Raw genomic sequence first — 57,671 nt, 5'->3', positions numbered from 1 at the left:
CCTTTGATATTCAGTTCGCCTCTTACAGCTTCTAAAGCTCCAGTTCCGCCAAAACAATAACCAATGACTACAATATTATCTTTATCGGCTCCAGCCTTAATCAATTGTTCCAATGCCAAACCAATTCTTCTTTGGTATTCCTTAAAATTCGACTTGTAAAATCCAGATTTCTCGCCTGCTTCTTTAGCATCTTTTGGGTAGTTTCCTTCTCCATAAATATCGGCTACGAAAGCATAATAACCAATTTTAGAAAGGTTTTGAGCTACCTCTTTTGAATGTTCGTCAATTCCTTTCCAAGCAGGAAGGATTAGAATTCCGGGTTTATTATTTTGTTTTTTTTCGGGTGCAATTGCAAAACCATTGAGTTTTTGTGGGCCATCTTTATACGAAATGGGTTTCAATTGAGCATTTGAAAGGAAAGTTGTCATCAATAATAAGAATAAATACTTTTTCATAATTTAAAATTGGAGTTCATACAAATATCGGTTTAAAAATCTAATAAAAAAACAGGGTTCGATGCACTAAATACATTTAAACCCTGCTCCATCAATCACCAACCTTTTGTAACTAACGTGATTGCATTTCATGTTTTCCTTCCTTGATTTCTTCCACCATTTTTTTGTTGAAAGCGGGAAGGTCGTCTGGAGTCCGGCTGGTTACCAAACCGCTGTCAACCACAACTTCTTCATCTGTCCAAACCGCTCCAGCATTGAGCAAATCTTTTTTGATAGATGAAAATGAAGTGACACTTCTTCCTTCTAAAACTTCGGCATCAACCAAAATCTGTGGTCCATGACAAATGGCGGAAACTGGTTTTCCTTCGCTAAAGAAATCCTTTACAAACGAAACCGCTTTTTCATTTCTTCTCAATTGATCCGGATTGATAACGCCACCCGGCAAAACCAAGGCGTCATAATCTTTAGAAGTAACTTCATCCAAAGTATAATTCACTTCAAATTCGTTGCTCCAATTTCCGTCTTTCCAACCTTTGATTGTGCCGCCTTTGATGCTGACAATATCGGCTGTCCAACCTTGCTGTTCTAAAAATTCTTTTGGGGATTTCAATTCGCTTTCTTCAAATCCGTTGGTGGCTAAAATGGCAATTCTCTTTTTCATAATAAATTTTTTAATTTGTAAAATTTGATTTTCATAAAATTACGATTTATTAACTTCTTGATTTTTAAATCAATACTAAAATTATCTTAATGTTTGTTAAGTGAAAAATCCAATAAATTGATATCTTATATTTTTTTGGAAGAATGCTATAACTTATTGAAAATTGTTAAAACTAACTTTGAAAGCAACCCTAAAATTAAAAAATGCTATGATACAACAAATTCCAGATTTGCCATTCAATATGGTTGGATTCCGTTCTTCAGGTGAAGTTACAAAAGACGATTTTGAAATCGTAAAAACTAAAGTTTCAGAATTGGTAGAAAAAACAGGAAAGCTCAATTATCTTTTATATCTGGATAATTCTCCGTCGGATTTCACGATTGGAGCTTGGCTTCAGGATGCATTGCTTGGCATCAGCAATCTGACAAAATGGAACCGTGCCTCCATCATTTCAGATTCAGAAACGGTGGATAATTTCACAACTGTTTTCAGCAAAATCATGCCGGGAGAATTCAGGGTTTTCCCGAAAGCAGAATATGATTTGGCTGTTGATTGGACTTCTGAAAAAATAGATTTAGAATAAGAAAAATAACAATAAAAAATAACAAATAAAAAAGCTATGGGAGATTATAAGAATTTAACCAATGAAGAAGCAGTTGCAAAATTAAAGAAACTTGCAGAGGCGACAAGGGTTTGTATGTTTTGTACCGATTTGCATCACACGCCATTTTCAACCCGACCAATGAGTGTTCAGGAAGTGGACGAAACCGGAAATTTGTGGTTTTTAAGTTCGGCTGATAGTAACAAAAATTTCGAAATCCGTCAGGATGAAACGGTTCAGTTATTATTTTCGAATGTGTCGGATTCAGAATATTTGAGTGTATATGGAAAGGCTTTCATCTATAAGGATAAAACAACAATCGAAGAAAAATGGAGCCCGATGGCAAAAGCTTGGTTCACAGAAGGAAAAGATGATCCAAACTTAACCGTTTTGCGTGTTCAACCTGAATACGTTTATTATTGGGATACCAAAAATGGAAAAATGGTATCGATGCTGAAAATTGCAGTTGGTTCCATCATTGGCAAAACTTTGGATGATGGAATAGAAGGAAAATTATCAGTTTAGTTATTTTATTAGAAAATAAAGCAGTATAAAGACAGACACGAATTACACTAATTTTCACAAATCATTCGTGAAAATTAGTGTAATTCGTGTCTAATTTTTTTATTGAGGGGATTTTATACCTAAAAATTACAGTATTATTAATTTTTCGAAAATAAAAAGTACTTTTACGTAAAATTTTGGAATTTAAAGCAGAAAAAAAGAGGTCCCACTATAAGTAAGACCTCTCACATTTACTAAAACAAAAAAAACAAACCTATGAAAAAGGTTTACGTTTAAAAAAGAGGAATTAATTCCAAAATTCAGGCTTTTTGTTAAAGTAACTAACCTTTAAATTTAATAAAAGATGTTGTGTTTAGAACTAGTATAAAGATACCACATAAAGAGCCAAAAGTCAATTTTTAGAAGCTAATTAACTGATATTTAACTTCTGACAAAATTAATTATTAAAAATTTTTCATGAAAAAGAAACAGAGCTACACCAATCATATCCAGTTTTATCCGGCCCATCATTTTGTGTTTTATCCTCTTGCAACCTTGCTCTTAATATCGAGTATTTCTTTTATTTTTTTAAGAGAAGATAAATTGCTTTGGAGTTTTATTTCGGTTTTGATAGCTTTGATTATTTGGGTGAGTTTTATGCTCCGCCAGCATTATGCATTGATTCTTCAAAACAGGATCATCAGGTTGGAGATGCGATACAGGTATTTTGTGTTGACCAACGAACGATTTGAATTGATAGAACACAAATTACGCGACAGCCAAATCTTTGCCCTCCGTTTTGCATCGGATGATGAATTGCCAGGATTGGTAAAAAAGGCGTTGGAGGAAAATCTGTCGAGCAGGAGGATTAAACGAAGTATATTAATGTGGATTCCAGATAATCACAGGGTTTAAAAAATATAAAAAAATGCAATCAACAGCTAAAACAGCAGACGAATACATTGCTTCGCTTCCAGAGGATAGAAAAGAAGTGATGGTAAAATTAAGAACTATCTTTTTAAAAAATCTTCCCGAAGGTTTTGCGGAAGGAATGGGCTACGGGATGATGGGCTATGATGTGCCACATTCTATTTATCCAAACGGTTATCATTGCGATCCGAAACAACCGTTGCCTTTTTTAGGAATGGCTTCCCAAAAGAATTTTATTGCGGTTTACCATATGGGAATTTATGCCAATAAGGAACTCTACGATTGGTTTGTAGCCGAATATCCAAAGCATTGCAAAACCAAGTTGGATATGGGAAAAAGCTGTATCCGACTCAAGAAGATGAACGATATTCCGTATGAATTACTCGGAGAACTGGCTACAAAAATGACCGTTCAAGATTGGATTACGACCTATGAAACGGCCTTCAAAAAATAATTCTATTTGAAATAGATTTTAAAGGAAGTTCCTTCATGAAGTTGGCTTTCAACGGTGATGCTTCCGCCCATGGCATCAATTTGGTTCTTGGTGACAAAAAGGCCCATTCCCTTTGCATCTGGGTTGTTGTTGAAGGTTTTATACATCCCGAAAATCTTGTCCTTGTTTTTTTGCATGTCAATCCCGATTCCGTTATCGGAAATTTCAAGAACCGTTTTTGAATTTTCGATATAGCTTTGAATATTGATGTAGGAATCTTTATTTGGGTCACTGTATCTAATGGCATTTGAAATACAGTTGATAAGAATATTTTCCAGATAGGCCGGATTATAAACTACCAATGTATCTTCCTGAACCTTACAGTTTATCGTAATGTTTCTCTGTTCGATTTCTATAGAAAGATCGTGAAGTGTCTTGTCAATACACCTTCTTAAATTCAAAGGTTCAACATTTAGGTTTACATTGGTTTGAATGTTCACTACCTCGTTCAAGTTGTGCATCGTTTCATTCAAAGCTTCAGAAACAGAACTTAATAACGGCAAGAGTTCTTCTCTTTCCTTATCTGATTCGGCATTTTTAAGTAAAGTGGAAAGCGATTGCAAATTGCTCGTATGCGAACGAAGGTTGTGTGAGATGATATAAGAAAAGTTCAGCAAACGCTTGTTTTGTTCGGTCACTAGCGAAAAGGAATTGTTCAGTTCAATTTCGATATCCTTACTTTGGGTAATATCAATCATGATACCTCTCAAGTTAACCGAACCATCGCTTTCAGTAATCACATTCACAATGTCACGAAGCCATACAATTCTGCCGTCCTTGGCAATCATGCGGTATTCAAAATCATGCTGTTTGAGTTGAACTGTTTGATTGGTACAATAATCAATCGTCCAATCACGATCTTCGGGATAAATATGATCGACCCAAAAGTTCGGACTTTCCATCCATTCTTCGACAGTATAGCCTAAAATATTTTCTACTTTCTTACTGATGAAGCTAAACTTGAACGTTACTGCATCACATTCCCAGACAATTCCATCAATAGTATTGATGAGCGATTCGATTCGTTTTTGAGAAGCCACAATAACTTTTTGCGAAGCCTTACGTTCGGTAATATCTTCGGTTGAAATGATAATACGCTCCAGCGAATCTTCATATCCTTTAACGATATTCCAGGTCAGCGAGATGTATTTAGTAGTTCCATTCGGAAAAACAATCTTGCCTTCAATTCGTCCTTTTTGTTCTTTTTGCGTAACGCCAATTAAAATTTTAATAATAGCTTCAAACGTTCCGTGCTTGATGATTTCAGGGAAATTGGCAATCAATTCTTCCTTGCTTTCTACATTGTGAAGCACAAGACTTTCAGTATTTACATTTATAATTCGAATCAATGAAATGCACTTGTCAACAATTTTGGGGTTTGCATTCAAAAAATCAGAAACCATTGATTTGTCTTTTCCCATCAAGCCAAGATCTTCCAAATATTTTTTCACTTCCGATAAATCTTCTTCCCACAAGGCAATTGGCGAATCATCAAAAAGACTGCGGTATTCTTCCTCACTTTTTTTGATGGCTTCTTCGGCTTTCTTTGTTGCAGTTATGTCTTCAACCACAGAAATAACCGTTTTTGGTGTTTCGCCTTGGCTCCATAAAGGAGAAACTGTTACGCGTCCCCAAACAACCTCGCCATTTTTTTTGATGTATCTTTTTTCGGCCACTATTTTTGAGATTTCTCCTGAAATCAATTTCTGCAAGCTCGACATCGTATGGGATAAATCATCAGGGTGTGTAATTTCTTTGTAGTTTTTATTTTTCAGCTCTTCAAGAGTGTAACCAAAAAACTGACAATAGGGCTCATTAACTTCAACATATTGGTTGGTTATAAAATTTATTTTGGCAATACCAACAGCGGCCTGGCTGAAAATGCTTTGATATCGGGTTTCACTTTTAATCAATTTCTTCTTTTGTTTTCTTGCCAGGGAAAGTAATTCGGAAGGCTTTTTTAGGATTAAGCCAATCGTTATGGATAACAACGTACTTAATGCCAAACATAGAATCAGCAAAGGGAGGAGATCGGCCACTAGATAGTTTTCGTCTTTGCTGATCAGGTAAATTTTCCAGTCGCCATCGGGAAAGGAAACTTCGCTAAAATGCTTCTCTGAAAAATCTTCCTTGTTGGGCATGAAAAATTCCTCTTCTTTGGTATTTGGATTGATTTTTCCAAATTGAAAGTAAAATTTTGAAGAATCAATTTCATTTACCCCTGCATTTTTCAGAAGCGTATCGAGTTTTATAACCACTGCCGAAAATCCCCAGAGTTTCTTTTTAAGATAGATAGGATATCGTCCCACAATGCCAATTCCGCCTTGCCTCAATTGCAATGGACCAGCAAAATACATGTTGTTTAAAGTAATAGATTTCTGGATTTCTTCCTTTAAATTAGGGTTGCCATAAAGATTGTAGTTTAAAGCCTCTTCATTTCCTTCAATCGGATAAATATATTTGATTACACCATCAGGAACCAACTGAACCGCACTTATATCAGGATTAGATTGAATTATTTGTGAAGCAACCGTCTGAAAATGTTCTACTTCACCATGATGGTTTAGGGTCATGGCCAAGGTTAAAGTACTGGTATAACTTGCCTTGAGGGTTTGTTCGATGTTTTTATGAATAGTATGAAGGATCGCCGACATTTCTCGATCATGAATCTTATGGCTCACTTCATAGCGCAAGGAGATGATAAAATAGGAAATGATAAGACACACGAAAAGGACCAAATAGCTAGTGCGTTTAGGTCTGTCAATTAGCCAATTAACAATTGAAGTCCATGCTTTTTTTAGGTTCATCTTGAGTTTGGGGTAACAAAGATTTGGAATAAAGATAAGTTTTTTTAACATCTAAAAACAACTAAACTCTTAAATATTTAATGTTATTTGTATTGATTTTTAATAATAATATATGATTTTCCTAATTTAGGTAGTACTTTTATCATAAAATAAAGTACAGCACAGGAATGGACATTTTTGAAATCGTAGGTTATATTTTAGCAGTTTTAGTGGGTATATCTTTAGGATTAATTGGGAGTGGAGGCTCGATACTTTCTGTTCCAATTTTGGTCTACATCATGGGGGTAAATCCAATATTTGCAACAGCCTATTCACTGTTCATTGTGGGTTCCTCGGCTTTGGTTGGCGGAATAAAAAAAGCCATCAACAAGGAAGTCGATTTTAAGACAGTTGCTCTTTTTGGCATTCCTTCCATCTTTGCAGTTTTCCTAACCCGAAGTTATTTGGTTCCCAATATCCCCGAAGTTATCTTTTCCCTGGAGTCATTTCAATTTACAAAATCAATTGCTGTAATGGTTTTTTTTGCCATTATAATGATTTTGTCGGCCTTGAAGATGATGCATTCCAGTGCAACCGAAAAAGAGCACACCAAAGTAATCAAAAACAAATACCTGAAAATAACCCTCCAAGGTTTAATGATCGGAGTAGTGGCCGGAACCGTTGGAGCTGGAGGTGGCTTCCTCATTATTCCAGCTTTGGTTTTATTGATCAGGATGCCCATGAAAATTGCCATCGGGACTTCCTTGTTTATCGTAGCCGTTCAGTCCCTTATTGGCTTCACAGGCGATTTGCTTCACAACAGTTCAATGGATTGGAATTTACTTTTGCTCTTTACTCTTTGTTCCATCATCGGAATCTTTATCGGAAATTACCTCTCCAAAAAAATCTCTGGCGACAAGCTCAAAGTAGGTTTTGGGTGGTTTGTTTTGGTGATGGGGGTTTATATTATTGTGAAAGAGTTGTTTTGGGATAGGAAATAAAAAACTAGATGGTTTGTGTAGTTATGTTTTTATTCCCCATTAATTAATTGACTATAAGTTTTAGCCATTTTAACTTTTAAAAGCCATTTTTGAATAAAGTCACTATCATCAAGGTCAGAAATTCTATTCATTAAATATTCCCGTAATTCTTCGATGCTCATGGTTTTTGTGGTCGCTTCGTAAATTACTTCAGTTTTCCAAACGTTTGGTAGAAATTTTAACCAGTTACGCCAATGTTGAGTCATTTTTACTTTTCTAGTTGCTTTGAAAACACTCCCTTCACAGTCACAAAATAATTTATCCTTATAAAATTCATTAAATACTGAATCATTGTTGGTATAAATATACTTCTCATAAACAATAAACTCTATTATATCTTCGCTATTTGGCCATTTTTCAATCGATATATTTATTAAAGGGAAAGTCATTTTTATTAAGTGTTTAAGTATAGAAATTGAAGTTTTAGCAATAAGATTAAACCTTTCCAATGATTCGAGCTTACGCGATTTGCAGTTTTTTAATTTAATAGTTCAGACGGAATAATTTTTTCAAGTAACAATTTCATTTTCGGATTGTCAACGGTAACAAATTTCCAATCTAAAAGATTACTCTCATTATCGGCAATTATTATTTTTTCAGCATTGATTTTGTAAAATCCACTTTCCTTATCAAATTTTACATTTCCAACTCCGAATTTTGCTTCAAAATTTTTAATCATTTGTAATACTTTTTCTTCGCTATTTTCAATGTCTTTAAATTTCATTTCAATTGGAGAAATTATATAAAACTTGACATAGTTAACATTTTCAATTCGCTTTATTTCGTCAAATTTTAAGAATGTTGGAATTCCAGTTTTATATTCAATATTTGGCATATTATAAACTGCTTCCATTAAGTTTTTCATTTGTTCTCTTGGGATTATTTCAAATAATTTAGGGTTTGAATATTCCAATGCGTTATCAATTTTTCTATCAGCAATAAGATTGTAATACTCATTGAAATCTTTTTTAATTTCTGAATTTATATCAATTTTTTGTCCAAGTGAAATTAAGCAAACGAAAAGAGTTAGAAATGTGATTATTTGTTTCATCTTGATCTATTTAATTTTTTATATTTTGTAATATAATACTTGTTTTCTTTTCGAAAATTCCAATCTACGTACTTTTTAAAAGGAATATCATTTTCAAACATATCTAAAAATGATTTCATAGGAATTATATTGAAAATCAGTGTTTGTAATTTAGGATTGTCAGTGGTATATATTTCCTTTTCTGAATCTTGCTTTATTATAAAAGTATGGACAACAGGAATCATCCCGCTTTGGTGAGGCCTTCTTATAATAGTATAACTTTTTATTTTTTTTAAAAGCGTGTCTGCAGTTTCCTTAGAAAACTCATAGGATTTGGTAAACACCGTTTTATTTTTTTTATTCTTACTATATTTTTGCGTAGCAAAATGAATTTTACCGGTTATGGAGTTATTATTTTGAATTATTTCTACACAACTATTCCCTTCCCAAGATCTAAAGACAAATTCTCCATCAATATTTTCGATTGAAATAAGATTGTAGAATAAATCTCGTTCCTTTACTTCTTCAACTTTGAAAATTGTATCTCTCAAATCATTGCAATAAAGAATATTTTTTGATTCTTGACCAAAAGTTAAATTAAAGAGTAAAAGCAGAAAGTAAATTACAGTACAATGTTTCATCGTTGCATTTGAAATGGGTTATTACTTGTCTATATTTCTGCTATCAGACATATCCACCCAAAAGTGTTATCTAACTCTGACAGTTATCAATTTTTATTTCTGTTAAATATATAAAAAAATCAATTAAATCAATTTCGAAAGGGCTACATAGCCAATGTGCAGTTTGTCTTCTTTTTGAAAGGTGTTTTCGGTAATTTTCAATTGGTAGCGTTCCTTCAAATGCGTTCCTAAAATATCTTCTACCTTAAAAACATCATCCACATCAATGCCGTATTTGTCATCAACGTGTGAGGCGGCTCCCTTAAATCCAAAATGTTTATAGAATGCTGTTTCCTTCGAAGCCTTTATGGCTGTGGACAAAAGAGGGGCAACAGTGAGTACTTTATAGTGGTATTCTTCAAATTCATTTTTCTTGTATCCGCCAAGGTTTAAAAAGAAAAGGTGTTGGTTAGAATTTGTTTTGGCGTTTCTTTCCACCACTTCTATCGAAAAACCATCCGTTGAAGTAACTTCCCTCCAGGCATCAATGTGAATTTGTCCTTTGGCTTCTGGCCAAAAAGCAATCATGTCTGGCAACAAATCCTTTAAAGAAGTTCCAATTCCGAAAAAGATGTCATGTTGTTCAGTTAGTCTGCCATCGGGAGTGCATCCCAGCATAACCATATAGAGTTTGAGTTTGTTTTCCATACTATTGCAAAGTTAGTTTTTTTGAGGCAAGAGGCAAAAACAAGTTTGGTTTGTTTCCATATAGCTAATCGTAATGCCATAAGATGAATGACTTTTCCCAAGGTTAAAAAATCTATCTGCTTCTGTCTTGTTAAAATAAAACGAATGAGTAGTAAAAAATATAAAAAAGAAACCATAAATTGAAACCAATCAACAGATCGATTCCTTAATTTTATATATAACCCCAAAAAAAAATGTTATGACTAAGCCAAAGAAGTTTCCAGAGCAGCAACAAGATCTTCCGGGTCAGGAAGCTAAGATGAATCCTCAACCGGAAATCATCAATAAAAACTATAAAGGAAGCGAAAAACTAGAAGGTAAAGTTGCCTTGATAACGGGAGGCGACAGCGGAATCGGCCGTAGTGTTGCCGTTCATTTTGCCAGAGAAGGAGCCGATGTAGCTATTATTTATCTTAATGAAAAGGAAGATGCCGAAGAAACAAAATTGTTGGTGGAAAAGGAAAATAAAAAATGTTTGCTGATTAAGGGTGATTTAAAGGACGAAAAATTCTGTCAAATCTCGGTACAGAAAACAATCAAGGAGTTAGGCGGATTAAATATTGTCGTCAACAATGCCGGACTTCAATTCTCTGAAAACAAAATCGAAAACATTACAAAGAAACAGTTGCAGGAAACCTTTGAAACTAATATTTATCCTTTTTTTTATATAGTAAAAGAAGCGCTTCCGCATCTAAAAAAAGGCGATACAATTATTAACACTACCTCCGTAACGGCCTATCGGGGAAGCGAACATCTGTTGGACTATTCAAGTACCAAAGGTGCTATTGTAACTTTTACGCGTTCTCTTTCTGCGATGCTTGCTCAAAAGGGAATCCGTGTGAATGCCGTTGCTCCAGGACCAATTTGGACACCCTTGATTGTAGCCACATTTGAGAAGGTTTCGGACTTTGGTCAAGACACACCAATGGGTAGGGCAGGACAGCCATCGGAAGTGGGACCCGCCTTTGTGTTCTTGGCTTCAGAAGACAGCAGTTACATAACTGGACAAGTCATACATTTAAATGGTGGAGAAATTGTTGGAAGTTAGGTAATTCTGGTGCTGTTGATGGATTTCACCCATTTATCTTTACTGCAAACCGAGCAAAGATGTTTGTGGGTTTCCTCAATCGTTTCGGTATTTCCGCAAAAGGCACAGGAATAAACATCCTCTTTCGTAATCTGGCAATGCTGTTCTTGATAGAGATGAGGTAGTATCGGAAGTCCATATTTCACCTCATCATCTCTATAATAATAAAGGCTGATTTCGCCAGAAACTTCAATGAATGCTATTTCCACTTGTCCGAGATGGGAAACACTGTATTGCCGCATCTCTGCGAAAAATTCGTCGTATCCCAGGGGTTCGTTTTTGAAATTCGTGATGGAGAACTTCCCATTTTTAACCAGGCAAATGGGTTTCCCTTCAATCATCTTTTCAAATCGGTCGCTTTTCAAAGCCAAATAGGTGGTGAGCTTGTAGCAGATAATAATAAAAATAAAAACCGTAAAGGCACTCAAAACACCAACTTCCTTATAGAACATCGGATCTCCAGCAGCCGAACCCAAGCTGATGATGATTACCAATTCAAATACCGAAAGTTGTTTGACGCCTCTTTTTCCTAAAATGGCAAGCGTTATCAATATGGCAACAAACATTAGGATTGTTCGTAAAGCAATTTCAAAAAGAAACAGCCATTCTTCTTTTCCTTTTAGGATTTTATCGAGTTCGAATACTGCAGAAAATGGCATAGCAATTGTTTTGGGGTTAAAATTGTAGTCTAAATTACGAAATTGTTCAATACAAAAAAGGACAATCAAGCAAGTGCCCAATTATCCTTTTAAGGATTTTGTGAGGTGCTTTTTAAATATTTCGGTCTCTATTTAAATCAGTATCATCATCAAAATCATCTGGTTCACTGTCGTATTCGGCAGCATCTAAATCTTCATCTTCATCTTCAGGAGAGGCTTTATAGTGATCGTCATGTGCATCTTGCTCATCACTACCTCCATAATTTTTTCTGTCGCTTGCTCTTCTTTCTTCCTCGGTGTTTCCTGTCATTCGAGCTTCTTCTTCTTCAAGTTCCTCGTTGCTGTATTGGGAGTTTCCAGAGTTAAAATCCCTTTCACCCAAACGTCTGTCTTCGTTGTCACGATCGTTGTTGTTCCGTGTTTCAGAAGTGCTTTCTTCAGTGGCATTTCCTGTCAAACGTTGGTTCTCAGTTTCAAGGTCATCGTTGTTGAATCTTTTAGACTCATTTCCACCAAACTGTTCTGCTGATTGATTTCTTTGTGAATCCTGATTTGGATTCTGGCTATCGCGGTTGCCTTGACCGGAATTACCGTTTTGGTTTGTGTTCATAGCTGTTGTATTTAAAATGGTTAAAAATTATTTTTATCTATTAGATGTATATTTTATTCTTTTTTGGTTTTTTGATAGTAAGACCACTTTTCTAGTGATCTTTAAAACTTTTCTAAGTTTCGGATGCTTAATTATTTCAAATGTATAGACAAACTACTCCTAAATATTATAGTATTAATTACGAGAATTATATAATTTAAAGGTATCAAAATTTGGAATTTGTTAATTTTAATAACTTGATTATTAATATCCTAATAATTTATAATCTTGTAATCTTCAGCTGAAATTGTATAAGTTTTTCATCCCTAAAAAACCAAATTTTGTATTGGATGAAAATTGTTCATTTATAATTATTAAAATAAAAAAGTTATGAAAACGACCACAAAAAGTACAGCTAAGAAAAGTAACGCTACGAAAAGTGCAACCACGGAAGATGTGGCTACAAAAACATCAACATCAAAAGGAACTTCTACAAAAGGAATTGTAAAAGCAAAATCAAATGCAGCCGATGGCTTGAGGTCCTTGTTTGAAGACAGCCTGAAAGACATTTATTGGACCGAAAAAGCACTGACAAAAGCATTGCCAAAAATGGCCAAGAATGCCACTTCACCCGAATTGAAAACAGCCCTTGAAGATCATTTGGCCGAAACAGAAGAACACATTGCACGTTTGGAAAAAGTATTTCAAAGCATTGGAAAAAAAGCTGTAGCTAAAAAATGTGATGCTATGGAGGGCCTAATCAAGGAAGGCGAAGGCATTTTGGAAGAAACCGAAAAAGGTGTAGTGAGGGATGCTGGAATCATTGCCGCCGCTCAAAAAGTGGAACATTATGAAATTGCTACATACGGAACTTTGTATGCATTTGCAAACACTTTGGGTGAAAGCGAAGCGGCTGAACTTTTGGCCTCAACCTTAGAAGAAGAGAAAAATGCGGATGTAGCTTTGACTGAAATTGCATTGGCAACAATCAATATTGAAGCGGCCGAGCAAGATGAAGAATAATTGGTATTATGAGGTGAAAACTTCGGCAATCTTATGCGAATAGGTCACTTAATTTTTACTTTCAAAAAATTATTTAGAAGGTAATTATAGCGTTTATTGAACTATTCAGAATCATTAACTAAATACAATATTTATGAAAACGAAGTACACACTATTGGCTTTGGTTCTGACCACAACATTTTTATCCTGCAAGGATAATAAAGCCATAACTCCAACAGAAGAAAGGATTGAAGCAAACCAACCGACAGAATACGATAATTCTTTGGAGCAATCTTCAGATACTATGCAGGTCATTAAGGATTCTGTCATTGATCCTAACATGAAAGGCCAAAGCGATACCCATGGAAGAGATACTGATGCAGGAAGATAGATATGGTAATCCTATAAGTATAGATTGGAATTTTATAATATTTCATAATGAGTAAAATTTATTTTTGTTTTTTGACCCCAAAATGATAAACAATTGTTAAACAACCGACTTATGAAAACAATTAACTTTAAGATTCTAGCCTATTTAGCATTTGCACTTTTTGCAGGATTTTTAACCTTTTCTTGCGGAAATTGTGACGATGGTAATAATTTCGAAGACCAACAATCTACTCAAGTCATTGATAGCCTTTCAGTAGCACACTAAATTAAAGCCTGCAATTTATTTGCAGGTTTTTTTATGTTGATACTACATTGATTTTATAAACATATAAGAGTTCAAACAATAATAATTTGCTTTTAAAATTGATTTACAAGTGTTTATGTTTACATTTAACAAATATTGATAAAAACTTTAACAAAAAAACAATGAATCTAAAAAAAGCAATTTTGTTTCTCCTACTTGCTGCAACCGCGATAGGATATGCTCAAAAGAAAAAAGTAGCCGTGGTTACATTTTATGCCAACAAAGTAATTGATTTTACTGCCTTGGATATCGGAAGCGAAGAATTGATCAAGGACGTGTTGGATCTTAGGGAAAATCCAAATTTCAACCTGACGCCTTTGCTGAAACAATTTCACAGCAATTTCTTTGACGACTATTCAAAGGAGTTTCCGTTTGAATTATTGCCAGAAGCCAAGGTTTTGGAATCTGAAAAATACAAAAACTTCCAACCAAAATACGAGCTCAGCAACTACGATGCAAAAAACTATTTGGTTTATGATGGTTATAAATATGTTTACGAAGGCTTCAATGGAAAATACAATGAGGAAGGTTTGGCAAAACTTTTTGCAGATGAAGCCGATGGAGTAATGTTCGTTTACATCAATTTTGGTTTTGAAAAAGGTTTCGGAATTGGCAACAACATGACCCTAAAAATGAAAGCCTTTGCCAGAATGGCCTTGTATAATAAATCAGGAGAGAAGGTTTTTGTGATCAACGAAAGCGAAAGATCTAAAAAAACAGGCGTGATGGTAAAAGGTATTCCGGTATTAAAGCCAGAAAAGATATTGCCAATGTGCGAAAGTGCATTGACAGAATTGATGGGCGATTTGAAAAAAAGAATTGGAAAGGTGACTTCCAAAAGCGAGAAGAAACTATAATTTCTTTGAATTTCACTACCAAGGATGCCGAAAGGCGTCCTTTTTTTATTTTACATATTTATCAATTATGTAATCACTGATTTCCTTTAAAGGTTTTTTGGTAATGGGATGCTCTCCCGGTGCATTAAAAAACTCAATACTGTCCCTGCTTACTTTATAATAATAGTACAGGGGCTTTTTATATTTAAAGAACTCCATTCCTTTTTTAAGCTTCACTTTCTTAAATTCAAGCAAGTCTTCATCCAACGGTTCCACAGGACTGATGCTTACAAGTCCTAGTCGTTTTACCTCGCAATCCACCACCTCATAATGATTTTCCTGCCATTGCATACACTGCTTTTTAGGAAAGCAAATGTCTTTTGCCATATATCCTCCAGATAACAGGCTAACGCCAAGCAGTAAAATGATCAAATAGTTTTGTTTTGATGGTTTTTTGCTCCGTTCAGGTTGTTGCCACTCTTTTATTTCAGGTTGTATTTTGGGCGGTTCATCTTCATGAAAAGTTGCAATAGTAATATTTTCTTCTTCAGGACTTTCATTCTCCACGCTTTCAATTTCAGTTTCAGTTTGATGGGAGTTGATGAATTTTTGATAGGGTCTGTTCTTATAACCTACTAACAAGGCCAACAGATCGGCGGCATCCATATCTTCGGACAAATCGTTTTTGCCTTTCAGGAAATTGCAAAAGCGTTTAAATCGGTCGTTTTCCCTTTTTATTTTTCCAATGCTATCCAATTCAAATTCAAAACCAAAAAAGCTTGCAAATATTTTCTTGTCATTCGGATCTGTACTGGCTTTGAGTAAAAGGACACACAATTTTCTCAACTTGGCAGAAGTAGGATGCAAAAGAAGATTCATGTGGTTACCCTGTTTTTCTTCTTCATATTGTGCTTTGATAGCCTGCTTGTATGCTGAAAAATTATCTTTCATTTTAATAGAATTAGGAATTAAAAGGAATTTTTGGGAATAATAGGAATCTTAGGAATTCCCTATAAACACTCAGGAAAAACCACCATTCCTTTGCTTCAGAATTAGTTCTTGTCTTCACTGCAGTTGGGACAAATGTACAAAACTGATTCTACAAACAGTGTTGCCCTACAGCATAGAATGATCATTCGGGAAGTATGATTCATCTTATTCTGTTTCGGCTCACTGCACTTCCCAGAGCAAAAACAATTTCCAGAACGGCCAATGGTTTTCGCGGAACCAAAATTTGGACACAAGTCCTTAAAGGCCATTCCATGTTTAATTTTTAATAATCAAAAAAATGAAAAAAATACTTTTAATGGCCTTGATCATAGCAAGCGGCCTATCGATGATTTCCTGCACTGCCGAAGCAGTAGAGGATGCAGGAACAACTCCAGTTGTGGCAGAAGGTGAACCAGCAACAACACCCATAAAACCACCGCCACCGCCATTTCCATAAAGAAATGAATTAGCAATTTTATCTTTATTTTACTAATTTCGGGGAATTAAACTTTCAATATGAAGTTCAATTCCCCATTTTTCTACCTTCTACTATTGGTTTTGTTTTTTTCTTGTACAGATAAATATAACAGCGACAAGCATGAAAGCAGTTCCGAAAAACAAATCAACAGCTACCTCGATAGCCTTGTTGCCGATACCGTTGATGTCCATAAGATGCATCTCGCCCAAAAGGCATTAAACCTCGCGAAGCAAACCAACGATAAATCCTATCAATACAAGGCAATCCTATACAAGATGGATTACGTCATTGCTTCAACCTTTCCCGACAGTATTCCAATCTACTTGGATATGCTTCTGGAAATTGCACCAAAAACAGAAAAGGAAAATGCCTACACGGCCTATGTATTGACCCGTAAAGCAGATTATATCTTTGGATTGAAAGACTATCAAAAAGCCTATGATTATTACAACCGGTCCAATGAAATCCTAAAAAAGGAAAACGACAGCCTCAGGCTAGGCTACAATCTATTGAAGATGGCCGAAGTGCAGCAAATCTATAACGACTATGTTGGCAGTGAGGAAACCATTACTGAAGCATTGGTACTTTTGGAAAATATTCAGTATCCTTCGGCAGAATACTTGAGGGAAGCCTACAACAAGCTCGGAATTTCCTACACAGGTTTAAGGGATTACAGTGAAGCCATCAAGTATTACAGCAAGGCAAAGGAATTAACCGACGATCCTGTTTCTCAAAAGATGATTGAAAACAACATCGGATTGTGCTATTTGGAGAAAAAAGAGTACGGACAGGCTATTAAAATATTTACTGTTTTATACAAAGAAGAACCTGTTAAAAGCGACCCTTTAACCTTGGCGAAAGTAGCAGACAATCTGGGCTATTCCCTTTTTCAAAACGACGGAAATTCAGGCAGGAAGCTCATGGAAGAAGCCCTTTCCATCCGAACCCAACACGCAGATAAAAAAGGATTGACCTACAGCTACCTCAATCTTGCCCATTATTACGGAAGTAGTAATCCGGCTTTGGCACTAGACTATGCACAAAAAGCCTATTCAACAGCCACCAGCCTTGGTGCCACTGATCATCGGCTAAAGGCATTGCAATTGCTGGCCACTTATGGAGAAAAGCATTATCAGGACCACTATTTTCAACTGAACGACAGCATAGATAATTTCCGCCAGCAGGGAAAAAATCATTTCGCCAAGTTGCGTTTTGACGCCACGAAGGAGAGGAACGAAAATTTAGAAAACAAGCTGCAACAAAAAGAGGATAGGATCCGGAATCTTTTGGTAGCATTTATATTGATTGGTTTTATCATCCTCGTAATTACGCTCTATTTCAGGGACAAGAGAAGGCATAAAAAGGAGAAGCAAAAGCAAAAGCAGGAAGATGAATACCGTACTGAAATCAGAATTGCCAAGAAGCTCCACGATGAACTGGCAAATGACATCTTCAATACCATGACTTTTGCTGAAATACGCAACCTTGCTACGCCCGAAAACAAGGAAATCCTGCTGGAGAACCTCGACAAGATCTATGCTCAAACCCGAAACATATCCAAGGAAAACAATACTATTGATACCGCCGAAAAATACAAGAGCCATCTCAAGGACATGCTTTCCGGTTATGGTTCAGAGGAGGTCAACATCATCCTCAAGGAAATCGACAGTATCGAGTGGATGGACATCGAAGCCGCCAAGAAGATTGTCGTCTATCGGGTGTTGCAGGAGCTGTTGGTGAATATGAAAAAACACAGCAAAGCCACTCTGGTTTTAATCAGTTTTAAAAAAACAAATAAAAAAATACAAATAAATTATTCCGACAACGGAGTAGGGATAGGGTCTCACGAGCATTTAAGAAAAAATGGTTTGCAAAATGTGGAAAACCGTATTCAAAGTATAAACGGTACGATTACTTTTGACCCAACACCCAAAAAAGGGTTTAAAGTTAATTTTTCATTTAATGCCTAAACACTTGCTATGTTTAAAAAAATCTTAATTGCCGAAGACATTGACAGTACCGGATTTGGTTTGATTACGGTCTTGGAGAAGCTTCATCATGCCGAAATTGTCCATGCCAAATACTGTGACGATGCCTTGCTCAAAATAAGGAAAGCCAACCTCGACGGGCTTCCTTTCGGTCTTCTCATAACCGACCTTTCCTTTGAGGCCGACCACCGTCAAACCATCCTGGCAAATGGCGAAGATCTTATAAAAGCCGTAAAAGAACACCAGCCAAGCCTCAAAATCATTGCCTATTCCATTGAAGAACGCACCTACAAGATCAAATACCTGCTCGAAGACCTCGACATCGATGCCTTTGTTTGGAAGGGACGCGAAAGCTCTGGCGAAGTTGTCCGTGCCATCAGTACCATCTTCAAGGGTGGTGAAAAATACCTCTCTCCGAGGTTCAACCACATCCTGCATCCTACGACACTCTTGGAAATAGGCGACTATGACATACAGCTCATCAAATTCCTGTCCGAAGGACTCACCGTTGCCGAAATAGGCGAACGCTTCAAGGATGAAGGCAAATCTGCCAAAAGCAGCAGCAGCATCGAAAAACACATCAGCAAGCTAAAGCTCTATTTCAAAGCCAAAAACAGCATCCACCTGATCAGTATTGCCAAGGATCTGGGGTTGGTTTAGGGATGTGAGTTGTGAGTTGTCGGTTATCGGTTGTCGGTTGTCAGTTATCGGTTATTTCTAGACAAGTCATGAGATTTATAATTCCATTGTTTAAAAAAAAAACTCAAAAAGCCACAACAGACTAACCGACAACAAAAAAAACCGACAACCGACAACTAGCCAAAACCCTAATTAAAAAATAGGTAAAACACCTAGTGAAAGAACAGTCATAAACCCTACGTTTGACAAAACCCTAAACAAAAACAAATACAATGACAAATTCACAAAGTCCAAACCCGGAAGCATTCAATCTTTCCATCGTTGCAACCCTTCATCCTACAGCCGAAAGTGGCATTTTTGGCTACACCGTTGAGGTGCTGCACAGTATTCATTCCCTACATCGCACCAATGCCATCGCCAGGCAGCTCAACAGCAATTTCAGCCTGCAGGCCGACATTCTTTATGAGGCCATTCAACACTTGCTCGATGCCAAGCCCTTTTCCAACCAGCAGTTGGTCCGCTATTTCACCATCCAGCAAACCATGGAGGAATTCCACCGGACCCTTGAGGACAGCGTTCAGGCCTCCCTTGAAGTACACCTTCCTTATGCCGTCGATTTTATGCTTCTTGGCGGCAGCACCACAACCTATGCCAGCCTCTCTGTTCAGAGCAGAGTCAACCTGCACCAGCAATATGAAACCCTTTACTGGGAACTGATCCAAAAAGACCGAACCGTAGAGCAGTTCATTTCCGTAGCCCAAAAAATTCTCACAGATATTTAAGCCATTTTAAATCTGTAAATTACGGTTTTCCGTAAAATTTAGTAATAAAACAAATAAATGCTTAATTATTTTGTATAAATAATGATTGATAATGCAAAATAAAGAACAAAACACAACATCGCTTTTCAAAGAATCATTACATTTACCACACCCAAAAAATACCCGACCTTAAAAGCCAACAAAAAACGATTCTCAAAAGAATCAAACCAAAAACAAAACAAGATGCACCGTTACCCAAAAACAACCCTTGCAGGAATACTTTTCCTCATGGTCTTTTCTTTTATAGCTTGCCGACAAGAAAGGGCCTCCTCCATAGCACCACAACCCTTTGTGGAAGTGGACTATTCCCCAGTGGCAACTCCCGCAGAGCAAGCCACACTTCACACCGATACCGTTTACCAATATGAATTTCGCACGGGCGAATCCGGCAGCTATAAATACAATTACGATGTTATAGGCACCGACGCTTCAGGCAATAAGATAACAGGAAATGTAAGCATGCAGGGCAAATACGGAGCAGGAATTCTGCTTGACAAAGACGGAAAAGAAATTGAAGTTACACTGGAATGGGTGGGGCATGGGGAGTTAAGGGCGGAGGATGAGGTGGGGAATAGTTGGGAGTTGGTGGTGGAGTAAATCATTATAAAAAGAAACTGCTCTTTATAATTTATTAAGTGTAAGTTCGAAACACATAAAGGAGCTAAGTTCATAAATAAAACTATAATTTTTTAATTATGTTAAATCAATCATTCTCGTTTGAAAATTTAAAAAGCATACATGAAATTCAAAATAGAAAAGGAAATTACTTTGAAGAATTTTATTCTGAAGGTTATCATATTGTAATAGAGCAACTAAAAGAGAAGAGAAAGGAAATTAAACAAGAAAGACTTAAAATAAATTTCAATGAAGATGTTCTAAATGAATTACTAAAAGAAAAGCAAATATTAGAAGATTTAAAAGAAAATTATTTAGAAGACGATTTAAATAAATTCTCAAATAAAATCAATAGCAAAAGCTTTGATTTTATTCTTAAATCTTTTAAACATGATCCCGCTGGAAAAGAGATTTATACGACAAGTAAAGATGCTGAATCATATTTTGCTATGAAGCAACTTCAATTTAATGTTCAAAGAACATTTAAAGTCAAACAGTCGAACCGGTATCAAATAGTTAGGCAATTAAAAGTTTTATTAGAAGACCAGTTTCCTAAATATATAATAAGAACTGATATTTCACAATTTTATGAAAGCGTTCCTCAAAATGAATTATGTAAATTACTAGAAAGTAATTCATTATTAAGTCCGAAATCAAAATCACTAATCAAAAACCTTTTATACAATTATAATAAAGCTACAAATCAATTAGGAATGAATACCGCTTTTGGTATACCTAGAGGAGTGGGTATAAGTCCTTTTTTAGCAGAATTGTATATGAGGAAAATTGATGAAGAAATAAAAAACATACCCAATGTAACTTTTTATGGTAGGTATGTTGATGATATAATTATAATTTTCACACCATTTTCAAAACATATTAATAACAAATATCTTGAGATGGTTAAAAAGATTATTGCAGATAAAGGTTTAATTGTAAAAGAATCAAAGACACAAGAAATAAATTTACTAAATACAACTAACGAGAGAAAGGATATAGATTTTCTCGGCTATTCATTTAATATTACAAATTCAAAACTTAATGAAGTCAAGTTATCAGTAAATAAAAAAGATAAATATAAGATTCGAGTTGAAAAAATTCTTGATAGATATTTGAAGGATAGAGGATTTAATAAGAAAGAAGCAAAAAGATTATTGATACATAGAATTAATTATTTAACTAAAAACACTAAACTTCATCAGCCTAAAAAAGGAGTAATAGGTATTTATTATTCAAACAGTCTTTTAGATGAAGATTGTAGCTGTTTATCTGAATTAGATAAAATGTTAGTCAGAACTATTGATCACAAACTACCATTTATGTTATATTCTGATGTAAATAGGAGATTAAAAACTTTTAGTTTTATAGAAGGTTTTAAAAATAAAACCTTCTATAACATAAACTCAAAAAAGAAGAGTATTCCAGATTTAAGATCTCCGAAAGATAAAGAGGCTAAACCATTAATGAACAATTTTGAAAGAATTGTTGAAGCTTGGAAATAATGAAAAAAAAGAAAACCAAAAAAATCTTACAGTACTCAAAAGATAGAGCTGTTCTTTCAGATACATTACCTTATGAAACACCGCTCACATTTTCAAATAGACATTTTTATAATTTTTTAAATCGATATGAAATTAGCTTTAATAAAAAAAATAAAAATGAATCTATAAAGTGGGTCAATTATAGAAGTAACAAACATAATTTAATCATTGAGCAAATTATAAAAGTATTATTTGATTTGTCTCAGTCAAGTGTAAATAATGAAATTTTGCTACATCATCACAAGGGAATAATAGAATCACGTAAAATTCCTTTTGTATATAGGATAACACATAAAGAAAAAGATTTCAGAGAGCTTTCAATACCACATCCGAAAAGTCAAATTGAGCTTGTTTCATTCTATGCAAAATACAAAGAACTTATTTTATATTATTCAAACGAGAGCCCATTTTCAATAAGAAAACCTTTTAGTATTGCCAAGTTTATTTTTAATAATGATAAACTTCACAAACTAAATAAAGGTGATGATGGCGATCTCATTGAAAGTACTGATAAAGAATATGAGAATTTAAAAACTTTCTTTACATATAAAAAATATTCCAATATCTATAAGTTTTATGAAGATTATCATTACCATCGATCCGAAAAAAAATATAATAAGATGTTCAAGTTTGATATAGCTAAATGTTTCGATAGTATCTATACGCATTCAATTAGTTGGGCAATTTACAACAAGGATATTGTTAAAGATAATGTAGGATTATCTAACTGTACATTTTCTGGAGAGTTCGATACTTTTATGCAAAATAGTAATTATGGAGAGACCAACGGAATAATTATAGGACCAGAATTTTCAAGGATATTTGCAGAAATTATATTACAACAAATTGATAAATCGATTGAAAGTGAATTACGACAGTGTGAAGAAAAGATCTATTTTAGAAAGGATTATGAAATTTATAGATATGTGGATGATTTTTTTGTGTTTTATAATGATGACCAAACAAAAGACAAAATTTTATCTACTTATAAGCTTAAATTAAAAGAGTATAAAATGTCAATTAGTGATGCTAAAACTCACTATTATACAAAACCACTGATTACTGAATTGACAATTGCAAAAGAGAAAATGGTCGATTTATTTGATAAAAAGATTAAGTTCACTATAGAAGGATCAGACGAAGAAGACGAGATATTTTGTTCTATTAAATTTGAATGTAATTCTAATCATCTGATTACTAGATTTAAGATTTTAGTTAAGGAATCAAATGTCGAGTATAAAGACATTATGAATTATACATTGGCAATTATTAATAAAAGAATTGAACGAAGTATTAAAAAATTTGAAAAGTACTATTCTGCTTTGTGTGATGCAGAAAGTAAAGGAAATCTATCTTCAGAAGAAAAAAAGAAAAAAGTTAGACAAGAAAATCAATTTACCAGTTTTATTAATGAATTATTGGATTTTACATTTTTCTTGTATACTGTCTCTCCCAGAGTAAATTCTACAATTAAATTAAGCAATATCTTATCAGAAATAATAAGGTATTATACTGGGAAATATAAATTTAAAACTGGTAATGCTTTAAATCCAAAGGAATATAAGCTCTTCTCAAGATTTGATGAATTAAATTTAAATAAAGAACTAGTGTTTAAAAAGATTTCAGATGAAATAAATTTGATACTAATGACAAACAAATCTCAAGAGCATATTCAAATAGAAACATTATATTTATTTATAATCTTAAGAGAGCTAGGAAAAGATTATCAGCTATCTGAAATTGATTTATTAGAATATTTTAAAATAAGTAAAAATCATGAAGAAAAACTTTCTTTTAACTTTGAGCCAAATTATTTTATAATAACAGTAATTTTATTTTATATCAGGAATATAAAAGAATTTGATAATATAAAAAATATTCTTAAAGTCGAAATCATTAAGAAGATAACAAAAATAGATAATGATAAAAGAAAGAAATCAACTGAGATTGTAATGTTGTTTTTTGACATCCTAGTTTGCCCATTTCTTGATAATAAATTTAAAAGAAAAATAATGACATTAATGGAAATTCCCTTAAATTTGCAAACCGATATGATTAACTTTAAAAAAGAGAAAAAATATTGGTTTACTAAATGGGATAATTTTAATTTAGCAAAGGAATTATCTGCAAAAAAATCTTTAGAAGTATATAATTAAAAATAAAAAGTTTCGCACTAGTCAAACTATTAGCAGATTAAACTTGGGGAAAAGAGTTTAGATTTAGATTACGAGGCTTTGCCCAGGATTGAAGTCTCTTATTCTAGAATCATATTAAGATGCCACACACAAGCGAAATTATTATGCCGTGAAAGGTAATCTGAGATAAAAAAAGGAAATTATTCCGATTTTAAGGAAGAGATAAAAGGTAGTCTGACTAGGCTACCTTTTTGTTTTAAGAAAAACCCAATCGCAAAAACTTACCTCAAAATTTATAAATAATAAGGCAATTCAAAATCATTTTCTTCTTTTTTATCTTTCTTATTAAAAAAAGAAAGGATGGCTTGCGAATCACTCGGTTCATTACAGTAATCGCTCGCTACTTTCAAAATGCAACCAAACTATCACTTGGATATTCCCGGCAGTTTGTGCTACTATCGCTTTAACGAAAAGTGGGAACTAAATTCCTTTCGCACGCCCAAATTGTTGTAATGCAGGGTAAACCAATAATCCGTTGCCGGCATAAGCATGCCGTTGTAGGTGCCGTCCCAAACTTCTGCATTTTTCAGATTCAGACACTTCAGTAATTTGCCATAACGGTCAAAGATGTCCACCTTGGCATCATGTTCGTAAAACAATGCCTTGATGCTCCAAGTATCATTATAGCTGTCGTCGTTAGGAGTAAAATAACGTGGATAGCCCACAATCACCACATCGTTTTGGGTAACCGGTTTCGAACAGCCTTCAGCACCCGATCGCCCGGATTTCCACAATAGTTCGCGCGGATTTGCAATCCGTGCCCACAAACAAAGTCAAATGAAAACAAAGTCTTGTCCTGCAATAGATTTACACAAGAGTGTTAACCTATTTCAGGACAAGACATTTTGAGAATATCCTAAAAACTCACAAATAATAAGGCAATTCAAAATCACTTTTTTCTTTTTTGTCTTTCTTATTAAAAAAGGAAAGGATGGTTTGCGAATCACTCGGTTCATTATGTCAATCGCTCGCTACTTAAAAAAAAAATACTCGGTACTTTTTTTTGCTTTCTAAATCTTATATGTAAATGATAATTAATGTTTTATATTGAGGTAGGCGGGAAAAAGTATCGCTCTATATTATCAGCCAAGTTATGGACTGCTAATTTGGTTAAATTTGAACTCCGAATGGGGAAATTCCAAAAGACAAATTCCAAATACCAAAAAGCAAAAAAAATACAAATACCAAATCTAAAATACCAAATCTAAAATCCTAAATCCCATGAAATACGCAATAGCTTTCCTCTTCCTGTTTCTCTACAACCCCGAAACATCACTAGAAAAGAAAACACCCATCACGTTTGAGGCAAAAGTAACCGCCATAAAGGACGGCGACACTTTTAAAGTTTTTGCCGATGGGAAGGAAACCACCATCAGGCTTGCCCATGTTGATTGTCCGGAAAAGAAGCAACCCTTTAGCAACAACGCAAAGCAACTGGCTTCGGATTTGTGTTTTGGAAAGACAGTAAAAGTGGTAAGTGATGGGACGGTTGACCGCTACAAGCGACTCATAGCCGAAATATATGTAGGAAAGAAATGCGTGAACCAGCAACTCGTTCAAAATGGTATGGCGTGGCATTACAAGAAATACTCCAAAAGCACCCACTATGCCAACCTCGAAATCCTAGCCCGAAAAAACAAGGTAGGACTTTGGGCAGACAAGGAACCAATGGCGCCTTGGGAATGGCGAAAAAACAAGAGAAACAAAAAGGTGAAATAAAACCCTTTGAACAATAATTGCCCAAAGGGTTAATAGCAGTATAATATCCCGTAAGATGAGGAGGTTCTACCGCCAAATAGCTTTATTGAAATAAGGAATTTATACTCTATATTCTAAATCTGCAATCTAAAATCTGCAATCTAACGCTCCATCAGCCCCCGGCCGTTGTTGCCAAATTTCGCCAGCATCACGATAAAGAACAATCCTCCTGCAACTTCAAACCATTCCATAATCTTCATTTTTAAGTTTTGATAGTAAGATAAAAAGCCTGATGAACCGCTGTTTCTTTTGTTGCCGTGTTGCTGATCGGTTTTCCGCATAAAGCGACCGACGTTGGTTTGCATCCTGCACGAACGGGTGGAAAGTTCAGGACCCTATTACAGCCGCCTCGACAACCTGACTACCCGTCGTCTTCGTTTTAAAAGGTAGGGGTACACAGGCTTTTATCTTGAAAGTAAAATTACAGGTTCGGGATGCGGATATTTTATAGTTTTTGCTTGATTTATTACAAGATAAAATGATCCATCAACTTTTTATTCAAATAGAACCATAAAAAAGCCTGTATTTACAACAGGCTCTTCATCTTCCTCATGAGAATTAACGGGTTGTACGCTTTTTTCTCTTCGTTGTTGTGGTATCCTTCGTCACGCCTTCCTGACGCGTAACCTTGGTGTAGTCGGATGTTTTAATGGCTTCCTTCACCGTGTTCTTTTTGTCGCGGTTGGTCAGGGTAGTGTCCATTTTTTTGCCAGTGATCAAAGTGTCGCGTGTCTTGGTTGGTGTTTGTGCAAAACCACTGGCAGAAGCCAAAACCGCAAGTACAGCTAGAAATAAATTTTTCATGATGATATAATTTAAATGAATACTAAACAACTGATTATGAAATTATGATAAAAACAAATATTGCTTTATTTCACAAGCTAACTTTATGTTATTCAAGTTGTTTTTTATAGTATTCGCATTGCTTAAAAACTTTGTGTAAATTTCTTTTTTGAGTATATTTGGTAACCCAAAAAAAATCTTCCTAATGACGAAATTAAGTGAGTATTCTGAAAAGAAAATTCAGGCTTTTCCTGTTGTAGGTATTGGTGCTTCTGCCGGAGGCCTTGATGCCTTTATGAAATTTGTAGAGCAAATTCCCCACGATTCAGGAATGGCCTATGTGGCTACATTGCACCATCCGTTGCCAGAAGAAGGAAACCTTGCCAAAGCATTGTCGGCATTAAGCAAGATTCCCGTTGTTGAAATCATCAATGATATGGTTTTTGAAGCCAACCATATCTATATCATTCCAGAAAATAGGGTCTTGGCAACAGAATATGGTTTCCTGAAGCTGTCTTCACGAAACAGGAACGAGCGGAAGTTTCATCCAATTGATACGTTTTTTACTTCTTTGGCAGAGGTCTATAAAAGTTCGGCAATTGGAGTCCTGCTTTCGGGAGCATCATCCGACGGAACCACGGGACTAAAGGTTATCAAGGAATTTGGAGGAGCAACAGTGGCCCAAGATCCAGAGACAACACCCTTCAGGACCATGCCTCAAAATGCAATTGACAGTGAGGCAACCGATTATATCCTGCCTCCAGAAAGCATGCCTTCGCAATTGTTGCACATCCGTCATTCGTTTGAAGCTAATTATGCCTATACCGAAAGCGAACATATTCCGGAAGATGAAGAGGAAATGCTTTCGCAGATCATAAAAATCATCTATACCCGAACGGGAAATGATTTCCGTCATTATAAACAGCCCACAATCCGCCGACGTATTGCCCGAAGAATGGTCGTGACACAAAAGGAGGAATTGGCCGACTACCTCAATTATCTCCGAAACGACAAGGCCGAACAGGATTATTTGTTTAATGATTTGTTGATTCCGGTGAGTTATTTCTTCCGTGATTTCAAGATTTTTGAATCCCTGAACGATACTATTTTTCCGCAATTGGTTCAAAACAGCACCAGCAAGACGCTTAGGATTTGGGTTGCAGGTTGCTCAACAGGAGAAGAAGCTTATTCGTTGGCCATCAGTCTGCACGAATTTCTTTTGAGCCGAAAACACGACATCAAAGTACAGATTTTTGCTTCGGATATTTCCGAGAGGGTCATCACCAAGGCAAGGGCAGGAGCTTATGCCTTGCACGATTTGGAAAATGTTTCCGAAACACGACTGGCCAATTATTTCACCAAGAGGGAAGGCACCTATCACGTCAATAAGGTCATACGTGAGATGTGTGTCTTTGCCGTACATAATTTTATAAAGGACCCGCCTTTTGCAAAAATAGATATGATTTCCTGCCGGAATGTCCTCATCTATTTTGATTCGTTCCTGCAGAATAAAGTATTGAATACGTTTCATTATGCCTTGAAGGAAAACGGTTTCCTTTTCCTCGGAAAATCCGAAAGTGCCGTAGGTGTTTCTCATTTGTTTGAAGCCGTAGCCAAGCACGAGAAGATGTATGTTAAAAAGTTCACCCCTGGGAAATATACAGTCGAGGCTTCTAAAACCGTATTGGTTCAGGAACAGAAAAAACTCAACATCGAGCAGAAAACCAAACCCGATACCGATTTTAGGAAGATGGCTTCGGATATTCTCTTTTCACGGTTTACACCTGCTGGAGTGGTTATAGACGAACATCAGGATATTGTGCATTTCTATGGTGATACAGGTCCGTTTTTATTGCCTTCGCCCGGAAAACCCAATTTCAATATCTTGAAGATGGCTCGGGAAGGACTTAGCTTTGAGCTTAGAAACACCTTGCTCAAAGTGAAGGAAAGTGGTGAAGTGGCCAGGAAGGAAAGTATTAGGGTAAAGAACCAAAACTACTTGGTTGACATTGAAATTATTCCCCTGAACACGGACGACCATTATCAGATGGTGGTGTTCAAGAAAAAGGAAATCATACCTCAAAATGAGGACGACAGCAATAAACGTAAGACATCGGAGCTAAAGCGCATAGCCGAATTGGAAAGCGAATTGTCACAACTGAAGGAGGATATCAAACGGGTGACCGAAGAACAGCAGATTGCTTTTGAGGAACTCCAAACCACAAACGAAGAACTTTTGAGCAGCAGTGAAGAGCTTCAAGCCTTGAACGACGAATTGGAATCTTCTACAGAAGAGCTTCAATCCAATAACGAAGAGCTTATGTGTGTGAACGATGAACTCCGGGACCGTCAGGAACAGCTGACTTCTGTGAGCAACTATGCCGAATCCATCATTAGAAGTGTTCGTGAACCGCTAATTGTTTTGGACAAGGAATTGCGGATTAAAAGTGCGAATCCTGCTTTTTACAGCTATTTCAAGACCACCGAATTGGAGGCAGAAGGAAAAGCCTTCTTTGATATTGGTACTTCCCAATGGGAGATTTCAGAATTGAAAGCCCTGTTTAAGAACGTGCTGGACGATAAAAGGGGCATTGATGATTATAAAATCAAGACCATTTTTCCGAAGATAGGAGAGCGTACTTTGATGCTCAATGCCAGAAGTGTGATCGATGCAGTACCGACCGAGATGCTGTTGGTGACACTTGAGGACGTTACGAACATAGAAAACAGCAATGAGAAGTTGCTCCGTAAAAACAATGAGCTACAGCTCTATAACGAGCAGTTGCAATCATTCAGTTGGGCGGCAAGTCATGATTTGCAGGAACCTTTGCGGAAGATTACGATGTTTTCTAAATTGATTTTGGAAGAAGATAAGGGGATTGCCGAAAAAAGCCGCTATAATCTGGAAAGGATTGTTATTGCTACCGAAAACATGCGGCAACTGATTGAAGATTTGATGGGCTATACCCGAACAATTGCTATTGAAAATGAACTAAAGAAAACGGATTTGAATGTGTTGTTGAAAAAAACATTAACCGACCTAAAGGACATCATCAAGGAAAAAGATACAGTTGTAACGGCTTCGGTTCTACCAAAAGTGGAGGTTTTGCCACAGCAGTTTCAACAACTTTTTTCAAATCTGATCATCAATTCTATAAAATACAGCAAGGACGATGTGCAGCCTCAGATTGCCATTACAGCCGATAAAGCAACTGACGATGAGATTAGCACTCTAGGAGGAAATCCGGAATTGGAATACTTCAAGATTTCAGTAAGCGATAACGGAATTGGATTTCCCGACAGTCAGGCCGAGAAAATATTTGATGCTTTCTTTAGGCTTCACGCCAAGGATAAATTCCGCGGAAGCGGTTTAGGATTGGCATTATGCAGGAAGATTGTCCACAACCATAACGGCTTTATAAAAGCCACCGGAAAGATAGATGAAGGAGCTACGATGATGATTTACATTCCTAGCAAGACAATTTAAAAGTTCTTTACACTAGAAGGGACATTTATCAATCTTCGTAAAGCTTTAAAGTATAATTACTTTTTGAAAAATACTTCCTTTGAAATAGAGTTGATACTGCTGTATTTGAAGGAAGTATTCTATTTAAAAATCAAATAGAAAAAAAACGTCAACAATATTGAAAAACCCAGATTGAGCAGTAGCCCGATTTTGATCATGTCTTTCTGCGGAATTAATCCTGTAGCAAAAGCCATTGCATTTGGTGGTGTTCCAGCCGGAAGCATAAATCCGTAGGATGCAGCAATTGTTGCAGGAAAAACCAATACCATCGGATTTACACCCAATTGATTGGCCAATGTGAAAAGCAAGGGTAGGATGAGGGCTGCACTTGCGGTATTGCTCATAAATTCCGTCAAAATAATACTGAAAAGCACAATAATCCACAAGAATAGAAAAAAGGGCAGGATGTTTATGAGTTGTGCCACTTGGCTCACCAACACTATTCCCAAACCGCTTTTGTCAATGAGCATGCCGAGTGTTAGTCCGCCTCCAAAAAGTAGCAGTACTTCCCAATCGACCGTTTTAATTATTTCCTTCCAATTTAGCACGCCAAAACAGTAGATCAGAAAAATTGCCACAACAGCCACCAATGAACTGAAGCTGTTTGTTATTTTGAGCAGGGGAGAAAGGACACTCTCCAAAACCCATAATAAAACCGTAAAGATAAAGATGATGATGATGAGTGTTTTTTTAGGAGGACTTTTATGTTTTGTAGCCAAGATTTCCCCGATTAGCATCTTTCGGTCGGGCTTGAAATAGAGGGTCAAGGCAATTACCATGAGTGGAAAACTAATAAGAAATACAGGCAACGAATATTTTATCCATTCAGAAAAGGACAAGCCGAGAACTGCCGCTCCAATGGCATTTGGTGGCGAGGCTATTATGGTGATGACTCCACCAATATTTGCCGAATAGGCAATTCCGAGGATCAAGAATTTTGATTCGGCCGTGATGACTTTCATTTGCAACAAACCCAGCAAGCCCAAACCCAAGGGAATCATCATTGCCGTAGCGGCAGTATTGCTAACCCAGCAGGCTGCTATAGAAGTGGCCAGCATCAGCAAGATGGCCGATTTATAAAAATTTCCTTTTGCCAAATGAATCAGCTTTTGGGCAAGTATCATGTCGAGTCCATATCGGGTCAAGGCTCCAGCCAAGACAAAACCACCCATGAAAAGGAAGATGATCGGATGGGCAAATTCATCGAAAGCATCATCCGTAGGGACAAGGTGCAAAAACACCGCCACAACGGGTATCATCAATCCCGTAAGTGCCAGCGGAATGGCTTCTGTCATCCATAAAACAGCTACCAAAATTAATAAGGCCAATGCTTTTTGAGCCTGATGGTTTTGAAAGAGAGGATAATTTAAAACTACAAAAAACAGCAGTAGCGCTATTGCCAATGCTGGGATTTTGATGGTTTTTATGTTTTCATCTAATGGTATATTCATAAAGAGTTTGTGTTTCAAGGGCTATTTTTGATCAGGCAATTTCATCTCATTCAAATTCAAATTGACCCTTTTCCATTTTGTCTGGTCTATTTTAAGGGTGTCCACATCTGTAGTCCATTCCATAAAAGGAGCAAGGTTGTGTATTTCGATAATGCGTTTCTTGTATCCAAAAGCGAAACGATCGCCACGCAGCTGAAAGTTGATGGTCTTACTTTCATTTTCAATATTTCGGTAGAGGATGGTTTGGGTTTTCCAGTCGCCTCCCCAAGTTAAGAATGCTTTCAACATTACTAGGAATCCAACAATCAGGAACGTGAAAAATATAGCGTTATAGGTTTGCAATTTTCCAAAGAAATGACCAACGATTACAACAAAAGACGATGCTGCAAAGAAATTGAAGAATAGGTGTACACGGAAATCATTAATATGGAAGTCGGTATAGCGATTAAGTACAACTATTGTTGCCGTAAATACAAAAAGGATGTATAGGGACAAATGGGATTTTTTAATTTTCATCTTTATTGAATTTTAGTTTATAATTCATCAAAATCTACATATAAATCATTGTTTACCTGATGCACTCCGGGAGCGTTCCAGGCGATTCGTCCTGCTTCGCTTTTTTGGTACCACGAATCTACATTTCCTGTCAGGGTAACCACATTTTTAAGAACCGATATGCAAATGTTCTTGTTGTTGATGGTACCATTCCGCTCAATGGCAATTTCAATATCTTCCTTTTCAATTTTGTCTTTTGTAGAGGTAATAATATTGATGGTATTGGTGATCCCCTTGATGCCGATGAGGTTGATTACGGCACTTTCTGCAAATTCTTTTTGGTAGTTCCATTCAAGATCTCCCGAAAGGAACACCCAGCTGTTCTCTACCGAAACCATGACTTTTTCAGTCGGGATATCCCAATGCCACTTGAAGGCATTTTCGATGGCGTCGGTAATTTCGGCATCGGTTTTTATATCCTTTGTATTGAAAACGATTTCGATAGCATCGACCACAGTCTTGACACCTGCCACGTTTTTGGTTGCCTGTTCGGCTTCTGCTTTCTTTGCATAAGTGTTCACAGAACCGCTAAGGGTCACTACGCCATCATCGGCCATGACACCAATTTCGGCTGCCTGTAAAAGTGGTTCCCAATTGATGGCATCCACTACATTTTTTTGAAGTTCTTCGTTGCTTTTCAATTGTTTATTATTTATTATTATTTATAAAAAAAACAAAGGGAGCGAATTCATTGTTTTTCCCCTGAATGCTACTCTAGGGGTGAGTTATAAAAGGTTGTTATCATGGTGCTTCAACGGTTTTTTAACCTTTTAGCTAATGGAAAAACAAATAGCATTCTTTTATTCCAACCTCCGATTCACTTTATGATCAAATGAATTCTACTACCGATGCTTCTACTACTTATTTATCAAGGATTAAATTCCAAGGACTTATTTTCTATCGTCTTGCACCTTCTTTGCAGCACTCTTGCCTGGTAGATAGATCTGAAAACCAAATGAAGCGTTCAGGTTTCCTTGGTATGGCGTACTTCCCAAACCTACAAGACTATTGTACTTTACCAATACTTCCAACCCGATGTTTGGTGTGATGAAATAGGCAAAACCTGGTCCTACACCGATATTCAAACCATTGGTATTCCCGGCATCGCTAACATTGACTCCTCCAAAACCAGCAGTAAGCTCTCCAAAAAAGCGGCTGTGTTTGATGACTTCAACTTCTTTTCCCATGTAGTAGCGGCCTAAAGCTCCAATACCGTAATTGGTTGTCGTTCCTGAATTTTTCGCCGTTTCGATGCCAAAATTCACATAACCACCAAGGGCTAGATTGTCCTTGATGAACCAAGCTGCCTTTGGTGTAATATCGGCACTCAGAATATTGGGATCGTTAAGCCCGACATTGATGTTGGCCAAATTCCCTCCAATCATTATATTTCCTTTTTGAATTTGTGCATTTGAGGTGAATCCTGTTGCAATAATGGCAACTGCTAATAAAATGTACTGCTTTTTCATTTCTTTGAATTTTTAGAATTATTGATTTATTTCTGATGCAAAGTTGCGTCATTATTGTGCTTCAAGACATGACATTTATCATTGCGAAAAATGACTTTCGTTACTTATTCATTTTTTATTTTTATTATTTATTTTATAAGATGATGATTCTCATCAATAAAAAATGGCTGTCATTACAACAGCCATTCCAAATATTAATTGAGATTTAATCCTTAAACAGAAATCAATAATTAATAATTTGTTTTCAATTCTACCCTACGGTTTTTAGCACGGCCCAATGCAGTAACATTTGTGGCTACAGGATTGGTTTCGCCTTTCCCGATACCGGTTAGTCTTCTAGAATCAATTCCTTTACCAATTAGATATTCTCTAACAGATTCGGTACGTCTTTGCGAAAGTTCAAGATTGAATTCATCTGATCCAACACTATCCGTGTAACCTTCGATCGTCAAATTAGCGTTGTCGTATTTGTACATGATTTTTGCAAGTTCATCCAGTTGCGATAGTGAAGCCACTTTTAGCTTGTCGCTGTTGTTTTCAAAGAAAATCTTGCTTCCCAAATAGGTAATCCGAACAGCATCTTGTTTAGTAATTTCAGGACAGCCCTTGTTTGCCATCGTTCCTGCAACATTCGGACATTTGTCGTCTAAATCAGCAACACCATCGCCATCTGAATCAGGACAGCCCTTCAGTCCCATCGGACCTGCATGTTCAGGACAACGGTCTTCATCGTCCATCACGCCATCATTATCAGTGTCCATGATGCAACCGTTTTTATCTACTTTCATTCCAGCTTTAGTATTCGGACATTTATCATCCTTGTCAGCCACACCGTCATTGTCGCTATCAGGACAACCATTGAGAGCTTTCGATCCTGCTTCGTTTGGACAGCTGTCTTCTGCATCGGTAATACCGTCATTATCCTTGTCAGGACAACCGTTCAATAGTGGCGTTCCTGCAATATCCGGACAACTGTCTAGATAATCGGCCACACCATCCAGGTCACGATCCAAAGGACAACCCTTTTTGTCTACCGTAATTCCTATTGGAGTATCAGGACAATTGTCTTTCTTGTCGGCAACACCATCAAGATCGGCATCCTTGGCATTCCCAAGATTCACGGTCAATCCAATCATATGGGAAAGGAAAGCATCGTTTTCACCCGATTCTACGCCATCTCTTCTGTCCTTGTTCGAAAACGAGAAAGTTTCCTGAAGGTTCAGCATTATTTCTGGCGAAAGCCTAAAATTGATTCCGGCTCCAGCAGTTGGCAAGGCATAATCAATACGGTCTTGGTCAAAGTTGATTTGATTGTCAAAAAGCATGACACCAACTCCAACCAAAACATAAGGTCTTATGATATATTCAGGTGCTGTCAGGTTAAAACGCAGGTTGATAGAAGCTGCATTGAAATCACTCTTGAATTCGCCTCCGGCTTCGTGAAACCCAATTGTTCCCTTTGTCAATAAGATGTTGGCATCGAAAAGTTTTCCTAAATATCTGGAAACAGAAACGCCTCCGAAACCATAATTGGTCATATCGGTCTTGTAAAAGCTTCGGCCTAGATCGCCGTTGTATTGTGTCACACCACCATGAACCCCGACATTCCATTTCTTGTCGGCAGTTTGGGCATTTGAAGTCAACATATATGCAAAGCACATACATAAGAGTAGCATTTTTTTCATCTTTTCTTTTTTAATATTAGCATTATTAGTTTTAATTTAGGATTTGTATAATTCAGGAATCTTACCTTTTAAAAAACCTGTTGTGAATTATCCTTACAAAGGTGAGACAGTTGTTGTCCTGAATAAATGATCCTACTCCTATCAAAAAGTGATAGAAGACACATTTTTTTATTGAAGGGGAGAACGTTCTCCACCACTCAATACGATTTTATCAGGAATTGTTTGAAGGTTTATCTTTTTGATTTCGATTCCCAAAATCTTGGCTATTGTTTGCACATCGGAAGGTAAATTTTCTGAAAGCAGTGTGATTTTGCCGGGCATTGGTTTTAAGATACGCTGTAGAATTTTCTCTTTGGAGCTTTCATTATCCTTGCCACAAAACGTCTCACAGCTAGTCATTTGAAATTCTTTTTCCAAAAGAGCAATTTTTTTTATGTCGAAACCATTTTCATGAAGCTTGATAATAGCAAGTTCGGCTTGTCTAGGAGAGGTGTAAGTTGCTATTGTAGTGTTGTCTTTCGTTTCCATATCTATTAGAGCTTAAAATTATTTTATACTTCATCAACTAAAAGGTCATTGTTCACGTGAAAAACTCCGGGAGCTTTCCAAGCTACACGTCCGGCAAGTTCTTTCTGAAACCAAGATTCTACACTGCCCGATAACGTCAAATCATGGTCGGACACCGTTACTTTTATATTTGTTGCATCAATTGCAATATGGTTTCTCAAGGCTTTTTCGACAGTTTCTTTTTTAATTTCCCTGTCGCTTTCAGAGCTTATGCAGATTAAATTGGTAACACCTTTCACTCCAATCAAATTGCTTGCAACTGCCTTTGCAGCTTCCTTTTGATAACTCCATTCCAGTTCGCCTGACAGCGTTACCCAGCCATTGCAAACCGTCACTTTGATTGTTTCGTTGAGTGTATTCCAATTCCATTTGAAGATATTGAGAAGTGCTGTCTTGATTTCAAAATCGTTCTTTCTGTCCCATGCATTTGTTGTTATATCAATGTTGTCTATTACAGATTTTACTCCAAAGATGTTTCGGGTAATGGCTTCAGCTTGTACTTTAATGACGTAGTTATGGGTGCTACCAGACAATGTAATCACGCCTTGAACGGCAACGGCTTTTATTCCTAATGTTGGCTTCATCAGTTCCTTTCTCAAGGCATCATTTACTTTCGTTTCCAATATCTGATCGCTTTCCATTTTTTCCTATTAATGATGGTACTTTAAATGGTGTTATCCATTGAGGTCAAAGTTGCAACTATTCCCATCTTATAAAAATGAGTTGCATCAAACCAATAAATGATTGCCGTCACAATTTTAGTTATTAAAGACTAAAAATAGATATAGAACAAAATCCAAAGCATAATAAAGCAGTGAAACACGCCTTAACCATTTTAAAAAGCCGATATTTACAAAAGCTGACATAAGTTGGCGAAAAACGTTCATGGAAAATGCCGCCCTGTTACAAGCCCTTGTCCACAATGCAATTGACGGAATCATTACAATCGATGCTTCGGGTATTGTAGAAAGCATCAATCCGGCAGCCTGCAAGCTTTTTGCCTATCAGGAACATGAGGTGGTTGGCAAAAATATCTCGATGCTGATGCCTTCGACAGATAGGGAAAATCATGACGGCTATCTCCACACGTATAAAAAAACCGGCAAGCCACATATCATTGGAATCGGAAGGGAACTAACCGGCAGGACAAAAGACGGCTATCACTTTCCATTCAAGCTTGGTGTGAGTGAAGTCAAATATGCAGGAAGAACGATATATGCAGGTTCCATACATGACCTCACACAGCAAAAAGCCGATGAGGTCCGATTGAAGAATTATGCCTCACATCTTGAAGAGCTTGTTGAGGAACGGACCAAAACCCTTAATGATGCCATCAAGGCCATTGAAAAATCAAAAGAAAAGGTAAGTGCTAGTTTAGAAAAGGAAAAGGAGTTGAGCAAATTGAAAAACCGTTTTCTTTCAATGGCTTCACATGAATTCCGAACACCATTGAGTACGGTGCATCTATCGGCATCACTCATCGAAAAATATGCCGAGCCTTATCAAGATGAGAAAATTGCAAAACATGTTGGCAAGATCATCAAGTCGGTAACGAATCTGACTTCTGTACTGAATGATTTCCTATATATGGAACAATTGGAAGGAGGGAAGGTAGAGGCGAATCCTACCCATTTTGATATTGTGTTTCTGGCGACTGAAATCACAGAGGAAATGCAGTTGTTGGCAAAAGAATCGCAACAGATCAATTATACCCATACAGGAATACAAAATCAGGTTTTCCTTGATCAGAATCTACTCAAGAATTGCATTGTGAATCTGATTACCAATGCCATAAAATATTCGGGCGACATCTGCTGTATAGAATTTACCACAAAAATCGATGAAACCCATTGCATCATTACCGTAAAGGACAATGGCATAGGTATTCCCGAAGACGACCAACAGCATTTGTTTCAGCCTTTTTTCAGGGCTCACAATACCGGAAATATTGCAGGAACTGGACTTGGCTTGAACATTGTTGAACGTTATTTGTCGCTTATGAAAGGGAAAGTAAGTTTTAGCAGTACAACAACCGAAGGCACATTATTCACCTTAACATTTAAGCTATGAAAAAGATACTAGTAATTGAAGACAACGTAGAGATAAGGGAAAATGTAATTGAGATACTTGAACTGGCCAGTTATGAGGTAGCTTTTGCTAAAAATGGAACCGAGGGAATTGCCATGACTTCCAAATACCAGCCGGATCTAATACTTTGCGACATTATGATGCCGGAACTTGACGGTTATGGCGTACTTTATCTTCTCAATAAAAATCCTGAAACGGCTAACATTCCTTTTATATTCATTACGGCAAAATCAGAAAGGCTGGATTTGAGAAAAGGAATGGAGATGGGAGCCGATGATTATCTTGCCAAACCCTTTGGCAGGATGGAACTCCTAAATGCCATTGAAAGCCGATTGAAGAAGAAGGAATCCCAACACGCTTCCTTCAGTAATTCGCTTGAAAAATTCGATCAAATGGTGTCTAAAAAAGAAGGGCTGCCAGAATTGAAAAGAATCATAGCCGAACGAAAAAGCAGGCTCTTCAAGAAGAATCAGGTAGTGCATTATGAAGGCGACATGGCAACAGGAATCTACCTTGTTTTATCTGGAAAAATAAAAACGATGAAACTGGCGGAAGATGGACGTGAGTTGATGACCGGCATTTATAAGGCAGAAGATTTTCTGGGGCTTAACATCATATTATCCAGCAATCCCTATGATGATACAGCCACTGCTCTGGAAGATACTCAGGTGTGTTTTTTTCCGAAGCTACAATTTGACGAACTCTTGCAATTGTATCCTGATGTTGCTGGGAAATTCCTCAAGTTGCTATCCCATAAGATCCGCGACAAGGATACCCAACTCATGCAACTTGCCTACCAATCTGTAAGAAAAAGAATTGCCGAATCCATCTTGAGTTTGTTTAGGAACCAAGAGTTGGGACTTGACAGTATTACCATCAGCCGTACGGATCTTGCGGCATTGTCAGGAACTGCTTCCGAAACGGTTAGCCGGACATTGACCGAATTTAAAAACGAAGGACTTATTGAGAAGAAGGGAAGTATTTTGAAGATACTCAATCCAAGTAAATTCAGCAAGATGCGGAATTAGTTTATAAAAGTCATTGACTTACAATGCATAAACACAATGCCGATTTTTCGCGCTTGAATTTGATTGTTTTTAAATTCAAACTCTATAGGGTTACTAAATTTAAGTGGCTGTAAAAAACTCATGCAAAATAAAAAAAAACAAATCAATGCTGTTTTTAAGATGCAGAAATTACTTTATTGCTGTAGTACCTCAACTACTAATGAGGTAAAAAGTACAAATTTTACCAAATCTCAAAAAACCTTTTTTTTTATACTGTAAATAGCCGTCACATTTCTCTGCTATGTTGCTTTCCAACTTGACATTGGCTATCTTTTCTAGGCCTCTTAAGTTTTCCTGTTTAGTTCTGCGGGCGAATTTAATACTATGTTTTTCCTTTCGATATTTTAACGCCCAAAGTTCCTTCAGTTAGTGTCTGCTTTTTGGTATAAATACCACACAAAAAGCAGGATATAAAGCAGGTAGATTATTTCAACGATAAATCTTTTGTAAGATGCGGATAATTTCATGTTCTATTGTTAATGGATAATTTTCCTGAATCAACGGTATATTTCTACCGATTCATCTACGTCCTGAAGTTAGAACCCAAATACTTATCGAGATAGAGTATATTATCGATGTTAAATTATTTGAATTCTATAAAAAGATTGTAAAGGGAAATCAAAACCGCCTCTCCCAAAAAGCACTTTCTTTCCACCTGGCTTCCGCTTGGTAAAAAATGCTTTTATGTTTTAGGTAATGATGCCAAATGTGCTCTGTTTGTTCTGTATGTATTTTTTGAAGTGTTTCAGTAAACCCATATTGTACTATTAAAGCTTGCAATTGCATCGCACCAGCCATGGCATTGTACATGCCTTGCGAAGATAATGGGTCAAAGCTTAGTGCCGCATCGCCTAAAGCAACCCATTGTTGCCCCGCTACTTGTTCTAATTTAGTCGAATTAGCGGCAATCGTACCTTTAAAAGCAATAGCATTTTCATGTTCGTTTAGTAAAGACAAAATAACAGGATTCTCTTTTGCCAATTCCAAAAACGAGGCAGTAGTTTTAAGTTTATTTTTAGCCACCAGATCAGCATCGGTATGAAAAGCCACCACCCGTTTGTCACCAGGAACAACAGCACTATACCACCACCCGTTTTCACTGGCAGAAATAGTACTCATGGTATTTGTTCTGCTATTAGGTAAAGTAACCCAACAAGCAACCAATTTATCTTCTGTTTGTCGTTTAATGCCCAAGCTCTTTGCAAAATGAGATTGACGCCCACTGGCATCAATAACAAAAGAAGCTGAAATTGTAAAAGTAGATAAAGAGGTATCACTAGCTCTTAGTTGCACCTGCCAACGAGAATTTTCATAAGAACTACTATGCAGTTTGGAACCCCATATACAATGAACCCCGCGTGCTTCGGCAGTCTTTCTTAAATAGGTTTCAAAAGCTTGACGATCCAAATTTTTAACAAAACCATCGGGATTTCTTAAATCGTCTATAAGATGTACTTGATTGCTTCCCCAGTAAGACTGCATACCTACGTTTTTTTGATACAAAGTACCCACTTGGTTTTCCAAACCCTCCAACAGATCCAATTGTTTTAGAATGCGTTGTGAAGCAGGAGCTAAAGATTCCCCAATACGTTCAGTAGGTTCAAGAAGTTTATCCACTATTGTTACCTGATAGCTATCGATTAAAGAAATGGCGGCAATGCAACCTGCAATGCCACCACCTATAATTACTATATCTGTTTTTTCGGATACCAATCTAATATTTTTTTGGAATAAAACGTTGGAAACGAACCAACTGTTCAGGAACACCCACCTCTTTTCGAGGTTGTCTGGAATGAGGAACGGTTCTGGTTTTGGTGTGTTTATGTGCTTTAGAGGCTAATAGATTAACTAGTTTTTGAACTTCGCTTGTTAAAGCTTCATCCTGAACCATTTCGTCCTGAACCAATGCTAACAATTGCTCGCGAGTGCTCTCCATTACAACTTGTTCAGTAAACAAACCTTCCTTAGACAAATGTTCCAAAGTAGTATGCAATAAAGATTCCTCTTTCTTGTCCAAGTGTTTATTGTCATTTAAGATTTTTCTTAATCGGGCTTCTGTCTCTTGCAACAACAGTTGGTTTTGTTCCTCATTAGGAATTACACCAATTTGCATTTCGGGTGGAAAATTAGGATTGTCAGGCACACCCGGACGCGGTTGAACAATCGCTAACTTGTCAAAATACTTCACCATTGCATTAATCTGGTTGGTTTGTGTCGGTGCTTCTCCATCCAAAGGCAAATCATCCAACCAAAAATAACGGTATGCAAAAGCTTCTCTGCGGGTTTCTTCTGCTAAGTGTGTATCTAAAGTTTCTTTGTAACGTTCTTCACTCAAAATATTATTAGGAACTCTGGCAGGCCAAAATGTTGGCAGATAAGGATCGTATGCAGTAGTATAACCATCTCTACAACTTGCCGTATCAGTTTGCCAAGGAATAGCCATCCATCTGGTTACACCACCTGGTACCTGGCCACCTAATAAAGGACCAGCAGGTAAAGTCAAGACATCACTATTCATGGTAGAACCATAATAATGATAATCGGTTTTGGGTGTTTTAGGAGCGTGTTTCAATCGGAAAGGAGCCATATACATACCAGAAGTTCGCATAGGCCAAGTCATTTCACAACCCGGATGAAAAGCGTCTGCCAAACAGAAATCCATGGCTGCTTTGGTTAGCATATCGGGTTGTTCGGCAATAGGATAATCATCAATTTTTTTAACAGGTGGAATATAAGGACAGCCTGTTGTATCTACAAAATCTGCATCAAAATCACCTTTTACCCATTGGTCTAGAAACTCCAATTGCAAATGCGATAAGGTTGAATGTTGACGCACAGAACCTAGTGTAGGAATGGCAACTGCATCACCATATAACCAAGGCCATAGCTGTGGAGCTTCAGCACCAGATTGATCAAACCTACGGAAATTATTGGAAATAGTACGACGCATTTCTAAGTTGGCAGAAGAAGGATCATTTAGTTTTTTCACCCATGCTATACTGGTATAGTTAAATTGTCCGCCCCATCCAAAGGCAGCAGCAAATCCTGCATTTACCCATTGTAAATTGGTCATTCTTTCAAAAATAGGCAAGATGTCTTTGCAGAAAGAAGGCCTTGCAGGTCTTACTAACATTCCCGATTCTACAGCAACGCTACGCATCAAATCCCACATAGTACGAACCGATTTTTGCATAGGAGCATAATCAGGTGGAGCACAAATTACCCAAGCAGGATCTACATTGAGAGCTACTCCTTCATATTCTACTGTGGCTGTAACAGGGCCATCTGACATATCATCATACCAACCTTCATTGTTGGCGAAGGTAATGGCTCTGTCACCCTTGATGTTTTTCGATGTACCATGACCTCCCAGCATCACTAAGCGTCCTTTTTCATCGGTATGCATTTCTCCCAAATACACCGATTTATCCATAAATTTTCCTTTGAACTTTTTGCCTTTAGTTACATTAGGTTCTGAAATGCTTTCTTTTCCACCATCAATTAATAATTGAGAACGGTCTTTTACATCAATATTTCTTAATAAAGAAGGTGGAACATTGGGATTGGATGCATCCGGAATATCTAAGGCAATTTGGAATTGATACCAAGATGATTTTTGATTGGCCAAATGCGAATGCCAAGTAATTTTAGCATTATCCATAGTCAGCTCTTTAATAGCTTTCCCGGCAGCGTTGAAACCATAAATGCGAAACTGTGCCGCCTGGCGTTTTATCGCTCCGGTTTTATCGCGATAGGCATACACATCCTCTTTTGCTTCAGGTTCGTCGACTAAAGGACCTATGAAATACTCTTCTTCACTATTTCCTACTCGCATTACACCAATAGGGGGATAAATACCAGCTCTAACAATGCAAGTACTCTCCTCGTCTGTATTGCCTCTAAAATGTGGATTTATTTCTTTAGGTTCTTGTAGTTGCTGCCCATTGGCCTGATGTCTGGCTTTAGCACTGGCGGCATAAACTGTTTTACGAGCCTCTGCAATTGAGCCTAAAGGCTTATGAGCTTCTAAAGTTCTCCAGATATTGAATGAAAGATTACTTCCAAATTCAGACTGACCAATCGCTGTTACATCTTGTTGGGGTAAATGCAACTTGGCAATACAGATGTACGGACTTTCCTCGGTACTCCAAACTACCTGTGCATCATTAAGGGGCATGGTTGCTTCGTTAGTGCGTAATTGGATTTCAAATCTAAAAGCAGCGCCTCCATTGCGTAAACGTTTTTCTAAATCCAATCGCAAATAATTATCATTATCAAAAGGTGCTCCTTTATAGGTGTCATCTGGAACCAAACGGTATTTTACAATTTGAGTTTCTCCTAATTGAAAAGGTAAGATAGCCCAATAACTGGCACTTAGCACACTAGCTTCTTCTTTTTGCATAGCTTGCAAAATACTAGCCAATTCAGGATGCTTGTTGATATACGTATCATAATCCCTATCAATAACACCAGCAGTTGTAAACGTACACATTTGCTGTGCATCACGGGCAAAAAAGCGATCGATATTCTGAAAGATGAAATCGGCAGTAGGGCCTTCCCCAAAAAGCTTCGGACCTTCCACTCCAAACAATTTCAAACCCACTCCAATAGTAGAGTGTAAGTCAGGCGAAGTAGTGCCTGTATCACTAGAGAAACGAACAGCACAATCATAAAGAGAGCCAGCAAAAATGCCTTTTTTGAATTTTTCAGGAATATCCTCATTGATTATGAATTGTCCATACGTGATGCCATGTTGTTTTCTAAAAACTGCACGTTCGGCGGGGTTTTGTCCCTTTTCAATTCGGGTTTTTTGCCCCATTTCTACAAACATCTCTTTAAGACGCTGTGTCACCATTTCAGTACTGCCACTACTGTCCCAACATTTTACGTTATTTGCAGTAGGTTTTTCAATAATTCGTTTTTTGTTGTCCATGTTTGGTAATTATTGGTTACGTTATTTAATAGTTACATCGCATATGTTATTGAATCCTGTGGCAACCCAAATAACACAATAGTTCGCCGCTATCAGTAATATATCTTGACAAATCTAAAATTTATCCTGCCAAGCCGTGTAGGTAGTTTTACCTGTTCTTTGCACTTTGTTTTACTCTTTGGATTTCTGTCTATTCGGTGGTTTTCCGCTTTATGGGTGTGATTTGATCGTGCTTCTATAAACTTAATCTTATCAGATTTATAGGAAGCTGTTTGTTTCTGTTGAAGTCAACCTCAAAAAGCCGCTATGGGCATTGCCTTGCATGCGCAAAGTCCCAGCCTTCAATATCATTTACTCTTTTTAGTATGGCAAAAGGGCTGTTTTTTTTTTCGGAGATGAAGCTGGTTTGATTTCATGAGCTCATAGTCGGTTTTTTGTGTTCCAATGTGTCTACGTGTGTGTCTGCGTACCATAATTTTCCCAAAATTCTTTTTTTCTAGAGTTTTTTTCGAGGTAAAAATGGGGTACAAAAAAAGTGTGAACATTTGCAAATAACGCAAAGTATCGGTAAAAGAAAATCCAGCTAAACTGCTGTTTTTAAGGTAGTTTAATTGGTTTGCTTGTTGTTTTTTTGTGCTCGCTATTTTCCCGATACAGAAATTAATGTTCCAATGTCAGTAGTACTTCGCGAGTTGCGAGATACAATAAGGAGTACAAATTTTTAAAAACTCAAACAAACCTTTTTTTGTTTAAAAAAGAAACAAGGAAGAAAGATTTGTCAATTTTTTTAACCAAATACAAAAATCCGTTTTTATAATAAAAAATGGTATAGGATAATATGTCTATATTGTTGGGTGATTTTCGCTACGGAGGGATCAGGTGATTAAAACAGCATTTTGGAAGTTAATCATTATATTTCCGCTGGGGCGAGATTATGGCATAAGTCAAGCAGGCACAATCACGCTTATAAAAAACTTGGGCAGTGATTATGAAAATTCAATCCCATGGCGTACCTTGGGAGTCCGAAAGGGCGAAGCGAACCCCTGTGCCTCCGGCATCACCGGGTGGGCTGATGATAATTTTGAAGACAGTTCAAAGTCCCTGGGTGCTGGAACACGATTGACAGCCAACTTGGAGCACTTCATAGAATGCAGATAACGAAACAATTACACATAGACCATGAGAAAGCTGATTTTTTTTTTCCATCTCCCTGTTCCTTCCTTTTTTTCTGCAGGCTCAGTCTTCCTTGGAAGCTGTAAATCCCATACCGTCCTACAAGACAGGGAGGGATATTTGCTTTGCCTCGTCGCAGCACGGATTTGTAATAAGCGACGGAGAGATCCTTGAAACTACCAATGGCGGTATCCAATGGAGTGTGAAACAGAACATCTACGATGCGAACGACATTGACTTCAATGGCGATCTAGGCTTTATCGTGGGCAATTATGGTACAGTCTTGAAATCGGACGACGGCGGTACTAGCTGGAGCCCGGTCGTTATCGGAATAGGATCCCCGCAGGATTATAATAGCGTGACCGTTCTCGACGGGAATACGGTCTTTATCTCCGCGGGCAATAAGATTGCCAAGACCGCTGATGGGGGAATCACATGGCAGGTGCTGCCCGTCGGTTCCGGCATACAGGGGCAGATCACGAAGAGTTTTTTTACCAGCAACATGGTGGGGCATGCCGCCTATGCCAACGGATCAATCGCCAAGACCGTCGATGGCGGCCTTACCTGGTATGCGACCGTGGCAAACAGCAGCTCCTCCGGCTTCTCGGCACTATACTTCCTCAACGAAAGCACAGGGGTGGCCGCCAGGACGATGTCTGGACTTTACAGGACTATCGACGGGGGGGAGACTTGGAATGAGATGGGTGCCCTTTCGGAGAACACGATACACTCTTTCAGCTTTGTCGGCGAGGTCGGCTATGCCACTGGCAGCTATGGCAGTATCTACAGAACCACGGACTCGGGCTTAAGCTGGGAATATGTAGGTTTCAACAATTCCATGGGCGACGCAACCGATTTTAACGGAATTTTCTTCGTCGACAGCAACATGGGCTTTGCCACAGGCGACAGGGGAAGGATAGTAAAAACCACCGATGGTGGAGCAAGCTGGAATGAATATGGATTCTTCTACAGGGACATATCTTCGCTTGCAAGTCCGGATGGGACGACATTGTACGCACGTTCGGGGTCTGACATACTGGCTTCTGAAAACTCAGGCGACACCTGGGAAATCAGGGGCAATCTAGGCGTTCCCGGCACCACATTGCAAAACGCGCCACTTAAGTTTGTAAATGTGCAGGTTGGCTATGCGGCTTCGGGGCTACACCTATACAAGACAAGCGATGCAGGGCAGAGCTGGTCTGCCATAGGCACAGGGTCGCTCCTTAACGACAGTAACATATTCGGTATGGACTTTATCGATGAGGATACAGGTGTTATAAGCGGAGGCTATAACGTGCCCCAAACAAAAAAAACCACCGACGGAGGCATCACCTGGCAGGTGGTGAATCATATGAGTTTTGACGATATTCAATTCCTGTCAAGCACGGTGGGTTATGCCAGGGACGGTTCGTCCATCTACAAGACCATCGACGCGGGTGATACCTGGGACGTGATCTTTACGGGCAACGACAGCATTGATGCACTGCAATTTGTTGACGAGAATACAGGTTTCCTTTCCGGTTCCTCGCTGTCGTTTCAGATGACCACTGATGGAGGACAAACCTGGCAAGTGAACCCTTTCTATGCCTTCAGCAAGATCGGCTTTGCCAGCCCGGAAATAGGTTATGGGTTTGACAATGGCAACAATATCCATAAGACGGAAGACGGTGGGGCTACGTGGGAAATGCTTTGGAATATTCCCGGGGTGCATGGTTTTGCATTTGTGGGGAGCTCGGCATACCTTTACGGTACCTACGGAAAGATATTGAGGACCGCATCAGGGGTGCTTTCAAGCGGGCACATCTTATTGCCAGGAGAAGGTATAGTCATTTTCCCCAACCCTACGCACAATAAGATAACAATCTCGCCGAAGTCAAAACAGGATTCCATTACCGGCATAGCATTATTTGATATGACAGGGAGGAAAATTTTAAATTTCAATGGCATGGACAGGGACAGCTTTGAAATGGACCTTGGTGCACAGGCTGCCGGTGTCTACATTGTCAAAGTTGTTTTGGACCACCGTACTGTGGTAAATAGGAAGATAATGGTCCGGTAGATTAAATTATAAGGAGTCCTGGGCAGAAAGTCCAGCCGCAGCTTTTTTGCGGATGGTTTAGTAGCCGGGAAATTGGCTCGATGCATCAAATATCTTTCGGTCCAGAGCAAAGTGATTCCAATAATCAAAAAAACTAGAAGAGTATGAAAAAAATTCGATGGGGCATTTTAGGCACGGGCGGGATTGCACACAGGTTTGCTTCCGATATGGGGAGGGTTGAGGGTGCTGAAATAACCGCTGTGGGTTCCCGCTCCCTTGAAAGTGCAGAGAATTTCTGTAGCGGGTTTGACATCCCCTTCAGCTTCGGCACCTATAAGGAGCTTGCCGAAAGCGACGTTGTCGATGTTGTCTATATTGCGACGCCCCACAGCCTGCACCATCATAATACGATGCTCTGCCTCAACGGTGGGAAGTCGGTTCTTTGCGAAAAGCCATTTGCCCTCAACTCGATGCAGGCCGCCGAGATGATTGGACTGTCGCATCGCAAGGAACTTTTTCTGATGGATGCCCTATGGACCAAATGCCTCCCGCATTACAGGAGGATGATGGAGATTGTCGAGAGTGGCGACCTGGGCGAAATCAGGGCTGTCCTGGCAAATTTTGGGTTCCGCGTCAATCCCGGGCATTCCTCACGGCTGCTGGACCCCGCCTTAGGGGGAGGTTCCCTTATGGATATTGGTATCTACAATGTCTTCATCGCATTGGATGTCTTAGGGAAGCCGGACGATATAAGTGCTAGGATTTCTGCTACTGCAGACGGCATTGACGAGCAATGTGCAGTAACTTTCCAATACAGCAATGGAGCCATGGCAAGCCTCTATTCCTCCCTGTCGGCCGAGCTCTCTACAGAGGTGGAAATCTGCGGAACGGCAGGACGGATAAAACTGACCACCCCATTCCATGGGCCGGCTTCAACCATAGAATATTATGCCGATGGGATCAAAACCATTATCGATATTGATAATGAGGGTGGATATGGCTATCAACATGAGATAAGGCATGTTAACGAATGCCTACGTGCGGGCCTGATCCAAAGCAAGATAGTAACGCACGTTGACAGCCTATTGCTTATGGATACGCTGGATGCGATACGCAGGTTGGTGGGAATAGCCTATCCTTGTGACTAGGGTGTTCATTTCCAGCGCTTCTTTTTTGATCAGCAATAGAACAAGGAACAGGAGGATGAGCAACTATTTCCAGTTTTTTATTGGCTGAAGGATGATCTCCATATCGTGAGGCTTCCCAGGTTGTGAAACTTTCCGAGGCAGAAAGCCAACATTAACTTCTAAGTACGTTCGGAGATGCGCATCATTTTACTTTTTTGTGTGTTCTGTTGCCTGAACCTTGCGAAGTGTCCATGGTTTGTACTTATTATATTGTTCCATTTCAGGTTTGCTAAATCTGAATAGCAGATGCCGGTCTGCTGGGAAGACAGGTTTAATATCCTTCGTGCAAGGCATATTGTAAAGGGCAATGGATTCTTCGGGTGTTAGGCGATCCCTTGCAGTTTCCTGCTCCTTGATTCCTTCAGCCTGTGAATTCACATCGCTTCGCAGCATCTTCAGCCAGTAGGCTTTTCTGGGTAACAGTCACCTATCGTGGTGATTAACTTCTTGTATGCTAAAACTTTTGGATCGTTGGGAAGCAGTGGCAATGGGAAACAAAAACTTCATTTTCCCACTGAAACTAACAGCAATGCTCTTGAAATGAGAATGAAATTAGCGAAATGAAGCAGACAAAGAAATGGCTTCAAGGATACTTGGATTATAGGCGGTTGTTGTGCAGTCGGATTATGGTAATGCTTTAATAGAACTTTTGCTATTGAACTGATCCTTTTAAATTTTGCTATTGATTTCACTATCCTTTTGCTGTTTCGCTTGCAGGTTCTTATCTAGTGCATGTAACAGGTCTTTTATTCAAAATCGATATAGAATCCCATTTAAATGACCATATTCAGCCATTTAATCTATTGGAAGTCATTACCAAACATCATGACTCAAATAACAAAAATTCTTCTGGATGTTTGACGAGTATTATATTAATTCCAATTGTAGCCTTTATTACACTCTTTCCAATTTTATTTGTTTGGTTTTCCACTACATCAAATATGAATGCTCTGAATTTAGAAATAAAGGAAAGTGCTTTGTCGCTTATGGTGCCCACAATAGTTGCTATACTTATTTTACTAATGTTGTAAATCAATAAGGCTAAATGTGTTTGGAAGAGAATAATTATCAACAAAAAACCTTCCGATTAGGAAGGTTTTTTTAATATTTACTAATCAGAATCATTCATCTTTTCAAGATTGTATGTAATAAACAAATAATGACCTGCACTATTAAGATATGTGTTTTGAATTAGCCAACCATCACCTAAAAAAGATTGTAGTTCAGGAAATTCATATTCTTCATACTCGGAAGAAAAAGTGTTATTATTTTAATCTTAACAGTTATAGATTTATGTTGCATAATTTTGCTGATTTTGTTTTAATAAAAATACGAAGTTTTTTATTAGGGCTCTCAATTCTTTAAAAATATTCAAAAACAACATTACTTATTCCATTTCTTTAACTATTTCATTTAGCATCTTAATTAGTTCATTAGCATCGTTTTTATCCAATGTTATAAAATTTTTCTCTGAAATGTCTGACCCGTATTCTCCAACTTGTATAAATACTTGTCCTTTATCGTTTAAATAACAATCCATTTCATTGTCATTCTCATCATTAAATACTGTTCTTAGCGCCATAATTTTGTTGATTTTGTTTTTATAAATATATATCGTATAAAAAAAAAATATCAACAAAGAAATCAAATTTGGAGATAAAATTTTCTTGTCACATATTACAACAAAAAACCTCAGTATTTAAACTGAGGTTTTTGTTTCCGTAAATTTTGAGTTTTCCTATTCTTCTTTTTCCTCGTCTTCTTCTGACTCATTTACTTGAGTTCCGTTATTTTCAGAAGTAGATTCTGCAACCGTATTAGTTTGAACTTCTTCTGATAAACTTTCCGCAATATGCTGTGATAAAGATTTCATATTTTAATGTTTTTAAATTATATGTGGTATGTATGAAGCACTGAAGAATTTAATTTTTTTTTAGTACACTCAAGTATATAAGTGTCAAATGTGAATATTTCCAGCATTTACTTCTTTCCAATCAGTGGCTGTGCCTATTTGCGTCGGAGCATTGTAAGGCCAATTATTGCCACTCCGGTCTGAATGCCCAGCACGTGCCTTTCTCCCACCGAAATAGACTCCCAGCATTGGACATTTGAGTAAATGTATGTTAGTAGAAAAGCAATAAGTAAATTTTTTTTCATTTTTTAAAATTTAGTAGGTTGTTTTTATTTAAAAAACCCTTTCCTCTTTATAAGGAGAAAGGACTAGCCATAAAGTGCCAATTACTTCTTTACAAATTTCAGCGTGGTGGTGATGCCTGAATTGTCTGTCAGGTGCACTAAATACACGCCTGCTGTCAAGTTGCCGCAATCAATGCTGTTGCCAGCCACAAGTGTGCCCTCGCTTATTTTAGTTCCCAAAATAGAGTAGATCTGGTAGCTTTGTGTTTCCTGGGTATCGATAAACAAACGATTTTGGACGGGGTTGGGGTAGAGGTTTACTTTTTTGTTTTTACCGAAATCTTCCACGCCTAAGGTACAAGTATTGATGAGTTGCGGGGTCAAGCTATTCACAAATGTACCATTGCCTAAGGTACCATAAAAATTATCGCCCCAAGCGTATAAAGAACCATTCGTTTTTAAGGCAATAGTGGTATTGTAACTTGCCGCAACTGCTTTCCAGTCTGTATCGGTCGTAATTTGTGTTGGAACCAATAGGTTGGTTTGCGTATTGTTACCCAATTGACCTAAATTATTTTGTCCCCAAGCCCAAAGAGTGCTATCCGATTTAATGCCAAAGGAACTCTGATTATCCGTAGCGATTGTTGCCCAATTGGTATCCGTGCCTACTTGCGTTGGAAAAGGAAGGGATGATATGCTACCAGTTCCTAATTGACCATTATCCCCGCCCCCCCAGGCCCAAAGGGTATTGTCTGTTTTCAGGGCCAAAAAGTGACCCATTCCAGCAACTGCTTCTTTCCAATTGGTGTCCGTGCCTACTTGAGTTGGAACGGTAATATATGTAACACTAGAGCCACTACCCAAAATACCTAAAACGGGACTGTTAAAGCCCCAAACCCACAGTGTGCCGTCTTCTTTTATGGCAATATTTCTAGTATCATTACAATCAATTGTTTTCCAATTCGTACTGCTGCTTATCAAGGTAGGTACAGATTTATTGACAAAAGTGCCGTCGCCAAGGGTTGCGTCTTCATTGTTTCCCCATGCCCAAAGGGTTCCATCTGTTTTGATACCAACTGTATGTCTACGGCCATTTCTTACCATTTCCCAAGTACTATTGCCTACTTGTACGGGAACTAAGCTCCATAATGCAGTACTTCCTATACCCAATTGTCCTTTATCATTGCCACCCCATCCCCATAATATACCATTTTCGGTAATGGCAAAACTACCCAAAGGACTCGAAGACACAGATCCCCACGTAGTACCAGAGCCTATCTGCACTGGACTTGCAAGTGTCCAGTCATTGCCGTTACCTACAGCTCCGTAAGGTCCGTTATAACCCCAGCCCCATAATGTACCGTCTGTTTTAATGCCCACACTATGACGCTCGCCAGAGGAAATGCTTTCCCAACATTGGGCATTCGCAAAAAGCGTAGTACACATTAATATAATAAGTAAAATTCTTTTCATTTTTTAAAATTTAGTAGGTTGTTTTTATTTAAAAAACCCTTTCCTCTTATAAGGAGAAAAGGGTTTATAAAGTTATTGATTTTTTTTACAATACCTGCAATTTTCGTTGCATCAGTATTTCGGTACCGTTGCGTAAGACTACTACATACACACCGGTTGCCATAGGAGCCAAATCGAGTTCCCAGACACCCTGTGTTGCCGCAGCTTCAAAACTTGTAATCAGACGGCCTGTAATGTCATAGACTTCTACCTGGCCGCTGCCATGTTCGGTCTCGAATCGGATGTTTACCTTGTCCTGGGCAGGGTTAGGGTACAGCATGATATTGCCTTTACTGCTTATGGCTTGCTGTTCCGTATCGTTAAGTGCTGCAGGACGTGCCTGTTCGGAATTACAAATTCTAAGATCCACATCGATTGGTGTGACGCAATTCTTGATGATCCCGTCTGCCATAATGGTACCAATCAGGGACAGGGCAGTAACACCGCCATTAAATCCATTGATGGGGATTACCGAAAAGGTAAACATATTGAAACCGGGAACGATGGTGATACTTCCAGGATTTATGATTAAATCGTTGGTGTTGCTCACAACAGATCCCTGAATATCGATACCATAGTTGCTGTGTATGATCAGCGTCACCATGGACAGACAGATGTGGTTGTCCACAAATTTTACCTCCCTCACTTCAACACCCAAACTGCAAGCAACGCAATCACTCGCGCTCAAGGACATCGAGGGGGTGGTGAAATTGCAGAGTCCGGTGTTTAGTTGCATATTGAAAGTACCCGATTCTGTCAGAGGATAATCGGCAGGCACCGAATTGCTTCCGCTGGTGTCTGGTGTTCCATCCTGCAGCCAGCTCCAGGTGCTCATCGGAAGGATCGGACCTAACAAAAAGGCTTCCTCGTCCTTGCACTTGCTGTAACAACCCGTAGGGAAAACCCACATATAGGCTTTTGGGCTTCTAGGGACATACACTTGGAAAGTAGTGCTGCAGCCGCCTTCGTTGGTAAACGTTACCATATAGGCACCGCCTTCGTTTACGGTGATGCTGCTTGATCCATCGGGATTGTTAGTGGCAACAGCGCCATTGCTCCAATTATAGGTGCCTGTGCCGTTAGCAAAGGCAGTGAGCTTAATTCTATAGGTCTGACAATCCTGCAGCACCGGTGTGTAGATGGTGACTTCTGCTGGTGCAGGAACCACTTCTATGGTTTGGGCCATCGTTTTTGTACATCCGTCACTTGAAGTTACGGTCACAGAAATGTCGTGGGTCCCCAGATAAAGATCGGGCAGACTGATGCCTTCCTGGTCGTCAAAGGCAGCCGTATAGCTACCGTCTATGGTCCATTTGATTGCAGTAGCATTGGAGGTTGCGTTGAAAACGGCTTCATCACCCAAACACAGCGTGGTAGGGCCGCTTAAGGTCAGTGTTGGAAGATTTAGAAATATTGGTTTGATGATGGTTGGACTGGTATAGTCACAACTACCATTACTCACTTTCACGGTATAAAAACCGGGAGTGCTCACTGCAAATGAATTTGTAGAAGTGGTAGCCAGAACGGTGGTACCGTTCATCCATTGATAGCTAGATATCGGGCAATTGTCAGCTAAACTGCCTGCATTGTACGATAAGATAACTGAATCGCCTTTGCATACGGTGGCATTTGGTGGATTGGATACAATATCACCATTAAAACATTTCAACGGAATGTTTACATTGGCATATAGTATTTTAAAACAACCGTATTTATTGGTTACTTTTACTGAAATCTGAAAGTTATTAGTTCCGGCCAACGTTTCATCAAATACACGTTTAGGGTTAGAATTGGTGTTTTGCACAGTCACGTTGTCAAAAGTCCACAAGAAAGTGTCACCATTTAATGGATCAGTACCAGGTATATTAAAAGCAACAGCCGTATCAAAACATGGAGGTTGTAGAAAAGCAATACTCAAACTGTTCATATTCATCAAGCTCAACGGCAAAATTTTCGTACATACAGGTTGGGCGGTTCCGCCTAAGCTGCCCTTGATGGATTGCCTGATGTAATAGTTTCCAGCGGCTAGGCTACTCGGCAAAGTAAAGTTGGCAGTGGTACTGAAAGCAGACAGCATGGTCCAGGGAGCGCCTCCCGTTGTACTCAATTCATACTGCCACATCTTACTGGTGATGGTAGTGAGGAAATTGGAATCGTCGGTAAGGGTTACATTATAGGTCGTGGTATTGTTGACCACAGGCCCACAGGTAGCACTAATTTTAAAGTTGGGCACATAAGGTACGGTAACGATTTGCGATACGGTACGGGTACACGGTTGTCCGGTTGTTCCTGTATAGGCAGTACTGAACAGAACGGTATACTGTCCTGCCTGAAGTGTCGTCAGCAGGTATTGGTTGGATCCGGTGTTGCTTGGCACATTGCTTATACTGACACCAGGACCATTGATCGTCCAGCGTCTGCTCAATGGGGTTCCTGAAGCATTACCCGTTAGCAGCAAAGAACCACAGTTGTTGGCCCAAGAAATGCTGGTTGTTGGGTTGGGACTGATCGTACACTCTGCAGGTTCATTGCAGTTGTTAAAAATTGTGATGCCATTGGATTGGGTCGTACAGCCGTTTAGCGTAGCGACAAAAAAGTAGGTTCCGAAATTCAGTGAAGGTCCAACATTTAGGGTGCCGCCTGTTCCTACCTGATTTGCAAGAGTGTTCTTGTACCATTTGATTGTAGCTCCACCTGTTGTGCCCGCCAATAAGGTAACGTTGACGTTGGCAGCATTACAGAAGGAATTGACACCAGTGACGTTAGAGGCACTCGCATTTGGACCAGGGGTTACTACAATATTCTTGGAAGCGGTAATGGTTCCCGTGCAAAGGTTGGGACTCGCAATACTGGCCGTAATGGTGTAATTATTATTGACACCATTCCCGTTGTTATAACTCATGGTTACAGCTGTTCCTGCCGGAGCATTCATAGTTTGGCCATTGCCAAAAACCCAATTTACGACAGTTCCACTCGCCAAAGGGGTACTTGAATTTATATTGAAACTGATGCCAACTCCACTGCAAACCGAATTATTGCCGGTAATGGTAATGGCAGGAATAGGTGTGACTGTAATGGTCTTTACAACATTTGCCACAACCGTACATTTGGTAATCACCACAATCAATTGATAGTTTTGGGGTGCAGTTACATTGTTCCACAATACTTCTACGGTATTGGTACCCTGTCCGGAAGAGATACTTCCCGCCGTACTGGGGTTGATGCTCCAGGTATAATTGCTGCCGGGGTCATTATAAATTCCTCCCGTGCTATTTATGGCCCTGTACGTGAAATAATTGTTGCTGCAGGAAACGATCTGTTGGATTACGGCAGTAGTGGTAGAAATATCTGCATTTATAGTCACCGAGGTAACCGTCTGCACTGTAAATGGTGAATCACAACCTACCGGATTTATTTGCTGTTTCTTGACCTTGATTTGGCCACTTCCTAAAAAAGTTACATTTACTTCACTTCCTGTAGCACTGCCAAGTATGGTACCGTTCACAATTTCCCAAAGGTAAGTGCTATTGGGATCCGGATTGGTAACAGCGTACGTATAAGGTGCATTGGGACATACTAGGGTAGCGGGAGCATCCAACACAGGTGCTGCAAGTGCAGGCTTCACCACTATATTTTTTGTTTGTCCGTTGCAGATGCCTGTTCCGGAAACCGTAAGGGTAAAATTACCTACGGTATTGAAAACGTGCGTAAAGGTGTTGGTGTTGTTTTGACTTCCCACCGTAGTGCCACTGCTGTTTTTGAGTGTCCAGGTTACTGGATTGGTTGATACGGTAGCATATGTGGAAGAAGTGCCTAGGCAAACTACGCTTTCACCCGTAAAAGGCTCAGGACTTTTGACATTTATAACGAGTTTTGCCGTACCGCCACAATGAATAAGTGTATTGTTATACGTAGCGATTAAAGTGATGGTGCCTGCTTGTGTTGGCGTTAGTATAATTTCATTGCGTTGGTCTGTTTGTATGATGGTACCTAATTGGCCACTCCCATTGTTTTCAATGTGCCATTGGAAATCAGTCGTAGGCCACTGGGGCAGTGCATAGCGGCCTTGTTCGCCCAAGCACAGGGAGGTATTTCCCTCTATCGTTCCGTTTGTTTTGATTACAGGGATTCTCGTCGTTGTAGGAAAAACGCAAGGCAAACTGCACTGGCTTGGTGTGAAAGTGATATACCCAAACCCATCCGCATCAACGTTATCCCATCGTACTTTCACGGAATTGGAAGAGGTAGAACCAATGATAGTACCTCCAATTACACTCCAGTTGAAACCATTGCAAGCGCTATTTGCTTGTTCTGGCAGGGAATAAAGGGCGGTTTGGCCCTCGCAAACTATACTAGGGCAAATGATGTCAAATCCCCTCCTTTCTATCTGGACTTCCCTTCTGAACGTACTGGTGCAGTTGCAACTATTTGTAACGGTCAGGGATACATGGTATGTACCCGGGTTTGCGAAGGAATGACTGGGATTCTGTGCATCCGAATAATTCCCATCGCCGAAATTCCAATAATAACTTACTATATCTGAACCACCATTAGTCTGGGAGGTGTTTGTAAAGAAAATATTTTGCTCACTGCATGCTTTGATAATTTCACTGGTCAAAAATGGGCTTGAAGAAAAAGAAGCTTGAGGTCCCTGAATGATGGTAATGCAAAGCGTTCCTGTCACTACCCCATTGGCAGTAGTAATTGCAAAGGAAATTTCTGCGTCTTCAATACCGGTCCAATTGACAGTAACTTTATTGTTTAGAATACTGGACATCGTACCGCCACTGACTGTCCAAACAGTGGTAGCGCCTGAGGGAAGGTCGTTAAGGGTATAAATTACGGAACTCCCTTTGCAGACTTCAATGCATTCACCTTCTACAATTTCTTCCAGAAAGACATCTTTACGGTCTTCTGAATATATTTCACAGCCCACCGCCTTGTTCCAGCTCAGGGATATGCCAGCGCCTTGTGCCTGACTTTTTAGAATGCCTCCAAAAAGCAAGGCAAACAGGGTTAAAACAAAAAATAGTTTTTGTTTTGGGAGTAGGTTTTTTTTCATATAATGGGGTTTTTGTTGATTACGCTGTTTTTGTTGCTTGGATTTATTTCCTGAGTGAAATCAGGTAGCCTTCCTTACTGCAAGACTTATCCCCACTACCGCTTGATTTCAAACTTTTGATTTAACTTTTATGTTGCTTATTTCATAACGTACTTGTTAAATTCCTGAAAATATAGCGTTTCAAATTTATGCTTATCGTTTCGCTTGCCACGCTACTTTTTATGTCATTATAGTTAAATTTTTAAGCAGTTGAAAATTTTTATCAAAGGCTTTGACGCTAAGGCCTAGATCTATAGCGTATCGATTTCGGGTTTTATTTATTAGGTTTACAGTGGCCGAATGGTACTGGGATAGGAAGAATTTCGTAAAAAAGGTTTCCGATACATTTTTTTTACCCCAGGTGTCGGGACTGTAAGAAAGAAACGAATGAACTGAAAAAAAACGCTACCACCAACTAATCCAATTGGAAAGTAATTCCGTTTTTTGAATTTTTCGTATCGCAATTGGTTAGAGTATGAATGGTGATCTTAAGTGAAGTGGTAAGATGAGGTCGGGATATTTTATTATGGTTCCGCCTTTACTATCTATAAACCTGAACTCGATTAATAATTTAGGCTAAAAATATTGTACAAAAAGGTAAAATTTAGTATATTTAAATCTCTGACAATTAAATATTTAAA

50 protein-coding genes (1 of these 50 running past the window's edge) are annotated in these 57,671 nt (G+C 38.2%); 23 read left to right on the top strand and 27 right to left on the bottom strand.

What is annotated here, in order from left to right:
* Window positions 1-455 carry the 5' portion of a dienelactone hydrolase family protein gene (locus J2X31_RS16380; protein ID WP_310028250.1) on the bottom strand. 307 nt of this gene lie to the left of the window's left edge, so the window shows 455 of its 762 coding nt (coding positions 1-455); it begins with the start codon at window positions 453-455; its stop codon lies beyond the left edge, outside the window.
* A 112-nt stretch (window positions 456-567) separates the two neighbouring features.
* Window positions 568-1,116: a type 1 glutamine amidotransferase domain-containing protein gene (locus tag J2X31_RS16375; protein ID WP_310028249.1), complete on the bottom strand. Its 549-nt coding sequence runs from the start codon at window positions 1,114-1,116 to the stop codon at window positions 568-570.
* A gap of 208 nt (window positions 1,117-1,324) precedes the next feature.
* Between J2X31_RS16375 and J2X31_RS16370 the strand changes: the two genes are divergently transcribed.
* The 4 genes from J2X31_RS16370 to J2X31_RS16355 all read left to right on the top strand — a co-directional run bounded on the left by J2X31_RS16370 (window position 1,325) and on the right by J2X31_RS16355 (window position 3,605).
* Window positions 1,325-1,699 (top strand): SpoIIAA family protein, encoded by a 375-nt coding sequence (locus J2X31_RS16370; RefSeq protein ID WP_310028246.1) that lies wholly within the window; start codon window positions 1,325-1,327, stop codon window positions 1,697-1,699.
* 36 nt (window positions 1,700-1,735) lie between these two features.
* Window positions 1,736-2,242 carry a pyridoxamine 5'-phosphate oxidase family protein gene (locus J2X31_RS16365; protein ID WP_310028243.1) on the top strand — a complete coding sequence of 169 codons (507 nt, stop codon included), beginning with the start codon at window positions 1,736-1,738 and terminating at the stop codon, window positions 2,240-2,242.
* 456 nt (window positions 2,243-2,698) lie between these two features.
* Entirely contained in the window at window positions 2,699-3,136 is a 438-nt protein-coding gene (locus J2X31_RS16360; protein WP_310028241.1) for a DUF6526 family protein, read from the top strand.
* A gap of 13 nt (window positions 3,137-3,149) precedes the next feature.
* Window positions 3,150-3,605 carry a DUF1801 domain-containing protein gene (locus tag J2X31_RS16355; protein WP_310028239.1) on the top strand — a complete coding sequence of 152 codons (456 nt, stop codon included), beginning with the start codon at window positions 3,150-3,152 and terminating at the stop codon, window positions 3,603-3,605.
* A 2-nt stretch (window positions 3,606-3,607) separates the two neighbouring features.
* On the opposite strand, the gene J2X31_RS16350 is transcribed toward J2X31_RS16355, so the two are convergent.
* A complete protein-coding gene (locus J2X31_RS16350) occupies window positions 3,608-6,451 on the bottom strand; it encodes a PAS domain S-box protein (RefSeq protein ID WP_310028237.1) in 2,844 nt (947 codons plus the stop codon).
* 167 nt (window positions 6,452-6,618) lie between these two features.
* On the opposite strand from J2X31_RS16350, the gene J2X31_RS16345 reads away from it, so the two are divergent.
* On the top strand, window positions 6,619-7,431 hold the full coding sequence (locus tag J2X31_RS16345) for a sulfite exporter TauE/SafE family protein (protein ID WP_310028235.1): 813 nt from the start codon (window positions 6,619-6,621) through the stop codon (window positions 7,429-7,431).
* Window positions 7,432-7,460: 29 nt separating this feature from the next.
* Here the strand turns inward: J2X31_RS16345 and J2X31_RS16340 are convergent, their stop codons facing one another.
* The 4 genes from J2X31_RS16340 to J2X31_RS16325 all read right to left on the bottom strand — a co-directional run bounded on the left by J2X31_RS16340 (window position 7,461) and on the right by J2X31_RS16325 (window position 9,828).
* Window positions 7,461-7,859 (bottom strand): hypothetical protein, encoded by a 399-nt coding sequence (locus tag J2X31_RS16340; protein WP_310028233.1) that lies wholly within the window; start codon window positions 7,857-7,859, stop codon window positions 7,461-7,463.
* Window positions 7,860-7,948: 89 nt separating this feature from the next.
* On the bottom strand, window positions 7,949-8,521 hold the full coding sequence (locus J2X31_RS16335) for a hypothetical protein (protein ID WP_310028230.1): 573 nt from the start codon (window positions 8,519-8,521) through the stop codon (window positions 7,949-7,951).
* Entirely contained in the window at window positions 8,518-9,141 is a 624-nt protein-coding gene (locus J2X31_RS16330) for a hypothetical protein (protein WP_310028227.1), read from the bottom strand. Before J2X31_RS16330 ends, J2X31_RS16335 begins: the two co-directional genes overlap by 4 nt.
* A 123-nt stretch (window positions 9,142-9,264) precedes the next feature.
* Complete coding sequence (locus J2X31_RS16325) at window positions 9,265-9,828, bottom strand: DUF1543 domain-containing protein (protein WP_310028226.1); 564 nt, start codon at window positions 9,826-9,828, stop codon at window positions 9,265-9,267.
* Between the two features lie 238 nt (window positions 9,829-10,066).
* Here J2X31_RS16325 and J2X31_RS16320 point away from each other — a divergent pair, with 238 nt between their 5' ends.
* Window positions 10,067-10,915, top strand: a complete 849-nt coding sequence (locus J2X31_RS16320; RefSeq protein ID WP_310028224.1) for an SDR family oxidoreductase — start codon at window positions 10,067-10,069, stop codon at window positions 10,913-10,915.
* Here J2X31_RS16320 and J2X31_RS16315 read toward each other — a convergent pair.
* Together J2X31_RS16315 and J2X31_RS16310 are read right to left on the bottom strand one after the other, a co-directional pair.
* Window positions 10,912-11,613 carry a DUF421 domain-containing protein gene (locus J2X31_RS16315; RefSeq protein WP_310028222.1) on the bottom strand — a complete coding sequence of 234 codons (702 nt, stop codon included), beginning with the start codon at window positions 11,611-11,613 and terminating at the stop codon, window positions 10,912-10,914. The genes J2X31_RS16320 and J2X31_RS16315 overlap by 4 nt on opposite strands.
* A 112-nt stretch (window positions 11,614-11,725) precedes the next feature.
* Entirely contained in the window at window positions 11,726-12,223 is a 498-nt protein-coding gene (locus tag J2X31_RS16310) for a hypothetical protein (protein ID WP_310028219.1), read from the bottom strand.
* A 369-nt stretch (window positions 12,224-12,592) separates the two neighbouring features.
* Here J2X31_RS16310 and J2X31_RS16305 point away from each other — a divergent pair, with 369 nt between their 5' ends.
* From J2X31_RS16305 to J2X31_RS16290, 4 genes are all read left to right on the top strand, one after another.
* On the top strand, window positions 12,593-13,225 hold the full coding sequence (locus J2X31_RS16305; RefSeq protein ID WP_310028216.1) for a YciE/YciF ferroxidase family protein: 633 nt from the start codon (window positions 12,593-12,595) through the stop codon (window positions 13,223-13,225).
* Between the two features lie 133 nt (window positions 13,226-13,358).
* Window positions 13,359-13,595, top strand: a complete 237-nt coding sequence (locus tag J2X31_RS16300; protein WP_310028214.1) for a hypothetical protein — start codon at window positions 13,359-13,361, stop codon at window positions 13,593-13,595.
* 111 nt (window positions 13,596-13,706) lie between these two features.
* Window positions 13,707-13,859, top strand: a complete 153-nt coding sequence (locus tag J2X31_RS16295; protein ID WP_310028212.1) for a hypothetical protein — start codon at window positions 13,707-13,709, stop codon at window positions 13,857-13,859.
* A gap of 161 nt (window positions 13,860-14,020) precedes the next feature.
* A complete protein-coding gene (locus J2X31_RS16290) occupies window positions 14,021-14,755 on the top strand; it encodes a hypothetical protein (RefSeq protein WP_310028209.1) in 735 nt (244 codons plus the stop codon).
* 45 nt (window positions 14,756-14,800) lie between these two features.
* Here J2X31_RS16290 and J2X31_RS16285 read toward each other — a convergent pair whose 3' ends face one another.
* Window positions 14,801-15,685: a hypothetical protein gene (locus J2X31_RS16285; protein ID WP_310028206.1), complete on the bottom strand. Its 885-nt coding sequence runs from the start codon at window positions 15,683-15,685 to the stop codon at window positions 14,801-14,803.
* Between the two features lie 337 nt (window positions 15,686-16,022).
* Here J2X31_RS16285 and J2X31_RS16280 point away from each other — a divergent pair, with 337 nt between their 5' ends.
* The 7 genes from J2X31_RS16280 to drt3b all read left to right on the top strand — a co-directional run bounded on the left by J2X31_RS16280 (window position 16,023) and on the right by drt3b (window position 23,962).
* Window positions 16,023-16,181: a hypothetical protein gene (locus tag J2X31_RS16280; protein ID WP_310028204.1), complete on the top strand. Its 159-nt coding sequence runs from the start codon at window positions 16,023-16,025 to the stop codon at window positions 16,179-16,181.
* Window positions 16,182-16,240: 59 nt separating this feature from the next.
* Window positions 16,241-18,172 carry an ATP-binding protein gene (locus tag J2X31_RS16275; RefSeq protein WP_310028201.1) on the top strand — a complete coding sequence of 644 codons (1,932 nt, stop codon included), beginning with the start codon at window positions 16,241-16,243 and terminating at the stop codon, window positions 18,170-18,172.
* 9 nt (window positions 18,173-18,181) lie between these two features.
* A complete protein-coding gene (locus tag J2X31_RS16270) occupies window positions 18,182-18,850 on the top strand; it encodes a response regulator transcription factor (protein WP_310028198.1) in 669 nt (222 codons plus the stop codon).
* Between the two features lie 251 nt (window positions 18,851-19,101).
* Window positions 19,102-19,611, top strand: coding sequence for a hypothetical protein (locus J2X31_RS16265; RefSeq protein WP_310028196.1), 510 nt, complete (start codon window positions 19,102-19,104; stop codon window positions 19,609-19,611).
* A 222-nt stretch (window positions 19,612-19,833) separates the two neighbouring features.
* A complete protein-coding gene (locus J2X31_RS16260; protein ID WP_310028194.1) occupies window positions 19,834-20,247 on the top strand; it encodes a hypothetical protein in 414 nt (137 codons plus the stop codon).
* A gap of 98 nt (window positions 20,248-20,345) precedes the next feature.
* Window positions 20,346-21,767 (top strand): antiviral reverse transcriptase Drt3a, encoded by a 1,422-nt coding sequence (drt3a, locus tag J2X31_RS16255; RefSeq protein WP_310028191.1) that lies wholly within the window; start codon window positions 20,346-20,348, stop codon window positions 21,765-21,767.
* Complete coding sequence (gene drt3b, locus J2X31_RS16250; RefSeq protein WP_310028188.1) at window positions 21,767-23,962, top strand: antiviral reverse transcriptase Drt3b; 2,196 nt, start codon at window positions 21,767-21,769, stop codon at window positions 23,960-23,962. The genes drt3a and drt3b overlap by 1 nt, the downstream gene beginning before the upstream one ends.
* 434 nt (window positions 23,963-24,396) lie before the next feature.
* On the opposite strand, the gene J2X31_RS16245 is transcribed toward drt3b, so the two are convergent.
* The gene (locus J2X31_RS16245) at window positions 24,397-24,735 is read right to left on the bottom strand and encodes a T9SS type B sorting domain-containing protein (protein ID WP_310028187.1); all 339 of its coding nucleotides are present in this window, start codon (window positions 24,733-24,735) and stop codon (window positions 24,397-24,399) included.
* 487 nt (window positions 24,736-25,222) lie between these two features.
* Here J2X31_RS16245 and J2X31_RS16240 point away from each other — a divergent pair, with 487 nt between their 5' ends.
* Complete coding sequence (locus J2X31_RS16240; protein ID WP_310028186.1) at window positions 25,223-25,720, top strand: thermonuclease family protein; 498 nt, start codon at window positions 25,223-25,225, stop codon at window positions 25,718-25,720.
* 140 nt (window positions 25,721-25,860) lie between these two features.
* Here J2X31_RS16240 and J2X31_RS16235 read toward each other — a convergent pair whose 3' ends face one another.
* Window positions 25,861-26,064, bottom strand: coding sequence for a hypothetical protein (locus tag J2X31_RS16235; RefSeq protein ID WP_310028185.1), 204 nt, complete (start codon window positions 26,062-26,064; stop codon window positions 25,861-25,863).
* Window positions 26,065-26,317: 253 nt separating this feature from the next.
* Window positions 26,318-26,593, bottom strand: a complete 276-nt coding sequence (locus J2X31_RS16230; RefSeq protein ID WP_310028183.1) for a hypothetical protein — start codon at window positions 26,591-26,593, stop codon at window positions 26,318-26,320.
* A 154-nt stretch (window positions 26,594-26,747) separates the two neighbouring features.
* Between J2X31_RS16230 and J2X31_RS16225 the strand changes: the two genes are divergently transcribed.
* Entirely contained in the window at window positions 26,748-30,029 is a 3,282-nt protein-coding gene (locus tag J2X31_RS16225; RefSeq protein WP_310028181.1) for a CheR family methyltransferase, read from the top strand.
* Window positions 30,030-30,148: 119 nt separating this feature from the next.
* On the opposite strand, the gene J2X31_RS16220 is transcribed toward J2X31_RS16225, so the two are convergent.
* From J2X31_RS16220 to J2X31_RS16190, 7 genes are all read right to left on the bottom strand, one after another.
* A complete protein-coding gene (locus J2X31_RS16220) occupies window positions 30,149-31,519 on the bottom strand; it encodes an SLC13 family permease (protein ID WP_310028179.1) in 1,371 nt (456 codons plus the stop codon).
* 21 nt (window positions 31,520-31,540) lie between these two features.
* A complete protein-coding gene (locus J2X31_RS16215; RefSeq protein ID WP_310028177.1) occupies window positions 31,541-32,035 on the bottom strand; it encodes a hypothetical protein in 495 nt (164 codons plus the stop codon).
* Between the two features lie 17 nt (window positions 32,036-32,052).
* The gene (locus tag J2X31_RS16210) at window positions 32,053-32,715 is read right to left on the bottom strand and encodes a BON domain-containing protein (protein WP_310028174.1); all 663 of its coding nucleotides are present in this window, start codon (window positions 32,713-32,715) and stop codon (window positions 32,053-32,055) included.
* Window positions 32,716-32,964: 249 nt separating this feature from the next.
* Window positions 32,965-33,543, bottom strand: coding sequence for a hypothetical protein (locus J2X31_RS16205; protein WP_310028170.1), 579 nt, complete (start codon window positions 33,541-33,543; stop codon window positions 32,965-32,967).
* A gap of 230 nt (window positions 33,544-33,773) precedes the next feature.
* Entirely contained in the window at window positions 33,774-35,228 is a 1,455-nt protein-coding gene (locus tag J2X31_RS16200) for an OmpA family protein (protein ID WP_310028169.1), read from the bottom strand.
* Window positions 35,229-35,396: 168 nt separating this feature from the next.
* On the bottom strand, window positions 35,397-35,756 hold the full coding sequence (locus J2X31_RS16195) for a hypothetical protein (protein ID WP_310028168.1): 360 nt from the start codon (window positions 35,754-35,756) through the stop codon (window positions 35,397-35,399).
* Window positions 35,757-35,779: 23 nt separating this feature from the next.
* Window positions 35,780-36,436, bottom strand: a complete 657-nt coding sequence (locus tag J2X31_RS16190; protein ID WP_310028165.1) for a BON domain-containing protein — start codon at window positions 36,434-36,436, stop codon at window positions 35,780-35,782.
* Window positions 36,437-36,680: 244 nt separating this feature from the next.
* Between J2X31_RS16190 and J2X31_RS16185 the strand changes: the two genes are divergently transcribed.
* On the top strand, window positions 36,681-37,865 hold the full coding sequence (locus J2X31_RS16185) for a PAS domain-containing sensor histidine kinase (RefSeq protein WP_310028164.1): 1,185 nt from the start codon (window positions 36,681-36,683) through the stop codon (window positions 37,863-37,865).
* Window positions 37,862-38,911, top strand: a complete 1,050-nt coding sequence (locus J2X31_RS16180; RefSeq protein ID WP_310028161.1) for a response regulator — start codon at window positions 37,862-37,864, stop codon at window positions 38,909-38,911. The genes J2X31_RS16185 and J2X31_RS16180 overlap by 4 nt, the downstream gene beginning before the upstream one ends.
* Before the next feature lie 657 nt (window positions 38,912-39,568).
* On the opposite strand, the gene J2X31_RS16175 is transcribed toward J2X31_RS16180, so the two are convergent.
* Window positions 39,569-40,663, bottom strand: a complete 1,095-nt coding sequence (locus J2X31_RS16175) for an NAD(P)/FAD-dependent oxidoreductase (protein ID WP_310028159.1) — start codon at window positions 40,661-40,663, stop codon at window positions 39,569-39,571.
* A gap of 1 nt (window position 40,664) precedes the next feature.
* Complete coding sequence (locus J2X31_RS16170) at window positions 40,665-43,883, bottom strand: LodA/GoxA family CTQ-dependent oxidase (RefSeq protein ID WP_310028157.1); 3,219 nt, start codon at window positions 43,881-43,883, stop codon at window positions 40,665-40,667.
* 1,246 nt (window positions 43,884-45,129) lie between these two features.
* Here J2X31_RS16170 and J2X31_RS16165 point away from each other — a divergent pair.
* Window positions 45,130-47,115, top strand: coding sequence for a YCF48-related protein (locus J2X31_RS16165; protein WP_310028155.1), 1,986 nt, complete (start codon window positions 45,130-45,132; stop codon window positions 47,113-47,115).
* 143 nt (window positions 47,116-47,258) lie between these two features.
* Entirely contained in the window at window positions 47,259-48,242 is a 984-nt protein-coding gene (locus tag J2X31_RS16160; protein ID WP_310028153.1) for a Gfo/Idh/MocA family protein, read from the top strand.
* 186 nt (window positions 48,243-48,428) lie between these two features.
* On the opposite strand, the gene J2X31_RS16155 is transcribed toward J2X31_RS16160, so the two are convergent.
* From J2X31_RS16155 to J2X31_RS16135, 5 genes are all read right to left on the bottom strand, one after another.
* Window positions 48,429-48,674: a hypothetical protein gene (locus J2X31_RS16155; protein ID WP_310028151.1), complete on the bottom strand. Its 246-nt coding sequence runs from the start codon at window positions 48,672-48,674 to the stop codon at window positions 48,429-48,431.
* A gap of 994 nt (window positions 48,675-49,668) precedes the next feature.
* Window positions 49,669-49,863 (bottom strand): hypothetical protein, encoded by a 195-nt coding sequence (locus J2X31_RS16150; protein ID WP_310028150.1) that lies wholly within the window; start codon window positions 49,861-49,863, stop codon window positions 49,669-49,671.
* A 156-nt stretch (window positions 49,864-50,019) separates the two neighbouring features.
* Window positions 50,020-50,154, bottom strand: coding sequence for a hypothetical protein (locus J2X31_RS16145; RefSeq protein WP_310028148.1), 135 nt, complete (start codon window positions 50,152-50,154; stop codon window positions 50,020-50,022).
* A 365-nt stretch (window positions 50,155-50,519) separates the two neighbouring features.
* Window positions 50,520-51,890, bottom strand: a complete 1,371-nt coding sequence (locus tag J2X31_RS16140; protein ID WP_310028144.1) for a T9SS type A sorting domain-containing protein — start codon at window positions 51,888-51,890, stop codon at window positions 50,520-50,522.
* Window positions 51,891-51,975: 85 nt separating this feature from the next.
* A complete protein-coding gene (locus tag J2X31_RS16135) occupies window positions 51,976-56,991 on the bottom strand; it encodes a PKD domain-containing protein (RefSeq protein ID WP_310028143.1) in 5,016 nt (1,671 codons plus the stop codon).
* Between the last annotated feature and the right edge of the window lie 680 nt (window positions 56,992-57,671).

This window comes from Flavobacterium arsenatis (genome assembly GCF_031456785.1).
GTDB lineage: Bacteria > Bacteroidota > Bacteroidia > Flavobacteriales > Flavobacteriaceae > Flavobacterium > Flavobacterium arsenatis.
This window is presented reverse-complemented; position numbering and strand designations above follow the sequence as displayed.

What these genes read in the sequence shown, in the direction of transcription:
- J2X31_RS16375 (WP_310028249.1), bottom strand. Translation starts at nt 1,116, where the DNA reads ATGAAAAAGAGAATTGCCATTTTAGCCACCAACGGATTTGAAGAAAGC.
- J2X31_RS16370 (WP_310028246.1), top strand. Translation starts at nt 1,325, where the DNA reads ATGATACAACAAATTCCAGATTTGCCATTCAATATGGTTGGATTCCGT.
- J2X31_RS16365 (WP_310028243.1), top strand. Translation starts at nt 1,736, where the DNA reads ATGGGAGATTATAAGAATTTAACCAATGAAGAAGCAGTTGCAAAATTA.
- J2X31_RS16360 (WP_310028241.1), top strand. Translation starts at nt 2,699, where the DNA reads ATGAAAAAGAAACAGAGCTACACCAATCATATCCAGTTTTATCCGGCC.
- J2X31_RS16355 (WP_310028239.1), top strand. Translation starts at nt 3,150, where the DNA reads ATGCAATCAACAGCTAAAACAGCAGACGAATACATTGCTTCGCTTCCA.
- J2X31_RS16350 (WP_310028237.1), bottom strand. Translation starts at nt 6,451, where the DNA reads ATGAACCTAAAAAAAGCATGGACTTCAATTGTTAATTGGCTAATTGAC.
- J2X31_RS16345 (WP_310028235.1), top strand. Translation starts at nt 6,619, where the DNA reads ATGGACATTTTTGAAATCGTAGGTTATATTTTAGCAGTTTTAGTGGGT.
- J2X31_RS16340 (WP_310028233.1), bottom strand. Translation starts at nt 7,859, where the DNA reads ATGACTTTCCCTTTAATAAATATATCGATTGAAAAATGGCCAAATAGC.
- J2X31_RS16335 (WP_310028230.1), bottom strand. Translation starts at nt 8,521, where the DNA reads ATGAAACAAATAATCACATTTCTAACTCTTTTCGTTTGCTTAATTTCA.
- J2X31_RS16330 (WP_310028227.1), bottom strand. Translation starts at nt 9,141, where the DNA reads ATGAAACATTGTACTGTAATTTACTTTCTGCTTTTACTCTTTAATTTA.
- J2X31_RS16325 (WP_310028226.1), bottom strand. Translation starts at nt 9,828, where the DNA reads ATGGAAAACAAACTCAAACTCTATATGGTTATGCTGGGATGCACTCCC.
- J2X31_RS16320 (WP_310028224.1), top strand. Translation starts at nt 10,067, where the DNA reads ATGACTAAGCCAAAGAAGTTTCCAGAGCAGCAACAAGATCTTCCGGGT.
- J2X31_RS16315 (WP_310028222.1), bottom strand. Translation starts at nt 11,613, where the DNA reads ATGCCATTTTCTGCAGTATTCGAACTCGATAAAATCCTAAAAGGAAAA.
- J2X31_RS16310 (WP_310028219.1), bottom strand. Translation starts at nt 12,223, where the DNA reads ATGAACACAAACCAAAACGGTAATTCCGGTCAAGGCAACCGCGATAGC.
- J2X31_RS16305 (WP_310028216.1), top strand. Translation starts at nt 12,593, where the DNA reads ATGAAAACGACCACAAAAAGTACAGCTAAGAAAAGTAACGCTACGAAA.
- J2X31_RS16300 (WP_310028214.1), top strand. Translation starts at nt 13,359, where the DNA reads ATGAAAACGAAGTACACACTATTGGCTTTGGTTCTGACCACAACATTT.
- J2X31_RS16295 (WP_310028212.1), top strand. Translation starts at nt 13,707, where the DNA reads ATGAAAACAATTAACTTTAAGATTCTAGCCTATTTAGCATTTGCACTT.
- J2X31_RS16290 (WP_310028209.1), top strand. Translation starts at nt 14,021, where the DNA reads ATGAATCTAAAAAAAGCAATTTTGTTTCTCCTACTTGCTGCAACCGCG.
- J2X31_RS16285 (WP_310028206.1), bottom strand. Translation starts at nt 15,685, where the DNA reads ATGAAAGATAATTTTTCAGCATACAAGCAGGCTATCAAAGCACAATAT.
- J2X31_RS16280 (WP_310028204.1), top strand. Translation starts at nt 16,023, where the DNA reads ATGAAAAAAATACTTTTAATGGCCTTGATCATAGCAAGCGGCCTATCG.
- J2X31_RS16275 (WP_310028201.1), top strand. Translation starts at nt 16,241, where the DNA reads ATGAAGTTCAATTCCCCATTTTTCTACCTTCTACTATTGGTTTTGTTT.
- J2X31_RS16270 (WP_310028198.1), top strand. Translation starts at nt 18,182, where the DNA reads ATGTTTAAAAAAATCTTAATTGCCGAAGACATTGACAGTACCGGATTT.
- J2X31_RS16265 (WP_310028196.1), top strand. Translation starts at nt 19,102, where the DNA reads ATGACAAATTCACAAAGTCCAAACCCGGAAGCATTCAATCTTTCCATC.
- J2X31_RS16260 (WP_310028194.1), top strand. Translation starts at nt 19,834, where the DNA reads ATGCACCGTTACCCAAAAACAACCCTTGCAGGAATACTTTTCCTCATG.
- drt3a (WP_310028191.1), top strand. Translation starts at nt 20,346, where the DNA reads ATGTTAAATCAATCATTCTCGTTTGAAAATTTAAAAAGCATACATGAA.
- drt3b (WP_310028188.1), top strand. Translation starts at nt 21,767, where the DNA reads ATGAAAAAAAAGAAAACCAAAAAAATCTTACAGTACTCAAAAGATAGA.
- J2X31_RS16240 (WP_310028186.1), top strand. Translation starts at nt 25,223, where the DNA reads ATGAAATACGCAATAGCTTTCCTCTTCCTGTTTCTCTACAACCCCGAA.
- J2X31_RS16235 (WP_310028185.1), bottom strand. Translation starts at nt 26,064, where the DNA reads ATGCAAACCAACGTCGGTCGCTTTATGCGGAAAACCGATCAGCAACAC.
- J2X31_RS16225 (WP_310028181.1), top strand. Translation starts at nt 26,748, where the DNA reads ATGACGAAATTAAGTGAGTATTCTGAAAAGAAAATTCAGGCTTTTCCT.
- J2X31_RS16220 (WP_310028179.1), bottom strand. Translation starts at nt 31,519, where the DNA reads ATGAATATACCATTAGATGAAAACATAAAAACCATCAAAATCCCAGCA.
- J2X31_RS16215 (WP_310028177.1), bottom strand. Translation starts at nt 32,035, where the DNA reads ATGAAAATTAAAAAATCCCATTTGTCCCTATACATCCTTTTTGTATTT.
- J2X31_RS16205 (WP_310028170.1), bottom strand. Translation starts at nt 33,543, where the DNA reads ATGAAAAAGCAGTACATTTTATTAGCAGTTGCCATTATTGCAACAGGA.
- J2X31_RS16200 (WP_310028169.1), bottom strand. Translation starts at nt 35,228, where the DNA reads ATGAAAAAAATGCTACTCTTATGTATGTGCTTTGCATATATGTTGACT.
- J2X31_RS16195 (WP_310028168.1), bottom strand. Translation starts at nt 35,756, where the DNA reads ATGGAAACGAAAGACAACACTACAATAGCAACTTACACCTCTCCTAGA.
- J2X31_RS16190 (WP_310028165.1), bottom strand. Translation starts at nt 36,436, where the DNA reads ATGGAAAGCGATCAGATATTGGAAACGAAAGTAAATGATGCCTTGAGA.
- J2X31_RS16185 (WP_310028164.1), top strand. Translation starts at nt 36,681, where the DNA reads ATGGAAAATGCCGCCCTGTTACAAGCCCTTGTCCACAATGCAATTGAC.
- J2X31_RS16180 (WP_310028161.1), top strand. Translation starts at nt 37,862, where the DNA reads ATGAAAAAGATACTAGTAATTGAAGACAACGTAGAGATAAGGGAAAAT.
- J2X31_RS16170 (WP_310028157.1), bottom strand. Translation starts at nt 43,883, where the DNA reads ATGGACAACAAAAAACGAATTATTGAAAAACCTACTGCAAATAACGTA.
- J2X31_RS16160 (WP_310028153.1), top strand. Translation starts at nt 47,259, where the DNA reads ATGAAAAAAATTCGATGGGGCATTTTAGGCACGGGCGGGATTGCACAC.
- J2X31_RS16155 (WP_310028151.1), bottom strand. Translation starts at nt 48,674, where the DNA reads ATGCTGCGAAGCGATGTGAATTCACAGGCTGAAGGAATCAAGGAGCAG.
- J2X31_RS16150 (WP_310028150.1), bottom strand. Translation starts at nt 49,863, where the DNA reads ATGGCGCTAAGAACAGTATTTAATGATGAGAATGACAATGAAATGGAT.
- J2X31_RS16145 (WP_310028148.1), bottom strand. Translation starts at nt 50,154, where the DNA reads ATGAAATCTTTATCACAGCATATTGCGGAAAGTTTATCAGAAGAAGTT.
- J2X31_RS16140 (WP_310028144.1), bottom strand. Translation starts at nt 51,890, where the DNA reads ATGAAAAGAATTTTACTTATTATATTAATGTGTACTACGCTTTTTGCG.
- J2X31_RS16135 (WP_310028143.1), bottom strand. Translation starts at nt 56,991, where the DNA reads ATGAAAAAAAACCTACTCCCAAAACAAAAACTATTTTTTGTTTTAACC.